The 44,421-nt window shown below is 71.4% G+C and carries 42 protein-coding genes and 1 pseudogene; 21 read left to right on the top strand and 22 right to left on the bottom strand.

Annotation, left to right across the window (positions count from 1 at the left end; translation table 11 throughout):
* The 7 genes from KBX37_RS18730 to KBX37_RS18700 all read left to right on the top strand — a co-directional run.
* Positions 1 to 560: diacylglycerol kinase family protein (locus tag KBX37_RS18730; protein WP_374103792.1), on the top strand; the 560-nt coding region annotated here is incomplete at its 5' end.
* Positions 553 to 1,542, top strand: a complete 990-nt coding sequence (locus tag KBX37_RS18725) for a YihY/virulence factor BrkB family protein (RefSeq protein ID WP_210777235.1) — start codon at positions 553 to 555, stop codon at positions 1,540 to 1,542. The genes KBX37_RS18730 and KBX37_RS18725, both read left to right, overlap by 8 nt.
* A gap of 79 nt (positions 1,543 to 1,621) precedes the next feature.
* The gene (locus KBX37_RS18720; protein ID WP_210777234.1) at positions 1,622 to 3,112 is read left to right on the top strand and encodes a phosphatase PAP2 family protein; all 1,491 of its coding nucleotides are present in this window, start codon (positions 1,622 to 1,624) and stop codon (positions 3,110 to 3,112) included.
* An 11-nt stretch (positions 3,113 to 3,123) separates the two neighbouring features.
* On the top strand, positions 3,124 to 3,933 hold the full coding sequence (locus KBX37_RS18715; RefSeq protein WP_210777233.1) for an endonuclease/exonuclease/phosphatase family protein: 810 nt from the start codon (positions 3,124 to 3,126) through the stop codon (positions 3,931 to 3,933).
* 234 nt (positions 3,934 to 4,167) lie between these two features.
* Complete coding sequence (locus tag KBX37_RS18710) at positions 4,168 to 4,947, top strand: hypothetical protein (protein ID WP_210777232.1); 780 nt, start codon at positions 4,168 to 4,170, stop codon at positions 4,945 to 4,947.
* A 74-nt stretch (positions 4,948 to 5,021) separates the two neighbouring features.
* Complete coding sequence (locus KBX37_RS18705; RefSeq protein WP_154942969.1) at positions 5,022 to 5,543, top strand: SigE family RNA polymerase sigma factor; 522 nt, start codon at positions 5,022 to 5,024, stop codon at positions 5,541 to 5,543.
* Positions 5,540 to 6,778, top strand: coding sequence for a hypothetical protein (locus KBX37_RS18700; protein ID WP_210777231.1), 1,239 nt, complete (start codon positions 5,540 to 5,542; stop codon positions 6,776 to 6,778). The genes KBX37_RS18705 and KBX37_RS18700 overlap by 4 nt, the downstream gene beginning before the upstream one ends.
* An 87-nt stretch (positions 6,779 to 6,865) precedes the next feature.
* On the opposite strand, the gene KBX37_RS36015 is transcribed toward KBX37_RS18700, so the two are convergent.
* From KBX37_RS36015 to KBX37_RS18690, 3 genes and pseudogenes are all read right to left on the bottom strand, one after another.
* On the bottom strand, positions 6,866 to 7,108 hold the full coding sequence (locus tag KBX37_RS36015) for an alpha/beta fold hydrolase (RefSeq protein WP_374103790.1): 243 nt from the start codon (positions 7,106 to 7,108) through the stop codon (positions 6,866 to 6,868).
* A gap of 76 nt (positions 7,109 to 7,184) precedes the next feature.
* Positions 7,185 to 7,583: pseudogene (locus KBX37_RS36010) on the bottom strand (alpha/beta fold hydrolase); the annotation flags it as partial.
* Positions 7,584 to 7,768: 185 nt separating this feature from the next.
* The gene (locus tag KBX37_RS18690; protein ID WP_210777230.1) at positions 7,769 to 8,731 is read right to left on the bottom strand and encodes a TIGR03557 family F420-dependent LLM class oxidoreductase; all 963 of its coding nucleotides are present in this window, start codon (positions 8,729 to 8,731) and stop codon (positions 7,769 to 7,771) included.
* Between the two features lie 447 nt (positions 8,732 to 9,178).
* Here KBX37_RS18690 and KBX37_RS18685 point away from each other — a divergent pair, with 447 nt between their 5' ends.
* Positions 9,179 to 10,516 (top strand): cellulase family glycosylhydrolase, encoded by a 1,338-nt coding sequence (locus KBX37_RS18685; RefSeq protein WP_210777229.1) that lies wholly within the window; start codon positions 9,179 to 9,181, stop codon positions 10,514 to 10,516.
* Positions 10,517 to 10,624: 108 nt separating this feature from the next.
* On the opposite strand, the gene KBX37_RS18680 is transcribed toward KBX37_RS18685, so the two are convergent.
* Positions 10,625 to 11,104: an NUDIX domain-containing protein gene (locus KBX37_RS18680; protein WP_210777228.1), complete on the bottom strand. Its 480-nt coding sequence runs from the start codon at positions 11,102 to 11,104 to the stop codon at positions 10,625 to 10,627.
* A 136-nt stretch (positions 11,105 to 11,240) separates the two neighbouring features.
* Positions 11,241 to 11,762, bottom strand: coding sequence for a signal peptidase I (gene lepB / locus KBX37_RS18675; RefSeq protein WP_210777227.1), 522 nt, complete (start codon positions 11,760 to 11,762; stop codon positions 11,241 to 11,243).
* 714 nt (positions 11,763 to 12,476) lie between these two features.
* Between lepB and KBX37_RS34590 the strand changes: the two genes are divergently transcribed.
* Positions 12,477 to 13,094, top strand: a complete 618-nt coding sequence (locus KBX37_RS34590; RefSeq protein WP_247658400.1) for a hypothetical protein — start codon at positions 12,477 to 12,479, stop codon at positions 13,092 to 13,094.
* A gap of 12 nt (positions 13,095 to 13,106) precedes the next feature.
* Here the strand turns inward: KBX37_RS34590 and KBX37_RS18665 are convergent, their stop codons facing one another.
* Together KBX37_RS18665 and KBX37_RS18660 are read right to left on the bottom strand one after the other, a co-directional pair.
* Complete coding sequence (locus tag KBX37_RS18665; protein WP_210777225.1) at positions 13,107 to 13,880, bottom strand: DinB family protein; 774 nt, start codon at positions 13,878 to 13,880, stop codon at positions 13,107 to 13,109.
* Positions 13,881 to 14,253: 373 nt separating this feature from the next.
* On the bottom strand, positions 14,254 to 15,219 hold the full coding sequence (locus KBX37_RS18660) for a HEAT repeat domain-containing protein (RefSeq protein WP_210777224.1): 966 nt from the start codon (positions 15,217 to 15,219) through the stop codon (positions 14,254 to 14,256).
* Positions 15,220 to 15,463: 244 nt separating this feature from the next.
* On the opposite strand from KBX37_RS18660, the gene KBX37_RS18655 reads away from it, so the two are divergent.
* Positions 15,464 to 15,895 (top strand): nuclear transport factor 2 family protein, encoded by a 432-nt coding sequence (locus KBX37_RS18655; RefSeq protein ID WP_307849118.1) that lies wholly within the window; start codon positions 15,464 to 15,466, stop codon positions 15,893 to 15,895.
* Positions 15,896 to 16,404: 509 nt separating this feature from the next.
* Here the strand turns inward: KBX37_RS18655 and KBX37_RS18650 are convergent.
* Together KBX37_RS18650 and coaD are read right to left on the bottom strand one after the other, a co-directional pair.
* The gene (locus KBX37_RS18650) at positions 16,405 to 16,989 is read right to left on the bottom strand and encodes a hypothetical protein (protein ID WP_210777222.1); all 585 of its coding nucleotides are present in this window, start codon (positions 16,987 to 16,989) and stop codon (positions 16,405 to 16,407) included.
* 173 nt (positions 16,990 to 17,162) lie between these two features.
* Complete coding sequence (coaD, locus tag KBX37_RS18645) at positions 17,163 to 17,618, bottom strand: pantetheine-phosphate adenylyltransferase (RefSeq protein ID WP_307849117.1); 456 nt, start codon at positions 17,616 to 17,618, stop codon at positions 17,163 to 17,165.
* A 361-nt stretch (positions 17,619 to 17,979) separates the two neighbouring features.
* On the opposite strand from coaD, the gene KBX37_RS18640 reads away from it, so the two are divergent.
* From KBX37_RS18640 to KBX37_RS18625, 4 genes are all read left to right on the top strand, one after another.
* A complete protein-coding gene (locus tag KBX37_RS18640) occupies positions 17,980 to 18,528 on the top strand; it encodes a DUF4265 domain-containing protein (RefSeq protein WP_210777220.1) in 549 nt (182 codons plus the stop codon).
* Between the two features lie 765 nt (positions 18,529 to 19,293).
* Positions 19,294 to 19,950, top strand: a complete 657-nt coding sequence (locus tag KBX37_RS18635; RefSeq protein WP_210777219.1) for a DUF1062 domain-containing protein — start codon at positions 19,294 to 19,296, stop codon at positions 19,948 to 19,950.
* Positions 19,951 to 20,184: 234 nt separating this feature from the next.
* The gene (locus tag KBX37_RS18630) at positions 20,185 to 20,907 is read left to right on the top strand and encodes a hypothetical protein (RefSeq protein ID WP_210777218.1); all 723 of its coding nucleotides are present in this window, start codon (positions 20,185 to 20,187) and stop codon (positions 20,905 to 20,907) included.
* 12 nt (positions 20,908 to 20,919) lie between these two features.
* The gene (locus KBX37_RS18625; protein WP_210777217.1) at positions 20,920 to 21,354 is read left to right on the top strand and encodes a hypothetical protein; all 435 of its coding nucleotides are present in this window, start codon (positions 20,920 to 20,922) and stop codon (positions 21,352 to 21,354) included.
* On the opposite strand, the gene KBX37_RS18620 is transcribed toward KBX37_RS18625, so the two are convergent.
* Together KBX37_RS18620 and KBX37_RS18615 are read right to left on the bottom strand one after the other, a co-directional pair.
* The gene (locus KBX37_RS18620) at positions 21,319 to 22,533 is read right to left on the bottom strand and encodes an RNA polymerase sigma factor (protein ID WP_210777216.1); all 1,215 of its coding nucleotides are present in this window, start codon (positions 22,531 to 22,533) and stop codon (positions 21,319 to 21,321) included. The two genes, KBX37_RS18625 and KBX37_RS18620, sit on opposite strands and share 36 nt — an antisense overlap.
* A complete protein-coding gene (locus KBX37_RS18615) occupies positions 22,533 to 22,949 on the bottom strand; it encodes a YciI family protein (RefSeq protein WP_210777215.1) in 417 nt (138 codons plus the stop codon). The genes KBX37_RS18620 and KBX37_RS18615 overlap by 1 nt, the downstream gene beginning before the upstream one ends.
* A 588-nt stretch (positions 22,950 to 23,537) precedes the next feature.
* On the opposite strand from KBX37_RS18615, the gene KBX37_RS18610 reads away from it, so the two are divergent.
* Positions 23,538 to 23,930 (top strand): GNAT family N-acetyltransferase, encoded by a 393-nt coding sequence (locus KBX37_RS18610; RefSeq protein ID WP_210777214.1) that lies wholly within the window; start codon positions 23,538 to 23,540, stop codon positions 23,928 to 23,930.
* Between the two features lie 113 nt (positions 23,931 to 24,043).
* On the opposite strand, the gene KBX37_RS36005 is transcribed toward KBX37_RS18610, so the two are convergent.
* From KBX37_RS36005 to KBX37_RS18575, 7 genes are all read right to left on the bottom strand, one after another.
* Complete coding sequence (locus KBX37_RS36005; RefSeq protein WP_374103788.1) at positions 24,044 to 24,556, bottom strand: DivIVA domain-containing protein; 513 nt, start codon at positions 24,554 to 24,556, stop codon at positions 24,044 to 24,046.
* A gap of 58 nt (positions 24,557 to 24,614) precedes the next feature.
* Complete coding sequence (locus tag KBX37_RS18600) at positions 24,615 to 25,901, bottom strand: RNA polymerase sigma factor (RefSeq protein WP_210777237.1); 1,287 nt, start codon at positions 25,899 to 25,901, stop codon at positions 24,615 to 24,617.
* 3 nt (positions 25,902 to 25,904) lie between these two features.
* Positions 25,905 to 26,297 carry a YciI family protein gene (locus tag KBX37_RS18595; RefSeq protein WP_247658405.1) on the bottom strand — a complete coding sequence of 131 codons (393 nt, stop codon included), beginning with the start codon at positions 26,295 to 26,297 and terminating at the stop codon, positions 25,905 to 25,907.
* Positions 26,298 to 26,410: 113 nt separating this feature from the next.
* Positions 26,411 to 28,627: an alpha-galactosidase gene (locus KBX37_RS18590; RefSeq protein ID WP_210777212.1), complete on the bottom strand. Its 2,217-nt coding sequence runs from the start codon at positions 28,625 to 28,627 to the stop codon at positions 26,411 to 26,413.
* Positions 28,628 to 28,800: 173 nt separating this feature from the next.
* The gene (locus KBX37_RS18585) at positions 28,801 to 29,712 is read right to left on the bottom strand and encodes a carbohydrate ABC transporter permease (RefSeq protein ID WP_210777211.1); all 912 of its coding nucleotides are present in this window, start codon (positions 29,710 to 29,712) and stop codon (positions 28,801 to 28,803) included.
* Positions 29,709 to 30,551: a sugar ABC transporter permease gene (locus tag KBX37_RS18580; RefSeq protein WP_307849116.1), complete on the bottom strand. Its 843-nt coding sequence runs from the start codon at positions 30,549 to 30,551 to the stop codon at positions 29,709 to 29,711. Before KBX37_RS18580 ends, KBX37_RS18585 begins: the two co-directional genes overlap by 4 nt.
* Before the next feature lie 154 nt (positions 30,552 to 30,705).
* Positions 30,706 to 32,031 carry an ABC transporter substrate-binding protein gene (locus KBX37_RS18575; RefSeq protein WP_210777210.1) on the bottom strand — a complete coding sequence of 442 codons (1,326 nt, stop codon included), beginning with the start codon at positions 32,029 to 32,031 and terminating at the stop codon, positions 30,706 to 30,708.
* 278 nt (positions 32,032 to 32,309) lie between these two features.
* On the opposite strand from KBX37_RS18575, the gene KBX37_RS18570 reads away from it, so the two are divergent.
* Both KBX37_RS18570 and KBX37_RS18565 read left to right on the top strand, forming a co-directional pair.
* Positions 32,310 to 34,346, top strand: coding sequence for a beta-galactosidase (locus KBX37_RS18570; protein ID WP_210777209.1), 2,037 nt, complete (start codon positions 32,310 to 32,312; stop codon positions 34,344 to 34,346).
* 40 nt (positions 34,347 to 34,386) lie between these two features.
* Positions 34,387 to 35,163, top strand: coding sequence for a DeoR/GlpR family DNA-binding transcription regulator (locus tag KBX37_RS18565; protein WP_210777208.1), 777 nt, complete (start codon positions 34,387 to 34,389; stop codon positions 35,161 to 35,163).
* A 49-nt stretch (positions 35,164 to 35,212) separates the two neighbouring features.
* Here KBX37_RS18565 and KBX37_RS18560 read toward each other — a convergent pair whose 3' ends face one another.
* Positions 35,213 to 36,109, bottom strand: coding sequence for a LysR substrate-binding domain-containing protein (locus KBX37_RS18560; protein WP_307849115.1), 897 nt, complete (start codon positions 36,107 to 36,109; stop codon positions 35,213 to 35,215).
* A gap of 80 nt (positions 36,110 to 36,189) precedes the next feature.
* Here KBX37_RS18560 and KBX37_RS18555 point away from each other — a divergent pair, with 80 nt between their 5' ends.
* From KBX37_RS18555 to KBX37_RS18545, 3 genes are all read left to right on the top strand, one after another.
* The gene (locus tag KBX37_RS18555) at positions 36,190 to 37,041 is read left to right on the top strand and encodes an NAD(P)-dependent oxidoreductase (protein ID WP_210777206.1); all 852 of its coding nucleotides are present in this window, start codon (positions 36,190 to 36,192) and stop codon (positions 37,039 to 37,041) included.
* Entirely contained in the window at positions 37,038 to 37,445 is a 408-nt protein-coding gene (locus KBX37_RS18550) for a RidA family protein (protein WP_210777205.1), read from the top strand. The genes KBX37_RS18555 and KBX37_RS18550 overlap by 4 nt, the downstream gene beginning before the upstream one ends.
* Before the next feature lie 182 nt (positions 37,446 to 37,627).
* Positions 37,628 to 38,584 (top strand): sporulation protein, encoded by a 957-nt coding sequence (locus tag KBX37_RS18545; protein WP_210777236.1) that lies wholly within the window; start codon positions 37,628 to 37,630, stop codon positions 38,582 to 38,584.
* A 68-nt stretch (positions 38,585 to 38,652) separates the two neighbouring features.
* On the opposite strand, the gene KBX37_RS18540 is transcribed toward KBX37_RS18545, so the two are convergent.
* Both KBX37_RS18540 and KBX37_RS18535 read right to left on the bottom strand, forming a co-directional pair.
* A complete protein-coding gene (locus KBX37_RS18540) occupies positions 38,653 to 39,030 on the bottom strand; it encodes a hypothetical protein (RefSeq protein WP_210777204.1) in 378 nt (125 codons plus the stop codon).
* A 192-nt stretch (positions 39,031 to 39,222) separates the two neighbouring features.
* On the bottom strand, positions 39,223 to 41,262 hold the full coding sequence (locus KBX37_RS18535; protein WP_307849114.1) for a glycerophosphodiester phosphodiesterase family protein: 2,040 nt from the start codon (positions 41,260 to 41,262) through the stop codon (positions 39,223 to 39,225).
* 174 nt (positions 41,263 to 41,436) lie between these two features.
* Between KBX37_RS18535 and KBX37_RS18530 the strand changes: the two genes are divergently transcribed.
* The gene (locus KBX37_RS18530; protein WP_210777202.1) at positions 41,437 to 41,859 is read left to right on the top strand and encodes a hypothetical protein; all 423 of its coding nucleotides are present in this window, start codon (positions 41,437 to 41,439) and stop codon (positions 41,857 to 41,859) included.
* A 107-nt stretch (positions 41,860 to 41,966) separates the two neighbouring features.
* Here KBX37_RS18530 and KBX37_RS18525 read toward each other — a convergent pair whose 3' ends face one another.
* Positions 41,967 to 44,261, bottom strand: a complete 2,295-nt coding sequence (locus KBX37_RS18525; RefSeq protein WP_210777201.1) for an AAA family ATPase — start codon at positions 44,259 to 44,261, stop codon at positions 41,967 to 41,969.
* Positions 44,262 to 44,421: the final 160 nt, after the last annotated feature.

Here is a 44,421-nt window from a genome sequence, read left to right as displayed (position 1 = left end):
GGATGGGCTTCGACGCCCAGATGCTCCGGGACACCTCCGAGACGACCAAGGCGCGCATCGGCTGGCCCGCGTACGTGATGGGTGCCGCGAAGCACCTGCGGGACCGGCCGATGCGCGTCTCGATCCGCATCGACGACCGGCCGCCGCTGCGCCGCCGGGCCCGCTCCGTGCTGGTCGCCAACGTCGGCCGGCTCCAGGGCGGGGTGCGCCTGCTCACCGACGCCGAGCCCGACGACGGCTGGCTCGACGTGGCCGTGCTCACCCCCCGTACGCTCGGCCACTGGCTGGCCATGGGCTGGGCCCTGGTGCGCCGGCGCGGCAGCGTGCCCCGGATGGAGGTCTTCCGGGCCCGCCGGGTGCAGATCACCAGCAACCGGGCCCAGCCCCGGGAGCTCGACGGCGACCTGATCGAGCCCGGCCGCTCGCTGGCCGCCGAGATCAAGCCGCAGTCGCTCTGGCTCTGCGTGCCGCGCCCCGAGCGCCACCCCGACCTGACGATGGACGCCGAGGCGGCGGCGGAGCGGGGCGAGCGGCTGATCGAGGAGGCGCGCCGTGAGTAGCACCAAGCTCGTCCCCGAAACCCGGCTGATGGCGGAGGACGACCTCTCCGCCGACGACGCCTGGCGCACCCTGCGCCGGCAGGGCGGCTGGTGCCTGCTGCGCGACGCCTTCATCCGGTTCCGCTACGGCGACGGCTTCAGCCACTCCCGGGCGTTCGCCCTCCAGCTCTGCCTCGCCGTGGTGCCGTTCATGATCGCGTTGACCGGTCTGATCAGCGAACTCGGCGTGGAGGAGGGCGGCCAGGTGGTCGCCGACACCGTGCTGGCCCTCACCCCCGGGCAGAGCGAGTCGGTGGTCCGCGAGCTGCTCGGCGACGGCGAGCGCACCGAGCGGGCCGGCGAGCTGGCCCTGACCCTCGGTCTGTTCACCGGGCTGGTGGCGCTGACCACCACGATGGCCCAGATCGAACGCGGCGCCAACCGGATCTACGGCGTGGAGCGGGACCGCCCGGCCCTGGCCAAGTACGTCCGGGCCGCCGTCCTCGCGGTGACCGCCGGCGGGCCGGCGCTGGCCGGCTTCCTGATCCTGGTCGGCGGCGGGGCGATCGGCGACTCCGTGCAGCGGCACTACGAGTGGGGCGCGTTCGCCCACGGCTTCTGGGACGTGATCCGCTGGCCGCTGAGCCTCGGGCTGACCGTGCTCGCCGTGGCGGTGCTCTTCCGGCACTCGCCCCGCCGCAACCAGCCCGGCCTGTCCTGGCTCTTCTTCGGCGCCGGCATCGCCACCGCGCTCTGGTGGCTGGCCAGCCTGCTGCTCGCCGGGTACGTCACGTTCAGCGACGGGTTCGGTCAGACCTACGGCGCGCTGACCGGCATGATGGCCCTGCTGCTCTGGGCCAACCTCACCGGCATGGCGCTCTTCGGCGGGCTGGCCTTCGCCGCCCAGCTGGAGGCGATGCGGATCGGGGTGCAGGAGCCGGCCCAGCCGGACCTCTGGGAGCCCGAGGCCGAGCGTGAGGAGCTGCACGACACCTCGCTGTAGACCCCCGTTCCGACACCCCCGGTGTACGCGGAGCCCCGATCGGGTACAGCGCTCCGCCAGGAGCGAGAGGGAGGCTGCCGTGAGCGCGGTCATCGACGTGTTACGACGACCCCTGGGTCATTTCACCGAGCGGACGCTCGCCGGCCTGGCACTCGTGCTCGGGACCGGCGTCGGGTTCGGGCTGCTGCTGGTGCTGGTTCGGGTCCGCTGGACCCCGCTCTACGACGTCGACCACGGCGTGGCGGCCTGGCTCAACGATCTGGTCGCGCCGCACGGGCCGCTGGTGACCGTGCTCAACGCCCTCACCGACCTCGGCGGCCGGGCGGTGATCATCTGGCTGGTCTCGGTCGCCGTGCTCGGGCTGCTGATCCGCCGACAGGGCCGGCTCGCGGTGTTCCTGATCGTGACCGGGCTCGGCGCGCTGATCCTCGACCCGGCGCTCAAGACCCTGGTCGACCGGTTGCGCCCCGAGGTGGAGGTGCCGATCGGCAGCTACGCCGGGGACAGCTTCCCCAGCGGCCACGCGTTGGGCTCCTTCGTCGCGTACGGGGCGCTGCTGCTGGTGTTCCTGCCGGCCCTGTCGCCCCGCTGGCGCAAGCCGGCGATCGCCCTGGTCGCCCTGCTCGTCTTCCTCATCGGGCTGACCCGGATCGCGCTCGGCGTGCACTTCGTCTCCGACGTGCTCGGGGCCTGGCTGCTCGGTGCCGCCTGGCTCGGCGTCACCGCCTACGCCTTCCGGCTGTGGCGGCTGGAGCGCGGCCGCCGGGTGCCGGCGCTGACCGAGGGGCTGGAGCCGGAGGCCGCGCACGAGGTCGCCCCCGCACCCGACGAGGCGCATCTGCTGCCGCACCCCCGGGCCGCCGCCTTCGAGCTGCTGGTCGGCTGGGTGCTGGTGCTCGGCGCGCTCTACGGCTTCGGGATGTTCGTCAGCTACCACGCCGGCGGGACCTTCTTCGCCACCCTGGACACGGAGGTGCCGAGGTGGTTCGCCGAGCACCGCACCCCAGGCCGGGACGCGGTCAGCCACTGGTGGAGCAAGGCCGGCGACACCCACGCCATCCTGCTCATCTCGCTGGTCTTCTGCCCGCTCGTGCTGGCGGTGTGGCGGCGCTGGCGGCCGGTGCTCTTCGTGGCGCTGACCATGTTCGGCGAGTTGAGCCTCTTCCTCGCCTCCGCCGCGGCGGTGGACCGGCCGCGCCCGCCGGTGGAGAACCTCGACGGCCCCATGCCGACCTCCTCCTTCCCCTCCGGCCACATCGCGGCGACGATCTGCGTCTGGGTGGCGATCACGCTGATCGTCCTGCCGCGTACCGACCGCTGGTGGCGCTGGCTGTTCGTGGCCCTGGCCGTGATCATGCCGGTCGGGGTGGCCGTCTCCCGGATGTACCGGGGCATGCACCACCCGACGGACTTCATGGGCGCGATCCTGCTCAGCGCGCTCTGGATCGGGCTGCTCTACTGGGTGGTCCGCCCCAACGCCGACGTCTACGAGGGCAACCGGCCGGCGATCGAGTCGGAGCAGGTCGGCGAGCTCGACGACGAGCTGGCCAAGGCCGCCCGGCCGCAGTGACGACGCCGGCCATGCTGCGCGTGATGACCTGGAACATCAGGACCGGCGGTCGGGACCGCACCGGGCCCGACCGGCGGGACCTCGTGGTCGGGGTGGTCACCGCGCAGCGGCCGGACGTGCTGGCCCTGCAGGAGCTGCGGGGCTTCGACCGGGGTGGGCTGCTCGACGACGTGGCGGGCCGGCTGGGGATGCGTCCGCACCTGGCCCCCTCCTGCTTCGGGCAGCCGGTGGCCGTGCTGGTCCGCCCGCCGCTGCGGGTGCTGGCCGCCGGCCGGGTACGCCGGCCGTTCCACCACGCCGCCGCCTGGGTACGGGTGGACACCGGGCAGGGGCCGTTGACGATGTTCAGCACCCACCTCAACCCGTACTCGGGGGGCCGGCGACGGATGGAGGCGGACTGGCTGGCGGCCGCCGTGCGACGTACCGGCGGTCGGCTGGCGCTGCTCGCCGGCGACCTGAACACGCTGGAGCCCACGGCGGAGCACGCCGACCGGCTGGCGGGCCTGCCGCTGCACTACCGCCGCCGGCACCTGCGCCGCGACGGCCGCACCGTGGACACCCGGGCCGTTACCCGGCTGCTCGACGCCGGCCTGGTCGACCTCTGGCCGGCCCGCGCCGCCGGCGCGCCCGAGGCGGACGGCCACACCGTGCCGACCCGGCACGGCGGGGCGGAGTTCGCCGGCATGCGACTGGACTACCTGCTCGGCACCGCGCCGGTCGCCGCGCTGACCCGCGAGGTGCGGGTGGTCCGTGGCGGGGAGGCCGACCGGGCCTCCGACCACTACCCGGTCGTCGCCGAGCTGGACCTGCGCCCGGCCTGACCCGCTGGCCGCCGGGCGTGCGCGGCGGTTGATCGGCATCGGTTGCGGCGGGTCGCGGCATCCTCGCCGCTGGTCACCGCGACACGCCGCAGGTCGTGTCGATCGACGTCGTCCGGGCCGCCACCCGGCAGGCGCCGGCCGCCGGGGCTGCGCCGCTGAACCCCCGGATGCAACCCTTCACACCGTCACGGCCATCACCTGGGTGACAGCGCTGACGACGCGGGGGAGCGACCGATGCACGGCAGGACCGACCTCGACCTGGTACGGCCGCTCTTCCGGACGGACTGGCTGCCCGACGGGATGACCCACCGGACGTGCGCCAGCCACCGGGGGGAGCGGTCCCTGATCGCCTGGGAGGGCCCGGCGACCGGCCCGATGGCCGGCAGTCGGGTGCTGTCGGTGCGGGTGGGGTCCGCCGTGGACGCGTCCGCCAGCCACCGCGGTTGGCGGCGCGGCCCGGACGTGTCCGTGCAGGGCCGCGCGGCCCAGCTGTACGCCGACCCGGATCAGGGGCACACCTCGCTGACCTGGCAGCACCGGCCCGGCGCGGCGGTGACCGTCCTGGGCACCAATCTGCCCGTCCCGGCGGCGACGCTGCGGCGGATCGCCGACGGGCGGGTGTGGACGGAGGAGCCCGTCCGGGTGCCCTTCCTCGCTGTGGCCCCGGCCGACGGCGCGCGCTGGGAGGCGACGGTGGTCGACTGGCGCGACGGCCGGTGGCACCGGGCGCGGTGCGGGTACCGGGTCATCGGCGCGGCGGGGCCGCACGAGGACCTGACCGTCGGCGTGGTGCGGGCCGGCACGACGGCCGCCGGACGAGCGGTGGACGCGGCGCCGGGCGGCCTCGGGGCGTACCGGGTGGGTGGGCTGGGCGAGGAGTGCGCCGGCGAGGTCGTGGCACTCACCATCCGGGGGCTCGCCGCGCTCGGTGGGCCGGAGGGCGCCCTCGCCCTCGCCGCCGCCGTGCGGCTGGTCGACCGCCCCGGCGACGAGTCCGCCTGGCGGCTTCCGTGAGCCGTGCAACCGTTGCGGGCCCCGTGCCCATCCGTACGGTGAGGACGCCGGTGTCCGGGAACGGGGAGTGGTCGATGCACGCCACGCAACGGCAGGAGTACGTCGAGTTCGTCGAGGCGGCGACACCGAGGCTGCGCCGGACGGCGTACCTGCTGACCGGTGACACGCACCGGGCCGACGACGTGGTGCAGCAGACCCTGACCCGCCTCTACGTGAAGTGGGGCCGGGCGCGGGGCGCCGACGACGTCGGCGCGTACGTGCACCGGATGCTGGTCAACGCGTTCCGGCAGGAGCGCCGCTCCCGGTGGTTCGGCGTGCAGCTCTTCGAGCGGGCACCCGAGCCCGAGTCCCGTGGTGGCTCGTCCGGCCCGGACGAGTCCGTCGTGGACGCGGTGGCGGTGCGGGCAGCGCTGGCGGCGGTGCCGCCCGGCCAGCGGGTGGTGCTGGTGCTGCGCTTCTACGCCGACCTGAGCGTGGAGCAGACCGCCGAGGTGCTCGGCTGTTCGACCGGGAACGTGAAGAGCCAGACGGCGCGGGGGCTGGCCGCGCTGCGCAGGCGGCTGCCGCTGGGCGACGGGACGGAGGTGAACCGGTGAACCGGGACGACGAGGCGGTGGTCCGGTCGCTGCTGACCCGGGCGGCGGACGACCTGCCGGCCGGTGGGGTGCCGACGCATTCGCTGCTGGTCGCGGGGGAGCGGGTGGTGCGACGCCGACGGCGGCTCGCCGTGGCCGCCGTCGCGGCGGTGGCCGCCGTCGTGCTGCTCGGGTCGGGCGCCGTGCTGGGCGGGCCGGGCGCGCCCGGCGCTCCCGGCGACGGAGGCGCCCCGACGCCCGATCGGCGCGTTGCGACCGCCACCCCGAGCCGTCCCACCGCGACCCCGGACCGCTCCACCGCCGCCCCGGTCGGCGCCGTCACCACCCAGGGCGAGGCGCCGACGGTGGCGCCCGCGCAGTTCGACCCGACCCGGCGGTCGTTCCGGCTCGGCTGGGTGCCGCCGGGCGCCATCCACCAGGTGAGCCGCACCGGCGCCGCGATCCAGTCCGCGGAGGCGAACGTGCCCGACCCGCTGGTGCAGGGCGGCCCGGTGGAGCCGGGACCGATGATGGGCATCGCCGGATCGGTCACGGTCCGGACGGGTGCGCGGGGAGTCGACATCTTCTCGCCGCAGCGCGGCTCCGGGCGCACCGGTCAGGTGCCCTCGCCGGAGGCTCCCGGTACGCCGGTCGCGCCGGTGGACGGCCATCCGGCCTACCTGCACATGGACCCGGAGCAGGCGCTGCTGTCGTGGCAGTACGCCCCGGACGGCTGGGTCTCCGTCACGGTCCGGAGCCTAAAGCGGCCGGAGGAGGTCGCGCGTCAGGTCGTGGCCGGGCTGACCTGGCAGGACGAGCGCGTCACCGTGCCGTTCCGGCCGGTCGACGTCCCGCCCCGTGCGACGCTCATCGGCGTCGAGCTGCGCACCTGGGAGGGCAGGTGGCTGAACGCCACCGCGAACTACCTCGTGTCCGGCCCGACCGGGGACGAGGGGAACCGTGGGGACCTCACGATCGGCGCGAGCAACGGCATGTACGACGGGGACGGCAGCGACCTGGGCGGCTCCGAGACCCGGGTGGACGGCCGGGTCGCCGCCGCGGTGGACGGGCCGAAGGGCCTGGGCGCCTACCGGGTCGCGCAGGTGCCCGGCTGCCGCGACTGCGTCGTCGAGGTCGGCTCCGAGTCCCCGGCCGCCCTCACGGCGTTGGGTGGCCGCTCCGGGGCCCTGCGCCTGGCCGCCGCCGTCCGCCTGGTCGCCGACTCCACCGATCCGAGGACCTGGCGCCCGCTCTGACCTGAAGGGCGGCGGCGGGCCGGGCTCAGAGGATCACGTTGAGCAGCACCGTCAGCACGACCGAGGCGAGGATCGAGAACAGGATCATCAGCAGGCAGCCGAGGCCGCCGCCGAGGGGTCGGATCTCCGTGTTTCCGATGCGCATGGGTCCACCTTGTCAGCGTCGGGGGCGAGCAGGGCACGGATCGCGTCGGCCACCTGCCGGGGTGCGGTGGTGACCACGTTGTGCGCGGCGCCGGGCACGGTCGCCGCCCGGGCGTGGGGGACCAGCCGGGTCACCTGGGCGCGCCAGGCCGGCGGCACCACGGTGTCCCGGGCGCCGGTCAGCACCAGGGTCGGCGCGGCGACCCGGACCAGGTCCTCCTCCACCCGGTTGTGGACGGAGTGCGACACGGTGGCGGCGACCCGCCAGGGGCGGGCGTCCCACACGTCGCGGAGCAGGACGGGTGCCTGCAGCGGCGCTTCCGCCACGGTGTCCAGCAGCCAGCAGCCAGCGGCCGACCTGGCCCCGGCGGGACCGGGCGGCCGGGTCGCTGGTCGGGCCGGCCAGCACCAGCGCGCGGACCGCCCGGGGGCGGTGGGCCGCCAGCGCGGCGACGACCTCCGCGCCGAACGAGTGCCCCAGCAGGCAGACCGGCGGCAGCCGGTACGCGGCCAGCCAGCCCGCCAGGAACGCGGCGTGCCGGCCGACGTCGTACGCCCGCCCGGGGCGCTCGGTCAGCCCGAAGCCGGGCAGGTCCGGCACGTACACCGGATGGGTGGCCGAGAGCGCGACGGCCAGGGGGGTGAGGTAGCGGTGGGACACCGCGAGCCCGTGCACCAGCACCACCGGCGGCGCGTCGCTGCCCGGGTTCCGGGAGCGACGGGTGTGCGTCCGCAGCCCGTCCACCAGCCGCCACTCGCTGGTGAGGCCGGCGGCCGGGCGGGGTGCGGCCAGGGCGAGCCGCAGCTCGGACGTCCCGAAGCGTCCGGGTGCGGTCGGCCCGAGCCTCACAGTTCGCGCAGCCGGGGGAGCAGTTCCTCCTGCGCCCAGTCCAGGAACATCGGCTGGGCCTCGCCGCCCACCTGCACGATCGCCACGTGGGTGAAGCCCGCGTCGACGAACTGCTTGAACGCCTCTACGTGCCGGTCGACGTCGGGGCCGCAGGGGATGCCCTCGGCGACGTCCTCCTCGCGGACGTACTGGGTGGCGGCGGCGAACGACTCCGGTCCGGGCAGGTCGGCGTTGACCTTCCAGCCCATGCCGAACCAGCGGAACTGGTCGTGCACGAGCTTGCGGCACTCGGCCTCGTCCGGGCCGTAGCAGATGGCCACCTGGCCGTAGCGGGGCTGGCCGGCGCCGCCCGCGTCGTCGTAGAGCTGGATGATCCGGCGGTCGGGTTCGGTGGCGACGATGCCGTCGGCGTACTCGGCGGCGAGCGCGGCGGACGACGGCCCGGAGGCCGCGACGGCCATTCCGACGGGCTGGTCCGGCCGGTCCCACAGGTACGCCTCGGGGACGTCGAAGTGGTTGCCGGAGAAGGTCAGCGTCTCGCCGTTGAGCAGCGGCCGGATGATCTGCAACGCCTCCTCGAACATCTCGTGCCGCTGCTGCACGTGCGGCCAGCCGCCGACCACGTGTTCGTTGAGGTTCTCGCCGGCGCCGAGGCCGAGGGTGAAGCGGCCGTCGGAGAGCGCGCCGACGGTGCTGGCCTTCTGCGCCACGACGGCCGGGTGGTAGCGCAGGATCGGGCAGGTCACGAAGGACATCAGCTCGGCGCGGCTGGTGGCGTGCGCGACCGCGCCGAGCACCGACCAGGCGTACGGGGAGTGGCCCTGGGAGTCCAGCCACGGGTAGTAGTGGTCGGAGATCACCAGCTGGTCGAAGCCGGCCGCCTCCGCCCGTACCGCGTAGTCGACCAGTTGCTTCGGGCCGGCCTGTTCGCACATCAGGGTGTAGCCGACGGTGACCATCCTGGTTTCTCCTTCCGCCCCACGATCGTCACGGGGATACCCCGCCCGGTGCCGGTCAACCCCACCCGTCCCGTTCCGGCGCGGCCGTCACCCGTGGCGGTGATCCCCCGACGTCGGTGCGGCGGCTCCCCGGCGGCCACCCTTGACGGGAGCGCGAGGCGGGGCCTAGGGTCCGGGCTTAACCGGTTCAGAGCCGGTGGCGTCCCATCCTTGTGGTGGGGATGACCGCCCCTGTGGCGGCTCGCGGTCGGCGTGGGCCGCCACAGGCCGTCCCGCCGGACCGGGCCGCTCACTTAACCGGTTGCCTTCCCGATCGCATCGTCCTACGCTGATCCCTGCGCACGACCAGGGAGTCGAGCGGCGGCTGCCGGGCTACAGCCGCCACGACCGTCACCAACCACCGCAACCCCGCCAGGGCAACGGGGTCGACACTTCCTGAGGAAAGCCATGAGAAAGCGACTCTCCGTCGCCGGCGCCGCCCTGCTCACCGTCCTCGCCGCCGTCTTCGCGTTCGTCCAGCCGGCCCACGCCGCCGCCGGGTTCTCGGTCGCCAACGGCCGGCTCTACGACGCCAACGGCACCCAGTTCGTCATGCGCGGCGTCAACCACGCCCACACCTGGTACCCGCAGCAGACCAGCTCCTTCGCCAACGTGAAGGCGCTCGGCGCGAACACCGTCCGGGTGGTGCTGGCCACCGGCGACCGCTGGGCCAAGAACAGCGCCGCGGACGTCAGCAACGTCATCTCGCTCTGCAAGGCCAACCGGCTGATCTGCGTGCTGGAGGTGCACGACACCACCGGCTACGGCGAGCAGAGCGGCGCGATCACCCTCGACCGGGCGGTCGACTACTGGCTGAGCATCGCGAGCGCGCTCAACGGCCAGGCGAAGTACGTCATCGTCAACATCGGCAACGAGCCGTACGGCAACCAGGGCTACGCGACCTGGGCCACCGACAGCGCCAACGCGATCAAGCGGCTGCGCGCCGGGGGCCTCACGCACACCGTCATGGTGGACGCCCCGAACTGGGGCCAGGACTGGTCCTTCACCATGCGCGACAACGCCGCCACGGTGTTCAACGCCGACCCGGCGAAGAACACGGTCTTCTCGATCCACATGTACGGCGTCTTCGACACCGCCGCCGAGATCACCGACTACCTCGGTCGGTTCCGCAGCGCCGGGCTGCCCATCGTGGTCGGGGAGTTCGGCTTCAACCACTCCGACGGCAACCCGGACGAGGACACCATCCTCTCCTACAGCCAGGCCAACCGGATCGGCTGGCTCGGCTGGTCGTGGAGCGGCAACGGCGGCGGCGTCGAGTACCTCGACATGGCGACCAACTTCGACCCGGCCCAGCTGACCAGCTGGGGCCAGCGGATCTTCAACGGCGCCAACGGCATCAAGGCCACCGCCAGGGAGGCCTCGGTCTACTCCGGCACCGCGCCGACGCCGACCACCCCCACCCCGCCCACGCCGCCGCCCCCGCCCGGCGGCTGCACGGCCAGCTACACCATCGTCAACGAGTGGCAGGGCGGCTTCCAGGGTGAGGTCAGGGTGACCGCCGGTTCGGCCGCCATCACCGGCTGGACGACGAGGTGGACCTTCACCGGGGGCCAGACGGTCAGCCAGTCCTGGAACGCCGCGCTGAGCAGCTCCGGTGCGGCGTACACCGCCGGCAACGTCGACTACAACGGCCGGCTCGGCGCCGGCGCCAGCACCAGCTTCGGCTTCATCGCCAGCTGGAACGGCAGCAACTCCGCGCCCGCGGTGACCTGCACCGCGAGCTGAGCCCCGGCGTACCAGAGGTGGCCGGGTCCGCACGGACCCGGCCACCTTCCCTGTCGGGTACGCGATGAGCTTCGTCGTTTGCCTCAGTGGAGCTGCGAGGGTGCCCTGTCATGCCGATGAGCAGCGATGGGTCTCCGGACCGCTCGGCGATGCGGCTGTCCGTGCTTCGTCGCGACGAGGCAGCCGGTCAGGCTCAGGCAGAGAACCAAGCAATGCCGCCAAGTCGCCGAACAACAGGGGAAGGCCGCCCAGCTCGCTGATCCCGACCCATGCGATGTCGTCATGCTCGTCGGGTGCACGGTTGGTGGGAGAGCCAACCCAGTCTCCAATTTGCCAGACGCCCACGTGAACGGCGTCCTCACCACTGCCGGCATGCCAGTCGCCCAACCGTGAAGCGGACTCCGCCACAATGTGAACACCGAGCTCCTCGCGCATCTCACGCGCGAGGGCTTGTAGTTCCGACTCACCCGCTTCGACATGCCCCCCGGGCAGATCCCAGAGATCTGGGTATGCCCGGCGGGTCGGGCTGCGGTGTACTAGCAGGACCGCGCCGTTTTCAACGAGTGCGCCTGTGACGACGACATGCATGACGGGATTAGAGCACAGGGATAGGACAAGCTCGCTTCAGCCAAAGGGGCCGCGCAGACGTCCGGATCTGCCGCCGTCCGCGCGCTTAGCGTCGGCCACCTCGGTACGTCCGTGGCAAGTGTCAGGTGCGCCCTGGTCAGTCGACCATTACGGCGAAGACCGACGACACCGGCACCGGCCCGGCACACCGGGAGTCGTTCGACCGGGCGCGGCTATCGCCCATGACGAAGACGGAGTCGGCCGGCACGGTAACCGCGGCGAACCGGCGCGGCCCGCAGTAGTTCGGGTTCGGCGGCTCGTCGAGCGACGCGTTCTCAGCCACATACGGCTCGGCCAGCGGCTTACCGTCGACCGTCACCTTGCCCGAGGTATCGCAGCAGGCGATGGTTTCGCCGCCGACCGCGACGACGCGTTTGAGCAACGGCGCCTTACGGTCACCCCAGAGACCGCCGGGGGAACGGATCAGGACGACATCGCCGCGCCGTGCCTCATACATGCCGGTTACTGTCCGTGCGGTGACAACCTGGCCGGCCCTGACCGTCGGCTCCATACTGACGCCGCCCTGGGTGAACTGTTCGGTGGCTCCCGTCTCGGTCGCGTCACCGTCGCCGCAGCCGGCAACAGCCATCACGAGAAGGAGCACCATCAGTCTGCGCATCCGACGGATCCTGCCAGAAGCGGCGGTGCCGTGCGGTCCGCCGGGCGCGGCGCTACCCGGCACTGCTGCCCCAAGGTCACATGCACTGTCATGCCGCTCCGGGTGGGCTGGCGTTCATCGCCGTTGGTGACGCACGGTGATGTATGGCTGCCTTTCCTGCTTCCGCTTCCAGTGTCGTACCGACCGATCAGCTCGTTTTGCGTGCCGCGGTGTCCGCCTTCCTGGGCCGCTACCGTGGGCAGACTCGCGTCCATACCGACTCCGACCTGCGGGTCTTCCTACGCTGGTGTAACGACCAGGTTCTCGACCCGCTGGCTGCCGCGCGGGTGGACATCGAGCGGTACGTGCGCTGGCTGCAGGACGTGCGTCGGTACCAGGCCTCGACGGTCTCGCGGCGCCTGTCGTTGGTGGTCGGGTTCTGTCGGGTCTGCGTCATCGACGCCATCCTGGAACACTCGCCGGCCGACTACGTCCGCCGGCCCACGGTGCCGGCCGAGTCGCCGACCCTCGGGCTGGGGCACCTGCAGTTCGAGGCGCTGATTACTACCGCCCGGCTGTCGAGCAACCCGAACGACTTCGCCCTGGTCGCGCTCTTGGGCCTGCTCGGGCTGCGGATCTTCGAAGCCTGCGGGTCGCTCGCGCCTCTGCCGAGAACAGTGCATCGCGAGCAGGCTGGCGACAGGGATTCAGATCCAAAGCGGCTACGCTGCGCTCGTGGAGGCAGCCGACATCGAGCCGGGGGCCGTGTTCCGATTCCCGCACGACGACAGACCGAACCGGGTGCTTTTTCGCGACAGCGATGTCGTCATGTACGACGCCTGGTGGCCACACCTCAAGGCATGGGGACTGGCAGACCTCGCAGCGATCAAGCGCCAGCGCATCAGCTACTACGTCACCGCTGTGTCCACGGTGATAGAGAAGGCGACACATCTGCGAACGGCGCCCTTGACAGCCGACGAGCTGACGGTGCACCGGCCTGACCTGCCGTTCGCCGCGGTCCAGGACGTGGCAATGACGTGGTCCTCGGGCGATGCCGGTCGGGTCACCGACGCTACGGCAGAGCTGAGTGCGTCCGGGGTTTACTTGTTGCCGTTCGGACCCGGCGGAGGTACCAAGGCGGGGGTTCGAGTTGCCGCAGACAACGGCAGTGCCTTCGCCGTCGGGGAGCTGTTCCGCAAGGCCCAGGCCGTCCAGGCTCGGCACCTCGGTGATGTGCTGCCAGGCGCGGGAGTCGGGATCTATCGGTCCGGGCTACAGCGAGGACTCCCCGCCTACTACCTGTGGGGAGCGGTGAGTCGACTTCATGACCACCTCGCAGCACATGGGCGATAACGACGCACGCTTCTAATGGTCGGGCGAGGCAGCGCTGCCGTGTCGCGCGACGAGGGCAGTGGGCCTTGAGTCCTGCGCGTCGAGGTCACGCAGTGCGAAGCGGAGGTGCTCCCACTCTTCGTCGAAGATCACGTGAAGGCAGTGCAGGACCGACTCGTTGTGTTCGGGTGACCATGCGCTCGGCCGAGGCTCGGCAAGCAAGTCCGGCGTGACGGTCGCGAGGAAGTCCCGGACCATGGCCTGCCGCTCGGCACGCACCTGAAGTACCACAGCGAAAGTCGGCTTCTCCGTGGCAAAGATCGACATGTCGAAGCCATCCGTCTCGTACTCAGCGTGCGGCTGGCCGACCGGGTGGAAGGGCTGTGGCAGGCGCAGGATCGCCTTGCCGAGCCATGCGTCGGTGGCGAACGCAAGGTGGCGCAGCGTCCGCGCGAACGACCACTCGCCGTCGATCGAGACGTCGACGGCGCCCTCGGGCATGGATAGGACCCGGTCGACTACGGCTGCCCAGGCCCGTTCGAGCGCCGCCCACGCAGTGCGCAGGCCGCCCGGGTCCTTGGCCTGCTTCAGTTCGCGCCCAGGGAACCGCCGGTTGAGCTCAGCCTCGACGAGCGGCACGACGTCGACACCATTGACCAGGAGTGCGCCGTCGGCCAGCCACGGCGCGTCGATATCCAGCCCGCGCACGTCGACGCCGCGCATCACCGCGCCAGCCAGCGTCGACCTGTTGAACCGCGCACCCCGCAGGTCCTTGTCGACAAAGGTTGTGACGTTGTCTTGGGCCATGGCGCCCTCCCACCCCTTCGGTGATCGCGGCGATGCTAGCGCTCGGGTCCGACAACCTAACCACGACCCGGCCAGTCCGAAGGCAGCGCGCATCAACCGGCGCACGGCGAGTGAACGGGGATCAGCCGATGGCGTCGGAGGCGACGGAATCGAGCTTGATGCCGCCGTCAGCGGCAGCGACGGCAGCGTCACCAGCCTGAACATGGTTCCTTCCGGCGAAGGCCAAAGATCGGAGGCAACATCGCCAAGACCAAGCATCCACTTTCTATGCCGCGAGTCGCGCGTCCGGTTACGTCCAGGCAACATCCGACTCTGCCGAGATGAGGACGCCGTGAACTGTCGTGCAGGGTGGCCCGGACCGCTGCCGTTGGCTTCAGACCCCTGACCCGGCCAGCCGCGTGGTCAGCCACGCCTGCGCTGTCGGCGCCTCACCTAGGAAAGCGACCAGCCACGCGACCAACCCACGCTCGGCGATGCGGTCGGGCCACGGTACATCCTTCATCCATTCCGCCAGCTCAGGCCCCACGACCTCGACGAACAGGTCAAGCATCCGGTCCGGCACTGGCTCTGCCGTTGCACACAGCCAGCTCAGCGCCGCGGCGAACCGCACATCGGGCGCGTGGCCCTCGCCGGCCCACAACTCACGGGTCAACCTCACCACGTCGGGATCACCGTGTAGCGCCGCCAGCTGCGCGATCGCCAACACCAGACTGATCCGTACGGTTGGGTACGTCTCCGTGGCGAGCCGAGCCTGCAGCGCCGCCTGCACCTTGGGCGGCGGCGAAAGCGCCCCAGCGAGCGCGTACGCCGTGTTCGCCCGCACCAGCACATCCGGGTCGTCTAGCAACCAGATCAGCAGCGACGCATCGGTCGTCACCGCCTCCCGTGCTGCCTGCTGTGTCCACACAACCGGACGCCCGTCCCCGTCGATCATCAGCTCGTCCGGGTCGTCGGACACCTGGAACAGATCCGTACGCAGGTCAGTCCCGAAGTGGTTGCGATGCCCGGCTTCGGCCGCCAACCTCAGCAGCCGATGGCGATTATGCACAGCAGGTTCGGCGGCGATACGGAGCAGGAACGGTACAGCCAACGCTAACGTGGTGTCGCTGTTGCCCTGATGACGGGCCCTACTCCATAGCTTCTTCAGGCCCGACTCGGCCCGACCGGCATCCGGATCGGACAGCGCCTGCAGCATCGCAGGCACGTCGTCAGCCGGCCCGTAGGCGTGGCTGAATCGACCCCAGGGCATGTCATCCAACGTCAGCTCGCCGGCGGCACGTAGCCGGGCCACGACCCAACGGACGTCTTGCTCGCCACCAGGTTCGCAGATTTCGAGCATCCCACAACGATGCCACACCCGTACCAGACCAAGGTCAAGTGCGCTCTTCTGCCGCTGACCGCGCGCCCGCTCGTGCCGCTGGCAGCGCGTCCGAGACGACCGGATCTGCCGATGTCAGTGCACTTGACCATGCGGGCGAGACTGCTTTCAGGGCAGCTACATCGAGGCGGAGATCGGTAAGGTGCGTTCTATGGACTCCCGACCTGGTCGAGACGGTGATGACGGCCCCCGTAGCCCACGTGAAGTGTTTCTCCGGCTGGTAAACGGCGTCTGCGAAGGTCCGTACGAGGACTTAGCCGGCCTGTATGCCGAACAGACCCACGTCACGCATCCGTTCCACCCGCTCAACCCGCCGCCGCTGCGCAGCCGTAGCGAACTGCATGAGCACTTCACCGCCCCGCCCCCGGTCGCCCGAACGCTGAACCGGAAGCCGATCGACATCACCATCCACGAAACCGCGGATCCGGAGGTAATTGTCGCCGAGTTCGCCTACCAAGGGCAGGTCGGCGAGACAGGAGAGGAATTCACCGTCCCCTGCGTCTTCGTCATGCGTATCCGCGATGGGCTCATCGTCGAGTCCCGCGATTACATCGATCCGATCGCCAGCGCGCGGGCTTGGGGTCAGCTCGACAGCCTCCTGACCACACTGCGCCCGCCGGCGGACGCCGACCGTTAAGCGCTTCACCAATTCAGACTCGAACTCATTGCTGGTAGTCGCCGGGAATGTCTGCTGGGTCGCGGCGGGATCAGACGACGGCGGAGACCTTGAGCGAGATCAATGCTGTGATTGAACTGCGGCCGTCGCCGACGCGACGTCCTCTCATCATGCCGCCGGCAGCGCGCGGAGAGCGTGCTACGGAGCGTTACGCCGCGGACGCTGTTGATCGCCCGGTTCTAGCCGATGTCAGCGCATTCGATCATTGCTGGGCGGAGGGCTTCCCAACGTGCCGATGAGCGTGCATGTGATCATGCCAGCTCGGAGTTGCTGCCAACACCGCCCCCATGTACACCGGCATTCGTCGCCGCCCGAGACGCGTCTGGCGTGGAGGGTGAGCGCCGCTCCCGGCCGGGGCCGGTTGCCCAGCTCGCTCGGTGCCCCGCCGCTGGCGCCGACGCTCGCCGCGTCGGTTGACGCCGCTACGGTGGTCGCCCGGGCCAGCGTACGAGCTGCGCCCCGTCGCGCAATCAACGGACGGCGAAGAGCCTGGCCTGGACGCGGCCCTCATCTGACTCGACGGGCCCTCCAGACGCCAGGAGATCAAGGGTGATCTTTTCGTCCACATGGAGATAGTCGTCGTAGTGGACCGAGTACCTGTTCCCGGGACTGCTCCCGCCAGCCGGATCGGCGTAGACGAGGATGATGTACTTGGACAGTCCGTGCATCGGTTTTCGGCCGTGAAGGTGATCAACACACCTTCGAAACTCCTCCAGGTTCCTGAGGCCCGGACCGCCTTTGAATCCCGACCAGTCGCCTGTATAGGGATCAAACCTCCGCGGGTGCAAGTAGAACTTGAATTCGACGAAAGCCTTCTCCTCTGCGCTGTGCAACACCAGGTCGATTCGGTCGCACTCCACGAACTGATTGACGTCCGGGTAGGCGTCTGAGAGCTGCCGACAGAAGAAGTAGCGAAAGACCGACTCGTTCCAGCGGCTGAGGGGCATCCGTCTGAGCTCTTCGGGCATGAAGGCCATGGTGCTGGAGAACGTCGACCGAACTATGTCATCCATGGTGCACCCGTCTTCGCAAGCGCTCGGCGGCGGCTGTTGCATGCGGTCACGGTAGCGGGACCACCAAATCACCGCCGATTGACCTCGGTAGGCTGCGACTAGGGCGTGCCCGCCGAGGTCGGCGCAGCGCGCTCATCTGCCGCTGACCGCGCGGTCGTGCCGAGAAGAGTGCATCACACCGAGAGGCGTTGCCACCGTTCCGGTACCGCTGGGGGTCACTCTTCAGCGTTCAGCGACGGGCGGGCCGACTGTGCCGAGCGGTATGCGCGTGCGACCGTGGACGAAGTGGCGGCCAGCTGCGGACGCGACGGCAACCAGACGGTCTGAATGCCGAGTTGCTCGTTCATCGCAGCGAGCTGGTACTCGTGGCGAAGGTCCGCGGCCGTACGTAGGCCGCGGACGATGACGGTGGCGCCGCGGTTCAGGCAGTAGGCGGTGGTCAGGCCGGTCCAGGTGTCCACCTCGACATTGCCCCAGGCTGCCGGCATGGCGTCGCGCACGCGTACGGCCCTGGCCGTGGCCTCGGCGGTTGGTCGCTTGTCGGCGTTCACTGCCAGCAACACGATGATCCGGTCGAACATCACCCGGGCACGGGCCACCAGGTCGCGGTGCCCCAGGGTGAACGGATCGAACGTACCGGGATAGACCGCCAACGAACCGTGTACCGGCACCACTCCACGATCCGACGCAGCCGTCACCGCGACTCCAACCACATGTCCACGATCATCCCAGCCGTACATGTGCCGACCCGACATTGGGCCTTGTCGTCACCGCCGACCACCGCCGACGTCCTGATCTGCCGCATACAACGAGCGGACGCGCGCTCTCGAGGAGCGTAGTGGGCCGCCTGCGCGCTGCAGATTCACCGGGCCGAGGCTGGCTACGGATAGCCCTTTCGAGCAGCGTCGGCTGCCTGACCTAGGTGATCGGCTCATCGTCTTCGACGCAATGCGGTCGATCCTACCCGGCACCCTGTAGCGCCCGCTCATAGCCGCGAACCGCGCGTTCGTTCTCGCCGCTCGGTGCGCAGTCATGCCGATGACCGTGCCTTCGACCTTCGTCGGTGGCGCGGGCGTCGGCTCATGGACAATGCCGCTTGTGCAGGAGGATGTTGTCGATCAGTGTCATCCGCATGTCCGGCTGCTCGCCGGCACGGCCTCATCCGGCCAGCCTTGCTACGAGCTGATCCCGGCAGCGATGGTGGAGCAAGGGGTCTACGAGGTCCTTGCCAGCCCTGGGCTGACCCACGGATGCGCAGCTGGCGACCGCATCCGCGTCAGGCACGATGGCAGTTTCGAAGTGCTGCGGCGTGGCGGCAACCTGTGCCTCGTGCTGTATCCACCCACGCCGCCGTCTGGCGACAGCATCGCTGCGCTCACCACCGCGTTCACGCATCTCGACGGGCTAGTCGAGATGCCTGCGGACGGACGGTTCATCGTGGTCACCGTGCCGGTCGCTGCAGGTTTCGCCGCAGTCGAGGACGCCGTGAACAGCTGGACCGCCGAACAGGACTGTCCCTGGGAGTACGGAAACGTCTACGACGAGGACGGCCACCCACTCGGCTGGTGGACCACCGCCTGACCCGACGTGTCGTCGGCGGATGCCCTCATCTGCCGCCTGGAGGGTGCTGGCACCGATTAGTGGCCGTGACGCCCCGTGAGGTATGACTACTACCTCTTCTGCTTCCGGTCCCGGTGTCGTCTCTCCCGATCGTGTCGTTCTGCCTACGGCAAGGTCCGCCTACCTCGGTCGCTACCGGGGTTCCTCGCGGCTGGACACCGAGTCCGATCTTCGGATTTTCCTGAGCTGGTGTACCAATCAGGACCTGGATGCGCTGTTGGCCGGACGTGCGGACATCGAGCGGTACGTGCGCTGGCTGCAGGAGGTGCGCCGCTACCAACCCTCGACTGTCTCCCGCCGCCTGTCGGTGGTCGGCTTCTACCGTGTCTGATCATCGACGGCCTCCTGCCGCACTCGCCAGCCGACTACGTCCGGCGACCGGTGGTGCCACCCGAATCACCTACCCTCGGGCTGGGTCATCTGCAGTTCGAGGCCCTGATCACCGCCGCACGGCTGTCGGACAACCCGAAGGACTTCGCGCCGACTTCGCCCCTCAGTGTTCGGCACCAGGACAAAAATGCGTGGCCTTGCCAGCCCGTCCCGCCATACCTTCTAACTGGATCTTCTTCTCCGACCCACTCACAAGAGGACTTCACCCCGCGTGACGCCGCCTGCTCTTTAGACCTGACACCTTCCCCGTGCATCGGTCGCCGACGTCGCCGTCGGCTCTTTTCCCATGCCTTCCGTCAGGTCTTAAGAGAGATCATGTCTACGCGTCCTCATATCGTGCTGTCCCAGACCGTTCGGCGCACGCTCCTTCCCCTGCTCACGTTCCGCTGCGTCCACCGCCATTACGGCCTCGCCCGCACCGGCGACGGGAAGTTCCGCGCCAATGCCAACGGCAAACTCCTCGACATCTGGCTCCTGGTCCCCTGCGTCTCCTGCGACCGCACCAGCAAAATCACCGTTCACGATCGCGTCCCGGCCCGGTACCTGGATCCGATCCTGCTGGAGGGCTACTCCGGCAACTCCTCTTCCCTGCTCGCCCGCGTCCTTCTCGACCCGTTGATCGCCCGGCGCAACCGGTTCGACTCAATCTGGGAACTGCTGGCCCCGTCCCATCCCGAAAGCCCTTGGCCCGTCCAGGTTTCGGTCCTCTTCGACGACCCCGTGCCCCTTCGCCCCGACCGGCTCATCACCCAGGGGGCTGGGCATCAGCCGCGGGGAGATCGCTCGCCGCGTCAAGATCGGCATTGCGCTGAACCGCAGAACTCACAGGGACTTCTCGTTTGTCCTGCAATCAGCCGCCGCCGTGGGCCTGAGCCGGAGCGAGAGGCAAGGTGGCCTTGCCCCGGACTGCATCACGCGGCGGTCCGCGCGCGGTCGCTCATGACCGGGCGCGAACGAAGGTCAGGGCCGGCCCGATACCGGCCACGAAGGTGAACGCCCGGGTGCATACATCCGGACGTGCCGATGAGCGGATGTTCGCGGCCGGGGTAGCAGCGATGTCCCATGGTGGCGCTTGGAATCGCCCCCGCGGGCCAACTCGCCCGGCGTGCTCGTGCTGCACCTCAGGCCGATTGCCGTCCGGTGCAGTCACCTGGAAGCATCCGGCGCATGACGGGGGTAACGGCTGGGCATCATCCCGCAACTTGGCGGAGGTGGGGATCGTGGTGGGTGGTCCTGCGCGTCGCCGTGATCACGTCATGGACGGTGTGGGCCGTGATGGCGTGGTGGTCGGCGCCGCGACCAGCCGAGGCCGAGCAGGCCCGCGCAGACATCGCCGCAGGTGACGTAGCGGCATACCAATGGGCGGACTCGTGGGAGCGGCCCGCCGCATCCTCCTGGGGTTCGGTGCCGACGTTGCGCTCCTCAGGGCAGGACGGCCCGCTGTTCGTCTGGCGGAAGCCGGATGGGCGGACGTATTACGTCGTCCTGGCTGACGCCGCCTCGACCGAGGATCTCTACTTCGGCGGCACGCCGGAGCCACCCGGCCCGCAGACCGAGTCGCTCGCCGGGGCGGTGCGCGCGTCCGTGCTCGACTCCGGACGGCCGCTTGCTGGCGAGGTGCAGCCGGATTCTCGATTTCTGGCGCCGGTCCTGGGCCTGCTCTGTCTGGCCATCCTCATCGGCGGGCCGGCGCCGGCCATCGGGACCCGGTGGTACTGGTTCTGGATCAGTGCCGGGGTTCCGTTCGGACTGGGAGTGCTGGCCTGGTTGCTGGTGGAACGCCCCTGGTCACGGCGAGTCATATCTCCGTCAGAGCCGGGTGTGGACAGGCGGTACCGCGGCCTGACCGGGTTTCTCATCAGTGTTGCGGCCGCTATCGCCGTCAGCCTTCTCAGTGTTCTTCTCGATGCGGCCTTCGACACCTGGGTAATCCCTGAATCGCTTGGCTGAAGCCATGCCGCGGTGCTGACAACCCGGTCAGCCCACGCTGCTGGGATCGAGGTCGCCGCGGACTTCGGCCTAGTGGTGGATGTACAAGCTTCTGCCGGTAATCGGACCCGTTCAGCTCGTGGTCAGCGCCACGATGTGAAGATCAGTCTCGTTCGGTGTAGCACGAGAAGGGCGTGGGTCGTCGACGACGACCTATGGGATCTGATCGAGGTCTACGCGCCGACCGTGGGCGAGTTTCTCACCGGGTTCGCCGCGCTCCCGCCGTCCGCGTTCGGGGATTCGGCCGACGTGGCCGACGCGATCGTCGCGGTCGCCGGCATGGCGGAGCCGCCGCTGCGCCTGGCCGTCGGGGCCGACGCGATCGACGGCATCCGGGCCGCGCTCGAATCCCGGCAGGCCGAGCTGGAGAAGTCAGCCCAGCGCGGCCGCCTTGCGCAGCAGCACTGAGCGTTCGCGCTGGTTGGCGGAGAGCCGGGCCGCCAGCTCCAGCTCGGCGCGCGCCTCCGGTCGCCGGCCGAGGCGGGCCAGCAGCTCCCCGCGTACGGTCGGAACCAGATGCGAACCGGGGAGCCGGTCCAAGGCGATCAGCTCGTCCACGATGGCCAGGGCTCGCGCCGGACCCGAGGCCATGGCCACGGCGACGGCCCGGTTGAGCTCGACCACCGGCGAGGGCGCGACCCGGCCGAGCGCCTCGTAGAGCACCACGATCCGGTCCCAGTCGGTCGCCTCGACCGAGGGCGCCGACGCGTGGGCGGCGGCGATCGCGGCCTGCAGGCCGTACGGGCCGAGGCCGCGAGTCGAGGCCTTGGCCAGCGCGGCCAGCCCACGGCGGATCGCCGAGACGTCCCACCGCCGCCGGTCCTGGTCCGCCAGCAGGATCGGTGCCCCGTCCGGGCCGGTCCGGGCCGGGAAGCGCGCGGCCGTCAGCTCGCACAACGCGAGCAGGCCGTGCACCTCGGGCTCGTCCGGCAGCAGCGCGGCCAGCGTGCGGGCCAGCCGGATCGCCTCGTACGCGAGGTCCGGACGCAGCAGCCGGTCGCCCGACGTGGCCGTCGACCCCTCGGTGAAGATCACGTAAAGGACGCTGAGCACGCCGCCCAGCCGTGCCCGGCGCTCGCCGGCCGCCGGCAGTTCGAACGGCACCTCGGCCGCCGCGATCGTCTTCTTGCCCCGGGTGATGCGGGCCTGCACGGTCGGCACGGGTACGAGGAACGCGCGGGCGATCTCCTCGCTGGACAGGCCGCCGACCACGCGCAGGGTCAGCGCCACCCGGGCCTCGCGGGAGAGCACCGGGTGGCAGCTGACGAACATCAGCGCCAGGACGTCGTCGTCGATCCTGTCGGGGTCGATTTCGTCGTCGACCGCCGGGCCGGCCGCCAGCAGGGCGTATCGGTCGTGCAGGGCCGTCCGGCGGCGGATCGCGTCGATCGCCCGCCGCCGGGCCGTGGCCATCAGCCAGCCGGCCGGATTGGCCGGAGCGGCACGCGGCCACGACACCAGCGCCTCAGCCACCGCCTTCTGGGCCGCGTCCTCGGCCAGCCCGAAATCGCCGGTGAACCGGGTCAGCGCGGCGACGATCCGCGCCGACTCGATCCGCCAGACGGCCTCGACGTCGGCCGTACCCATCAGATCTGGCCGCTGCTCTCGCGCAGGGCCCCTTCCTTGACGAACTTCCCGTTGTCCTGCGGGACCTCGTCCTCCCCGGGCACCCGCCGGATCTCGATCTTGGACCCGGGGACCGACGGGACCCGCTTGGCCCACTCGACCGCCTCCTGCTTCGAGGCGACATCGAGCAGGAAGAAGCCCCCGAACAATTCCTTGGTCTCTCCGTACGGCCCGTCCGTGACCACCGGGGCCTCGTCGCTGAAGTGCACCACGACGCCCTGGCCCGGATCGTCCAGCCCTTCGGCCGCGACGTAAACGCCGGCCTTGGCCGTCTCCTCGATGAACAGGCGGGTCGCGGCCATCATCTCGTCGACGTTGGCCATCATGGCCGCGTTCGTCTCATCGGTGCCTCGCATGATCAGCATGTACTGCGGCATCGCGTTCTCCTCATCCGGCGGGGCCGCCTCTCGGCCCTCGCACCCCCACGTCGAACGAGCGGCCCGCGGATCGACACGGCCTCGGAGAAATCTCTCGCCGCGACGCAGCCGATCCGTCCGACCCGCGTTTCGCCCGTCAGACCGGCCCCTGAGCGATGGCTGACGCGGACGCCAGGCTGATCAGAAAGCTTATCGTCGCAGCTTTGGAGGGCGGCGACGCTCACCCGGATCTGGGGAAAGCATTCGGAGCGCGCTCAATGATTTCTTTCCGCTACCTGGCTGAAGAGAGGGCGACGGGAATCTTCAGAGGCGTTTCGCCCGCGGCGCACTCTCTTGCCGCACCGCGCGCGCTCATGCCGATGGGCGGGCACGTCTTTCTGTCGCCCACTGAGAGAGGCAACATGGCACTCATGTCCCTGCCCACCCCCACGCTGCACACCGCTCGCCTGCGACTGCGTCCCTTCAACGACGCGGACGCGAACGCCCTCTTCGCGCTGCACAGCAGCGCCTATGTGCTGCGCTACTGGGACGCGCCACCCTGGACCGAACGTGTGCGCGCCGAGCGGGTTCATAGCGGCTTGCCGGCAGATGGCAGAGGAAGGCACCGGGACGCGGCTGGCCGTGGACCGTGTTTCCGACGGGGCGTTCATCGGCTGGTGCAGTCTGACCCGGTGGAACCCGGACTACCGCAGCGCGTCGCTGGGCTACTGCCTCGACGATGCAGCATGGGGCCACGGCTACGCGACGGAGGCCGCGCGCGCCTTGCTGCAGTGGGCACTCGACACGCTGGACCTGAATCGAGTCCAGGCCGAGACCGATACGCGCAACGCGGCATCTGCCCGCGTCCTCGAGAAGCTCGGATTCGTGCGTGAAGGGACGTTGCGGGAAGACTGCGTCGTGAACGGTGAGGTCTCGGACTCGTGGGTGTACGGGCTGATCAGGCGGGAGTGGCGGCGGGCTGCGCCGCTGATCCGGTCTTGACGACTTCAGAAACCCTCGGAGTGCATTCTCTACGGCATTCACCATCCGGCTGCGCCGGTCGGTCTTCGGCGGCCAGCCTGACAAGCGAAAGCCGCCCGGCGGTGCCGCTTCCGTCAGGCATGCGGGCTCGGATCTTCGTCTGGCGACGGCGCCCGGGTGGGCGGTACCGGAGACAGATCCGGGCGGGTGCCGGTGATTCCTGCCGCCTGTCCGTGCGCCCGGCTCAGGATCGCCTCCGCCTCCCGTCGGGCGGCGGTCACGATCCCCTCGGCTTCGAGCCGCGCCTCGGCGCGGTGGTCGTTGGCCTGCTCCTCGGCGAGTTCGAGGATCTGTTCGACCCGGGTGCCCAGGCCGCTGAGGGTTGGCCGCTGCCGATTCCGCCGTCGTCGTTCGGCCACCGCGGATCCGGTGGCCGTCCCGTCGCCTGCCACCTCGCGGTCCTCGTCGCGGTCGGCCGGGCCGTCCCCGACGAGATCGGATTCCGTCGTACCGACCAGGGAGAGTGCGACGCCGAGCGCGGCGACCGCGACGCCGGACCAGACGGCGGCCGGCCCGAGGGATGGACCGACCGTGGCGCCGACGCCGAGCCCGAAGAGGACGGCGGCTGTCTTGGCCGGCTTGCGCACAGGTCCTCCTCGGTTGGTGCGGGTGTGGGGGCTTCCGGTGCGAGCATGACGAACGAAGTCAACCCCGGGTCGATTCCCGACGGAAGGGCTCGTACCCGCCCACTGACAGCCGAGCGGCCCGCATCCTCAGGTAGTGCTGCTCGGGCAGGCTGGTCGTGCCGCCGGCCGCCGCCCGGTAGTGCGCGACGGCCCGGTCCCGGTCCCCGGCCATCTCGTACAGGTGGGCCCGGGCCGCGTCGAGCCGGTGGTGTCCGGCCAGCCGGGGGTCGGTGGCGAGGGTGGCGAGCGCGGCGAGGCCGGCCTCCGGACCCGCCACCATGGCCGTGGCCACCGCCCGGTTGAGCGCCACCACCGGATTGCCGGAGAGCCGTTCGAGCACCTGGTAGAGGGCCAGGATCTGCGGCCAGTCGGTGGCCTCGGCGGTCGGCGCCTCGTCGTGCAGCGCGGCGATGGCGGCCTGGAGCTGGTACGGCCCGACCGGCCCCCGGGTCATCGCCCGGGTGACCAGCGCGGTGCCCTCGTCGATCGCGGTCGCGTCCCAGCGGGACCGGTCCTGGTCGGCCAGCGAGATCAGCTCGCCGGACGGGCCGGTGCGGGCGGCGGCCCGGGCGTCGGTGAGCAGCATCAGCGCGAGCAGCCCGGCGACCTCGCTGTCGTCGGGCAGCAGCGCGTGCATGGCCCGGGTCAGCCGGACCGCCTCCTCCGACAGGTCCACCCGGCGCAGGTCGGGGCCGAGGGTGGCGGTGTGCCCCTCGGTGAAGATCAGGTAGAGCACGTGCAGCACGGCCGCCAGCCGCTCCTGCCGTTCCCGCCGGTCGGGCAGCCGGAACGGCACCCCGGAGTCTCGGATGCGCTGCTTGGCGCGGCTGATCCGCTGCGCCATGGTGGCCTCGGGCACCAGGAACGCCCGGGCGATCTCGGCGGTGCTGAGCCCGCCGACGGCACGCAGGGTCAGCGCGATCGCCGACGCGGTGGACAGCGTGGGGTGGCAGCAGAGAAAAAGCAGCACCAGGGTGTCGTCCCGGTCGGTGGCCAGCGACTCGTCCGCTGCGGGGGCGGCCCCGCGGCGGTCGGGCTCCCGCCGGGCGGCCCGGTCCTCCCGCTCGCGCCGGGCCGTCTCGGCCCGGACCAGCTCGATCATCCGGCGGTACGCGACCTGCACCAGCCAGCCGCGCGGGTTGTCCGGCAGGCCCTCGGCCGGCCACTGGGTGGCCGCGTCGAGCAGCGCCTCCTGGACGGCGTCCTCGGCGGTGGCGAAGTCACCGAAGCGGCGGGCGAGCACGCCGAGGACCTGCGGCGCCAGTTCGCGCAGCAGGTCCTCGACGGTGCGGTCCGGGGTGTCCAGTCGTCACATCTCCTGCGGCGGTGCCGACATCACCGGGTGGACCTCGATCGGCATGTTGAGCGGCCGACCGCCGGGGCCGGGCGCGGTGGAGATGTGCGCGGCGATCTCGACCGCCCGCTGCGGGGTCTCGCAGTCGACGATCCACCAGCCGGCGAGGAACTCCTTGGTCTCGGCGAACGGCCCCTCGGTGACCACCGGCGCGCCGCCCGCGCCGGCCCGGACGATCCGCGCCTGCTGCGGTCCGCCCAGTCCCTCGCCCTGGACCCACTCGCCGTCGGCGGCGAGCTTGCCGTTCACCTCCTGCATGAACGCGATGTGCGCGGCGATCTCGTCCGGCGTCCAGGTGTCGATCGAGGGGAAGTCGGTCCCGGCGGCGCTGAACTGCATCAGCAGCATGTACTTCACGGCTGGCTCCTCACGTCCGAGCACCGATTCTCGGTGCTTGCACCCGTAGGTAGAAGCCGCCGCCCCGGTTCTCGACATCCGTCCCGAAGATTTTCCGAACTTTCTCAGTCGACCGCGGTGGCCTCCAGCAGCAGCGCCTGTTCCGGGTGCAGCGCCGGCAGTTGCACCCCGACCGTGCCCAGCACCGCCCCGCTCAGGGTGACCCCCTTCGGCAGCCAGCCCGGCTCGGCCAGCTGCAGCACCGCTGGCTCCGGCAGGCCCGCCGGCGGGCGTACCGCGTAGCGGCGGGCCGGGTCCAGGCCCGGCAGGCGTACCGCCCCGGGCACCTGCGTGGCGGAGGTGGTCAGCCGGGACACCGCGTACACCGCCTGGGAGCCGTCGTGGGCGATGACGCCGTGGGCCTGCACGGCCGGGTCGGGGTGGTCGACCCGGACCACCCGGCCGGAGTGCAGCAGCGGGCGGAGCCGCTTGTGCAGCGCGACCCAGGCGGCCAGCTCGGCGCGCTGCGCGGCGTCGACCGATCCGATGTCCCACTCGATGCCGTGGTGGCCGAAGAGCGCGGTGACGGCCCGGAAGCCCAGGTCGTGCAGCCGGTGGGTGGTGTGCGAGCGCTCCGGCCCGATGTGGGTGCCGACCAGCTCGGGCGGGAGCAGCAGCCCGGTCCAGCGTTGGATGGCGAGCCGTTCCAGGGCATCGTTGCAGTCGCTGGCCCAGACCCGGTCGGTGCGGCGCAGGATCTCCAGGTCGACCCGCGCCCCGCCGGAGGAGCAGCTCTCGATCTCCACGCCCGGATGCCGGCGGCGCAGCTCGTCGAGCAGCCGGTAGACCGCCACGGTCTGCGCGTGCACCCCCGGCCGGCCCCGGTGCCCGGCCTCGGTGAGGTCGCGGTTGTGGTCCCACTTGAGGTACGCGATGCCCGGGTGCCCGGTGAGCAGCGCGTCGAGCCGGCCGAGCAGGTGGTCGTACGCCGCCGGGTGGGCCAGGTCGAGCACCTGCTGGTGGCGCCACTCGGGCGGTAGCCGGCCGGGCACGGCGAGCACCCAGTCCGGGTGGGCGCGGAACAGGTCGGAGTCGGGATTGACCATCTCCGGCTCGACCCAGAGCCCGAACTGCATCCGGTGCCCGCGCACGTGGTCGATCAGCGGTTGCAGCCCGTCCGGCCAGACCCCGTCGTCGACGTACCAGTCACCCAGGCCGGCCCGGTCGTGCCGGCGGCCCCGGAACCAGCCGTCGTCGAGCACGAACCGCTCCACGCCCACCTCGGCGGCCCGGTCGGCCAGCGCGGTGAGCCGGGCCAGGTCGTGGTCGAAGTAGACGGCCTCCCAGACGTTCAGGGTGACCGGTCGGGGCGAGCCCGGGTGCCCGGGCCGGGCCCGCAGGTGGCGGTGCAGCACGTCGCTGAGCCCGTCCAGGCCGGCGGCGGAGTGCACGGCGTACAGCAGGGGAGTGGCGTAGTCCTCGCCGGGGGCGAGCACGATCTCACCGGGGGCGAGGAGTTCCCCGCCGCCCAGGGTGGACTCGCCGGTGGGCCGGCGTTCGGCGACGGTGAGGTGGTCGCCGCTCCAGGCGGTGTGCACCGCCCACACCTCGCCGTGGCCGAAGCCGAAGCCGGGCGTGCCGGCCACCAGCAGCAGCGTGGCGTCGTGCCCGGTCCGCCCGTGCCGGCCCTCCCGCACCCAGGCGCCCATCGGCCACGGGTGCCGCTGCGGCGCGCGTTCCCGACACCAGCGTCCGGTGAGGTCGAGCAGTTCGGTGGCGACCGCCGGGACCGGCAGCACCGGGGTCAGCTCGCGCAGCTCATAGGGGGCGTCGCCGTCGTTGCGCAGCCGGTGCCGCAGCGTCAGCAGGCCATGCGCGTCCAGCGTGATCTCGATGGTCAGCGACAGTGCCGCGCCGGGGTCCGACGCCCGCACGGTCACCCGCGCCGCGCCGGACTCGTCGGGCTTGCTGTCTTCCTCGGATACGACCACCGAATCGCCACCCAGCGCCACGCGGCCCGGGTCAGGGCCACCGTCCGACACGTCGAGCCCGTCGAGGCGGAAGGCGGTCGACCAGTGCCGTCCGTTGCGGTGTCCGGCCAGCCCCGGACGGCCGCTCCAGCCGGCACTGGCTTCGGGCAGCAGGGACAGCACGGTGGGCGCGTCGAAGCTGCTCGGCACGACCGGCGGGATGGTGGCGTCGACCAGCGCGGGCAGGTCGTCGGCGGGCAGCGGGCCCAGGTCGGCGCCCCAGTGCACGACCCGGGGCAGGCCCGGGCCGCGCCCGTCGAGCACCAAACTGGTCCGCGCTCGACGCACGTGGATGACGGTCGGATTCGTCATGGCCGTTCATCTCTCCGTAAGGGGCACGCCGGTGTCCGTCGCTGTCCGTGACGGGACCGGGCGGCCGAATCGCAATGAGCGATATGCCTGTCAGTCATGTTTATGCCTGACAGGCATATCGCTCCTCCGAATGTCCATTGGGCGTGAGCCGGATGCCCGGGCGGCCGGCGAGGTCAGCCCTTCGAGGCGCCGAGGGTCAGCCCCCGGACGAACTGCTTCTGGAGCAGGAAGAAGATCACCAACGTGGGGATGGCGACCAGCACCGAGCCGGCCGAGACCAGGTTGTTGTCGGTGAAGAACTCGCCGCGCAGGTTGTTCAGCGAGCTGGTCACCGGGAACTTGTCGCCGCTGCGCATCAGCACGGTGGCCCAGAAGAACTCGTTGTAGATCCAGGTGACCTCCAGGGTGGCCAGCGCCGCCAGGGCCGGCCGGCACAGTGGCATGGTCACCTGCCAGTACTGCCGCCAGACGCTCGCGCCGTCGACCATCGCCGCCTCGTACAGGTCGCGGGGGAGGGCCTTCATGTAGTTGCTCAGCACGAAGACGCAGAAGCCGCACTGGAAGGCGACGTTGACCAGGATCAGTCCCCAGTAGCTGTCGTAAAGCAGCTCCGAGTCGCTCATGAACTCCGGCAGCGGCACCTCGGTGAAGAGCCGGAACAGCGGGATCAGCAGCGCCTGCTGGGGCAGCAGGTTGGCCGCGGTGAAGAGCCCGAGCAGGACGATGTTGAGTTTCCAGCTGAACCGGGCGATCACGAACGCCACGCAGGAGGCCAGGAAGAGCGTCAGCAGCACCGCCGGGACGGTGATCCAGACCGAGTTGAGGAAGTGCTTGCCGAACTCGGCGGTCTGCCAGGCGGTGACGTAGTTGTCGAAGGTCCAGCCGCCGAGCGAGGCGTACCCGTTCGCGGCGGTGTAGTCGTACGACCGGAGCGAGCTCAGCACCGCCCAGATGATCGGGAAGAGCCACCCGATCGCCACCGCACCCAGGAACAGGTGCAGGGCCACCCGGGCCGGCCGCAGCGGCGCGCGGCGCTTCGTCGGGGCGTCGGCCGCCGGCTCGCGGGTCATGGTCGACGCGCTCATCGCCGGTCCTCCCTCATCACGGTGGCCAGGTAGATGGTGATGAAGACCAGGGAGACCACCAGCATGATCGTCGCCAGTGCGGAGCCGAAGCCGATCCGGCTGGCCTCACCCACCACGTTCTGCGTGACCAGCGCGGAGAGCAGTTCCAGGCCGTTGCGGCCCTTGTTGATGACCCAGACCAGGTCGAACGCACGCAGCGACTCGATCACCGTCACCACCAGCACGATGATGTTGATGGGCCGCATCACCGGGAAGACCACCCGGAAGAAGGTGCTGGTCTCCGAGGCGCCGTCGACGGCGGCGGCCTCGCGCAGCGACGGGTCGACGCCCTTCAGGCCGGCCAGGTAGAGCAGCATGATGTAGCCGACGTGCCGCCACCCGGCGGCGAACAGCACCGCCCAGATGTTGACGTTCGGGTCGCCGTACCAGTCGGTGTCGCCGCCGAGCACGGCGTTGAGCAGGCCCTGGTCGCGGGAGTAGATGAGCTGCCAGACGAAGCCGATCAGCGCCAGCGAGAGCACCACCGGCAGGTAGAGCGCGGTCTGGTAGAAGCGGCTGCCGCGGATCTCCTTGTCCAGCAGCACGGCGAGGAACATCCCGAACGGGGTGGCGACCACGAAGAGCGCCGCCAGCCAGAGCAGGTTGTTCTGCACCGCCGGCACGAACGGCGGGTAGATGTTGACCACGTCGGAGTAGTTGCGACCGCCCACCCACTCGATCTCGCTGAGCGGGCCGATGCCGTCCCAGTCGGTGCCGGAGAGGGCCACGGTGGCCAGCGCCGGCAGCCACACCAGCGCGACGACGAGCAGCAGCGGTACGAGCACCATCAGCGTGATCACCACGCGGTCGGTGCGGGACAGGAGCCGTAGCCGGCGGCCGCGCCCACCCCGGGTGGGGGGCCGCGCCCGGGGCGGGGGTGGCGGCCGGCGACGGCACGGCGCGATCCGCTTGGATCAGGGGCAGGTCGGACACGAGGTCCTCCCCCTCTCGCCGTCAGCTGGTGAAGATCGACTTCTTCTGGTTCTCGATGCTGTTCAGCAGCCCGTCGATGTCCTTCGGGTTCTTGATGAACTGCTGGAGCGCCGGAATGATCACAGTGGAGGCGAAGTCCGGCCGGGTGTCACGGTCGAGGAACTGGGCGATCTCGGTGGCCGAGCCGACCAGCTCGGCGGCCTTCTTCTGCAGGGCGGTGTAGCCGCCGGTGTCGGCGCCGCCGTTGGCCACCAGGGTGCTGGGGTCGTTCTTCACGGTGATGTCCGCGGCGGCCTTCGAGCCGACGTACTCCAGCAGCTTCTTGGCGTTCGCCTCGGACTTCGGCTTGCGGGCCATCATGTAGCCGTCGATCGGCGCGTCCAGGGCCTTCGCCCCGATCGTCGAGTCGACCTCCGGGAAGGTGAAGAAGTCCAGGTCGTCCTGCTCGTCGTTGCTGAACTGCTGGGCGACGAAGAGGCCGAGCAGGTACATGCCGCTCTTCTTCTGCTGCAACGACTGGGCGGCCTCCTGCCAGGTGCGGCCCAGGCTGTCGGCCTGGTGCAGCGGCAGCAGCCCGTTCCAGGCGTCGAAGACCTTCTTCACCTTGTCGGAGGTCCAGGCCTCCTTGCCGGCCATCAGGTCGACGTGGAACTGGTAGCCGTTGATCCGCAGGTTGAGGATGTCGAAGGTGCCCATCGCCGGCCAGCCGTCCTTGTCGGCGAAGGCGATCGGGGTGAGGCCGTCCTTCTTCATCTGCGCGCCGACGGCGTTGAGGTCGTCGAGCGTCTTGGGCACCTGGTACCCGCGCTGCTGCCAGACGGACTTGCGGTAGAAGACGGCCCACGGGTAGTACGACGACGGCACGAAGTACTGCTTGCCGTCGTCGCCGGTGGAGGCCTTCTTGAACGCGTCGGAGTAGCCGGAGAGCTTGCCCCAGACGTCGCTGAGGTCGCCGGCCAGCCCCTTGGCGGCGAAGAACCGCATCCGGTAGCCGGCGAACCACATGAACACGTCGTCCGGCTTGCCCTGCAGGTAGTTGTTGATGTTCTCCTGGAACGTGTTGTGGTCGACCGTGTTGACCTTCGGCTCGATGCCGGACGCCGTCTGGAAGCCGGTCATCACCTTGGCGATGACCTCCTTCGGCTTCGGGTCCGACTGGTTCGAGCCGATCGACACGGTCTTGCTGGCCGAGCCGGAGTCCGAGTCGGAGCCGCAGCCGGCCAGCAGGCCGGTGCCGAGCAGCGCGCCCGCGCCCGCGCCGGCGAGCAGCGAGCGCCGCCCGATGCCGGCGACGGAGGGCGGTACGAGCCGGGCGAGGTACTCGCCTTCGGTACGGGGACGGGACATGGTGCCTCCTGCGGATGAAGAGGTGCGGCGCCCAAGGGTGGTCAGTGCTGGCGGTGCCGGCGTGTCCGTGAATGCCAACACAGATTCACCGAGATCCAACATTGGCGAACAAGAACAGCCGGTGGCGCTTGAAGCTACCCCTCCGTGCAGCCGTGTCAAGAGGGCTGCTGGGGATCGATACCGCAGTGTTGACAAGGGATCCCGTTGGTAAACGTTGGAAACGAGTCGATGTTGGAAAGTGTTGACTTGCGCAGTCATCGGGGGCACTCTCTGCACTCATGCGGCAGCACGGCACCTGGCAGGGCGACGGCATCTTCTACGGCGCGGACTACAACCCGGAGCAGTGGCCGGAGGAGGTCTGGGCCGAGGACGTGGCGCTGATGCGCCGCGCCGGCGTCGACCTGGTCTCGGTCGGCATCTTCTCCTGGGCCCTGCTCGAACCGACCCCCGGCCGGTACGAGTTCGGCTGGCTGGACCGGGCCCTCGACGTCCTGCACGACGGCGGCGTCAACGTGGACCTGGCCACCGCCACCGCCAGCCCGCCGCCGTGGCTGGCCCACCGGCACCCGGAGACGCTGCCCCGCACCGCCGACGGCACGGTGCTGTGGCCTGGCGGGCGGCAGGCGTACTGCCCCAGCTCGCCCATCTTCCGGGAGCGTTCGCTCGCCCTGGTCGAGGCGGTCGCCGGCCGGTACGCCGAGCACCCCGCCGTGGTGATGTGGCACATCTCCAACGAGCTGGGCTGCCACAACGTGCACTGCTACTGCGACGTCAGCGCCGAGGCGTTCCGCCACTGGCTGCGCGAGCGCTACGGCGACCTGGACACCCTCAACGCCGCCTGGGGCACCACCTTCTGGAGCCAGCGGTACGGCGACTGGGCCGAGATCAACCCGCCGCGCAGCGCGCCGACCTTCGCCAACCCCACCCAGCAGCTGGACTTCCTACGCTTCTCCTCCGACGAGCAGCGGGCCCAGCTGCGCGCCGAGCGGGAGGTGCTCGCCCGGCTGGTCCGGCAGCCGGTCACCACGAACTTCATGATCGGCACCGGGATCAAGTACCTGGACTACCACTCCTGGGCGTCCGACGTGGACGTGGTCTCCAACGACCACTACCTCACCGCCGCCGACCCGCTGTCGCACCTCGGGCTGGCGCTCGCCGCCGACCACACCCGCGGCGTCGCCGGCGGCGACCCGTGGCTGCTGATGGAGCACTCCACCAGCGCGGTCAACTGGCAGCCGCGCAACGTCGCCAAGACCCCCGGCCAGCTGCGCCGCAACAGCCTCGCGCACGTGGCGCGCGGCGCAGACGGGGTGCTGTTCTTCCAGTGGCGGGCCTCCCGCGCCGGGGCGGAGAAGTTCCACTCCGCGCTGGTGCCGCACGCCGGCCCGGACACCAAGGTGTTCCGCGAGGTGTGCCAGCTCGGCGCCGACCTGAAGGCCCTCGCCGAGGTGCGCGGCAGCCGGGTCGACGCCGAGGTGGCGATCCTGTTCGACTGGGAGGCCTGGTGGGGGGTCGAGCTCGACTCACACCCCAGCGTCGACGTCACCTACGTCGACCGGCTCCAGGCGCTGTACGGCGCGCTCTGGCGGGCCGGCGTCACCACCGACGTGGTGCACCCCTCGGCCGACCTCAGCGGCTATCAGCTGGTCCTCGTGCCGACCCTCTACCTGGTCCGCGACGCCGACGCCGAGGCCCTGCACCGCTACGTCGACGGTGGCGGCACCGCCCTGGTCACCTACTTCAGTGGCATCGTCGACGAGCACGACCACATCCGCCTCGGCGGGTACCCGGGGGCGTTCCGCGACCTGCTCGGCGTCCGCACCGAGGAGTTCTTCCCGCTGCGCGAGGGCGAGCGGGTACGCCTCGACGACGGTGCCACCGCCGGCGTGTGGACCGAGTGGCTGCACCCGGAGGGCGCCGAGGTGCTCGCCTCGTACGCCGACGGGCCGCTGCCCGGCGTCGCCGCCCTCACCCGGCACCGGGTGGGCCGGGGCACCGCCTGGTACGTCGGCACCCGGCTGGACGAGGCGGCCACCGACCGGCTGGTGGCCCGGCTGCTCGCCGAGGCCGGGGCGCGCCCCCCGGTGGCCGCGCCGACCGGCGTCGAGGTGGTCCGCCGCCGCGACGGCGACCGCTCCTGGCTCTTCGTCATCAACCACACCGACGCCGAGGTCCGGCTCGACGTCACCGGCACCGAGCTGCTCGGCGGCGCACGCTGCACCGGTGAACTGCGCGTGCCGGCCGGCGAGGTGGCGGTGGTCCGGGAGGGACACGCCGGTCCGGTCCCGCTCGGCGAGCCGACGGCGACGGCCTGACCTGCGTACCGTTTCCCCGTCCGCCCGGTTAGGAGGCTCGATGCTCGCCCAGCAACGGCAGACCGCCATCCTGGAACTGATCCGGCAGCGCGGCGGCGTGCGGGTCAGCCACCTGGTGAGCCGGTTCGGGGTCTCCGACATGACCATCCGGCGGGACCTGGAGGTGCTCGCCGAGCGGGGGCTGATCGACAAGGTGCACGGCGGGGCGACCCTGGCCGGGCCCGGCTCGGCCGAGGAGCCCGGCTTCGCCGCCAAGTCGATCCGCCAGCAGGGGGAGAAGCGGGCCATCGCCGAGCACGCCGCCGGCATGGTGGAGCCCGGCATGGCGATCGCCCTCTCCGCCGGTACGACCACCGCCGCGCTGGCCACCATGCTCGCCGACGTACGCGGGCTGACCGTGGTGACCAACTCGATCCCGGTCGCCGACGCGCTCTACCAGAACCCGCGCGCCGACCAGACCGTGGTGCTCACCGGCGGGATCCGCACCCCGTCGGACGCGCTGACCGGGCCGGTCGCCGAGGCGGCGATCAGTTCCCTCAACGTCGACCTGCTCTTCCTCGGCGTGCACGGGATGAGCCCGCGGACCGGCTTCACCACGCCCAACCTGCTGGAGGCGGCGGTCAACCGGCGGCTGATCAGCGCCGCCCGGCGGCTGGTCGTGTTGGCCGACCACACCAAGTGGGAGACCATCGGCATCGCCACCATCGCCCCGCTGGAGGAGGCCGACGTGCTGATCACCGACGCCAAGCTGCCGCCGGAGGGGCGCCGGCAGGTCGGCGAGCAGGTCGGCGAGCTGGTCGTCGTCGAGGCCGACTGACCCGCGTCCTCCCGGCCACCGGGCCACGTCGGACGGCCCGGCGCGGACGTCACCTGAGACCGGCCGCTGCCGTGTCGAGGTGGGTGAGGAACCGCCGTACCGCCGGAGGTCGGCTGCGGCCGGCGACGGTGGCGGCGAAGATCCGCCGGACGGACGCGTCGTCGGGGTGTACGCGCAGCAGCGCCAGATCGGGCGGGGCGGCCCGGACGGCCAGGGCCGGGACCAGTGCGACGCCCAGGCCGGCCGCCACACAGCCGAGCTTGCCGGTCCACTCCGCTGCCACGATGTCGATCCTGGGTCGGAAGCCGGTGGGCAGGGTGGCGCGCAGCAGGGTCTCCTCCGCGGTGGCCGAACCGGCGATGAACGCCTCGTCGGCCAGCTCGCGCAGCCGGACGGTGCGCCGTCGGGCGAGCCGGTGCGTCCGGGGCACCGCCACCAGCAGGGCCTCATCGAGGAGGTGGTGCAGGTCGACCCGCTCGCTGTCCAGCGGCTGATCCGGTGCGGCGCTGAGCACCGCCACGTCGGCGTCGCCGTCGACGAGGCGTTCCAGCAGACCGGACGTCAGCCCCTCGACCAGGGAGAGGGCCACGTCGGGATGGTCGGAGCGGAACGTGGCCAGAGCGCGCGGCACGAGCGCGGCGACGGCCGTGGGAAAGGCGCCGACCCGGAGCCGGCCGGCGGTCAGGTCGCGCAGTGCGGCCATGTCCCGACGCGCGGTGTCGAGCCGGTCGAGCACCGCCGTGGCATGGCCGAGCAGGCACCGGCCGTGCTCGGTGAGGGCGACGCCACGGGGCAACCGGTCGAACAGCGGGCAGCCCATGTCGGCTTCCAGCGCGGCGATCTGCCGGGACACCGCCGACTGGGTGTAGCGCAGGGTCCGGGCCGCGGCCGTGATGGAGCCGTGCTCGGCGACGGTGCGGAAGACCCGAAGGGTGTGTGGCTGCACCGAGCCATGCTTGCACCGCATGGCGGAGATGCCAAACAGTCGCTGGTCGCATGAGTGACATCCGCCTAACGTTGCCGGTCATGGACGCCATCGCACTGCTGGGCACGGGCACGATGGGTACGGCGCTCGGCCGCCGGCTGCTGGCCACCGGGCACTGGCTCACCGTCTGGAACCGCACCGCCGAACGCACCGGGCCGCTCGTCGACGCCGGTGCCCGGGCCGCCGCCAACCCGGCGGAGGCCGTCCGGGACGCCGATGTGGTGATCACCATGCTCACCGATGCGACCGCCGTGCGGGAGGTGCTGTTCGGCGTCGACGGGGCGGCGGCCGCCCTGCGCACGGGCGCCCACCTTGTCGAGATGTCCACGATCGGCCCGCCGGCCGTCCGCGAGCTGGCCGAGCGGCTGCCGCGGGGCGTACGGCTCGTGGGCGCGCCGGTCGCCGGCAGCGCGGGCGCGGCGCAGGCGGGTCGGCTCGTGGTGCTGGCCGGTGGCGAGGAGGCAGCCGTGGACCGGGTCGCTCCGGTGCTGGCGAGCCTGGGCACGCTGCGCCGCTGCGGTGGCGTCGGCGCCGGCGCCGCGATGAAGCTGGTGCTCAACACCGCCCTGCTCACGGCGGTCGCGGCGGTCGCCGACGCGCTGGCCGTTGCCGACGCGGTGGGCGTGGATCGCCGCACGGCGTGGGAGGCGCTCGCCACCGGACCGCTCGGCGGCGCGGTCGCCCGCGCGAGCGCCACCGACGCCGCATTCGCCGTCGCGCTGGCCGCCAAGGACGCCCGGCTCGCTCTCGACGCGCTCGGAGACGTGCCGGCACCCGTGCTGAGCGCCAGCGCGTCCGTGCTGGCGGCCGCGTTGCGGCCCGACGCCGACATCGCCACCCTCACCGACGTACGTCCCGCGGACGTCGCCACCCCTGACAAGGAGAAGTTGTGACCGTCACCTTGGACAACCCCGCGACCGTGTCGGCGCCGTTCGGCGACCGGTTCGCCCACGTGGCCCGCCTCGACCTGGCGGGCGGTGCGCTGCTCGTGCTCTCCGGCCAGGTCGCGGTGGACGACGACGGCGCCGTGGTGGCACCCGGCGATGTCCGGGCGCAGGCCGAACGGATCTTCGAGCTGATCGGTGCCCTGCTGGCCGCGCACGGCGCCACGTTCGCCGACGTCATGCACGTCCGCACGTTCATGACCGACTTCGGTGACCTGGCCGGCTACGCCGCCGTCCGCCGCCGGTACTTTCCGGACGCCAAGCCGGCCAGCACCACCGTGGAGGTGCGCCGGCTCTTTCTGGACGGCGCGGTGTTGGAGGTCGAGGTGACCGCCGCGGTGACCGGCGGCTGAATCGCCCACCGGCGGCGCCACGGCGCCGTCCATGACGGTGTTCCTCGCAGCCGGCGTCGGTCGCGCTGGGGTGATCCTCCGCGGCGGCGTTTCCCAGGCAGCTCACAGTCGTCCGAGCTAGGGTGCCCTCGGTAACCGTGCGCTCCGTGGTGGAGCGCGTGTGGCGGGAAGCGGGAGTTCCGATGGTCTTCAAGAAGATGCTGAGCGCGTTCGGTGTGGGTGGGCCCAGCGTCGACACGGTCCTGGCCAACCCGAACACCCGGCCGGGCCTGACCCTCGACGGGCAGGTCAACCTCGTCGGCGGCGACGCCCCGGCGAACATCGAGCAGATCACCGTCGGCCTGGTCACCCGGGTGGAGATCGAGAGCGGCGACACCGAGTACGCCGGCATCATGGAGTTCCAGCGGATGGCGGTCAGCGGGCCGTTGCAGCTGGCCCCGAAGCAGCAGCTGTCGATCCCGTTCCAGCTGCCGGTGCCGTGGGAGGCCCCGATCACCGACGTCTACGGCCAGCGCCTGCGTGGGATGACGATGGGTCTGCGGACCGAGCTGGCGATCGCCCGGGCGGTCGACAAGAGCGACCTGGACCAGGTCAACATCCACCCGCTGCCGGTGCACGAGCGGATCCTGGAGGCCTTCCAGCGGCTGGGATTCCGGTTCAAGCACGCCGACCTGGAGCGCGGTCACCTCCGCGGCACCCAGCAGACGCTGCCGTTCTACCAGGAGATCGAGTTCTTCGCCGCGCCGCAGTACGCCCAGGCGGTCACCGAGGTCGAGCTGACCTTCGTGACCAGCCCGCACGGCGTCGAGGTGATCCTCGAGTGCGACAAGCGCGGTGGCTTCCTCAGCGCCGGCCACGACGCGTTCGGCCGGTACACCGTCTCGCACGCCGACGCCGACCGGGTCGACTGGGCGCAGGTCGTCGACGGCTGGCTGCGCGAGACCACCTCCCGCTACGGCAGCCTGCGTGCCGCCGGCTTCGGCGCCCCGCACGGGTACGGCCGCCGGGGTCACGGCATGGGCGGCATGGTCGCCGGGGCGGCCCTCGGCGTCGCCGGTGGCCTGGTCGCCGGGGAGATGATCGAGGACGCCTTCGAGGGTGACTTCGGCGGCGGCGACTTCGGCGGCGACTTCGAGTGAGCCGACGCGACGATGGCCCCCGGGACTCATCCCGGGGGCCATCGTTCTCACGGCGTTGATCTCGTGGGTCAGTGACGGGCCTTGCGCTCTTCACTGCTGCGGAAGTTGCTCCCGGCCTTGGCCAGGCCCCGGCTGCCCAGGTAACCGATGGTCAGCAGGGTGATGAAGAACCAGGCCTGCGGGGCGCGGAAGATGTCCACCCCGACCGAGTTCTTACCGACCAGGAACGACGCGGCCAGTATGCCGATCACGCCGGCGATGTAGACCCAGAACTCCGTCGTACGCAGCGAGGGCTTGGTTTCCGTCCCCGGTGCGGGGATCGCCTGCTCGCGGCGCCCGTCGCCCATCATCGGCATCGGACGGGTCGGAGCCTCGGTCATCGCCCGGTTGGGCGCTTCCTGCATCGGCCGGTTGGTAGGCCTGGTGGATGCAGCCTGCGTGCTCATCTGGTCCTCCTCAGGATTTGATGAGTACCTGCACTCCCTCGCCCCGCTACCGCGTTTCGGCCACGGCACGGTTCGCGTTCATGGCGCGGGCAACCTCCGTCTACCCGACGCCCCCGAGAGGTAACACCGGCTCACCAGCGGATTGCGGCCGCCGGTGGCGCCCTGCGGGGAGAGCGCCACCGGCGTGGTACGTCAACGCAGGCCGTTGCGCACGGCCACCCGGACGAGCAGCTCCGGGTCGTCGGTGATGATGCCGTCCACCCCCAGGTCGATCACCCGCTGCATGACCGCCGGGTCGTTGACCGTGTACGGCACGACCGTGAGCCCGTACCGTCGCTGCAGCTCCGGCACCCGAGGGCCGTGGAAGTAGGCCGGGTCCTCCCGCAGGTACCAGTCGGCCGAGGCGACAGTGCCCTGGCCCGGGTCGTGCACCTGCCAGTTGGCGGAGACCGTCGTCGCCCCGGAGTCGCGGACCAGCTTGCCGAGGTCCTGGTGCTGCCACCAGTCCAGGCCGCCGGTCCACGGGCTCCTGACCGAGGAGTCGCCGTCGGCACGCAGCGAGCACTCGTCGGCGAGGGAGGCGCACTCGGCCGGGCCGTACTGCCAGACCAGGGCAACCGTCTCGATGCGCGGGTCCAGCCGGTGGGCGTAGCGGATGGTGCGCCAGTCGAACGACTGGATCGTGGTCCGGCGGGTGAAGCCGGCCCGCTGGATCGCGCCGACCAGCCTGCGGGTGAAGCTCGGGTACGGCTCGGTGTCGTCGACCAGCGGGCTGATCTTCGTCTCCACGTTCAGCCGCACGTCGTCGCGGCCGCTGGCGCGCACCAGGGCGAACACCTCGTCGAGGGTGGGAATCCGGGCGCCGGGCGCGGCGACCTGCGCCGGGAACTCCGGCAACGTCCGCGAGCCGCAGTCGACGGTCTTCAGCTGGGCCAGGGTCAGCTCGTGCACCGGCTCGCCGACATAGGGGAACTGCGGGTCACCCGGGCGGGCCGGCGCGGTGTCGACGCAGTGCGAGCCGTTGACGGTCCGGTCGTGCAGCACCACCAGGTGCCCGTCGGCGGTGACGCCGGTGTCCAGTTCCAGGGTGGAGATCGCCGGGTGCTCCAGCGCGTGGGTGAAGGCGGGCAGGGTGTTCTCCGGGCGGGTGGTCCGGCCGCCGCGGTGCGCCTGGATGTCGAACGGCGAGGCGTACGCCGTGGGCAGTTGCCGGCCGCGGGTGGCCAGCAGGTCTCGGAGCCGGTCCGGGTAGTCGGTGATGAGGCCGTCGACCCCGTCGTCGAGCAGCTTCGCCATGGTCGGCACGTCGTCGACGGTCCACGGGATCACCTTGATCCCGTTACGGTGCGCGTGCTCCACCATGTCCCTGGTGACGTACGGCCGGTAGCCGGAGTCGGTGACGGTGCCGTTCTGCGGGAAGCCGTGCACCGGGGAGAACGCGCTCACGCCGAAGCTGCGCACGGCCCGGATCGGGTCGCCGGCGAAGTCGTCGATGTCCAGGCCGCCGAGCCAGGGCGACGCACCGGGGCGGCCGACCTGGAGGAAGTCGTAGTTGGTCAGGGCGACCAGGGGCAGCCGCGGCTCGACCTGGCGCATCCGCATCAGCGCGCCCCAGTCGAAGCTCTGGACGGTGACCTGCCTGAGCAGCCCGGCGGCACGGACCTCCCGGGCGGTCACCTGGACGAACTGCTCGCGGGGCGCGGTCTCGGTGGGCGCGCCGGCCTCCACCTTGGTCTCCACGTTGAGCGTCACGTCGCCGGCCCGGTAGCGCTTCACCAGGTCGAAGACCTCGCGCAGCAGGGGCATCCGGGCGCCGGGCACGGCCAGCTGGCCGGGCTTGTCCGGCAGGGTCCGGGAGCCGCAGTCGAGGGTGCGCACCTGGGCCAGGGTGAGCGTGTTGACGTATCTGCCGACGTACGGGAACTCCGGGTCCCCGGGGCGCACCGGGGCGGTGTCCACGCACTTGGCGCCGCTGACCCTGCGGTCGTGGGTCACCACGGCCTGGCCGTCCTCGGTGATCTGCACGTCCAGTTCCAGCGTGTCCACGCCGAGCTGCAGGGCGTTGCCGAACGAGGCGAGGCTGTTCTCCACCCGCAGCCCGAGGCCCCCGCGGTGGGCCTGGAGGTCGAAGGTCCGGTCCGGCCCCGGCCGCGCCTCGGCGGGCGCGGCCAGACCGGACGTCACGGTCGCCACCACCAGGGCGGCGATGGCGGTACGGCGCGTTCTGCGCACGCTGTCTCTCCTACGGGGGCGGGCGGTTCCCGCCAACCCGCCGGTCAGCATGGGCAGCGGGAACGGCCGGCAGGCGAGCGGCGGGCGGCCGGCCGGTGAACCGGCGCGGACCGGTTTGGTCGCGGCCTGGCCGGGCAGGCAGTGGATTACCGCCAGATCTGCGAGGTGATGGACGTGCGTGACAACGACACGATGCGGGAGTCCACCCGGCTGGCCGAGGAGCGCCTCACCGCCGGCGTCTACGGCGAGGGTGCCCTGGACGAGGTGACCGTGCCGCAGACGGACGTGCTGCGGGTGATCCAGGAGCAGGATCCGGACGATCCGGCCGACGCCCCGGTCGACCCGAACGTGCTGCGCGACGGCGGCCCGACCCGGGGGCAGGGTGCGATCACCACCACCGGCGGCACCGCCGGCCCGGCCAGCGTGCGCCGGTTGGCCCGCCAGCCGGAGCGACACCGCGGCACGGTCGCCCCGACCACCACCGGCGACGCCACCACGGGCGGCCTGAGCACGCCCGCCGGTGGCTCGACGAGCGACAAGTCCTCGACCGGCTCTCAGGTGGGCAACTTCACCAACGATCGCGCGAACCCCGGCTGACCCGGTCCCGCGACGATCGCGTTGAACAGCGAAGCAGTGGCCTCACCCGCACGGGTGAGGCCACTGCTGTCCACATCGCTCCTCGCCGGCGTAGCCGGCAGCAGGGGTCAGGACGTGGGGCGGAGCACGCCGAGGCGCTGGGTGGCCCGGGTCAGCGCCACGTAGAGGTCGCTGCGCCCGCGCGGGGACTCGGCGACGATGGCGTCCGGGTCGACCACCAGGACGGAGTCGAACTCCAGGCCCTTGGCCTGACCCACGGTCAGCACCACCACCCGGCTCTCCAGCTCCGGCTGCTCGCCGACCGCCGCCTCCGGCAGCGCCTCCACCACCGCGGCGGCCAGCTCGTCGGCCCGGCCCGCCGGCACGATCACCCCGAGCCGCCCGTCGTCCAGCCGGGCGGCCTCCCGGGTGGTCGCCGCCACCAGCTCGCCGGCCAGGCCGGCCGCGTCCACCGCGCGGTCCCACGGTGGTACGCCGCCGGCGCGTACCGAGCGGGGTGGGCGCAGCGCGGGGTCGATCTCGGCGAGCACCTCGGCGGCCACCGCCATGATCTCGGCGGGGGTGCGGTAGCTGACGGTCAGCTCCTCCAGCCGCCAGCGCCGGGCCACGTACGGCTCCAGCGCGTCGGCCCAGGACGGGGTGCCGGCCAGCGCGCCGGTCTGCGCCACGTCACCGACGATGGTCATCGACCGGCTCGGGCAGCGGCGCATCAGCAGCCGCCAGGCCATCGGCGACAGCTCCTGCGCCTCGTCGACGATCACGTGCCCGAACGCCCAGCTCCGGTCGGCGGCGGCCCGCTGCGCGGTGGTCAGCCGGTCGGCCTCCTCCTGCCGCTCCAGCAGCCGGTCGGCGTCGATCAGGTCGGTGACGCCGAGGATCTCGCCACCGTCGGCCTCGTCCTCGACGTCGATCGAGCGGGAGCCCTTCCAGATCTCCAGCACGCCCTCGGCGTACTCGCGCTGGAAGGAGCGGATCCGCTCGCGGCGGGCCGCGGCGGCCCGCTCGTCCTCCCCGAGCAGCTCGGCGGCCTCGTCCAGCAGCGGCACGTCGGCCGGCGTCCAGCCGCCCGGCTCCCGGTGCAGCAGCGCGCGCTCGGCGTCGGTGAGCATCGGCGCGGCCGCGGCGATCCGGTCGGTCGAGGCGTACAGGTCGGCGAGCAGGCGCTGCGGGGTGAGCACCGGCCACAGCTCGTCGAGCGCGGCCCGGATGCCGGGCTCCTCGCGCAGCTCCCGGCGGATCTCGGCGCGGTCGGCCTCCTCCAGCAGGTTCTCCCCGCCCAGCGGGTCGGCGCCGATCCGCTCGGCGATCTGCGCGGCGAGCGCGTGGACGACCTCGACGTCGAACACAGCGCGGGCCAGGTTGTGCGGGCGGCCGGAGCGGCGGGCCCGGTCGCGGGCGTGGCGGACCATCTCCGGGTCGAGTCGCACCGTGTCCCGCTCGATCTCGATCTCCAGCGGCTCGTCGGGCACCCACTGCCGGTCGTGGACCGCGGCGGCCAGCACCTCGGTCATTACCGTCCGCCCCTTGAGCGCCGCCGTCTCGGCCGGTTCGGCGCGCCGCGCGCTGACGCCGGGGAAGAGGTCGCCGGGGGTACGCAGCAGCACGCCCGTTTCGGCCAGCGTGGGCAGCACCTGCGAGATGTAGCGCAGGAAGGTCGCGTTCGGGCCGACCAGCAGCACGCCCCGGCTGGAGAGCTCCCGCCGGTGGGTGTAGAGCAGGTACGCCGCGCGGTGCAGCGCGACGGCGGTCTTGCCGGTGCCGGGGCCGCCCTGCACCACCAGCACGCCCGGCAGGTCGGCCCGGATCACCCGGTCCTGCTCGGCCTGGATGGTCTCCACGATGTCGCGCATCCGCCCGGTCCGGCCGGCGTTGAGCGCGGCGAGCAGGGACGCCTCGCCGGTCAGCTCCTCGTGGGCGGTGGGGGAGGCGGTGGCGAGGTCGAGCACCTCGTCGTTGAGTCCGGTCACCTTCCGCTGCCGGGTACGCAGGTGCCGGCGCCGCTTGACGCCCTGCGGGTTGGCGGCGGTGGCGAGGTAGAACGGCCGGGCGGCGGGGGCCCGCCAGTCCATCAGCAGCGGGTCGTAGTCGCCGGTGGTGTCGAAGATGCCGATCCGGCCGATGTAGTGCCGGGCCCCGTCGATGTCGTCGAGCCGGCCGAAGCAGAGCCCGTTCTCCACGGCGGAGAACTGCTCGACCTGGTCGGCGTACATCTGGACCGCGCTGTCGCGCTGGGACCGGGCCTGCAACGTGCCCCCGGTGGTCCGCAGTTCCTCGGTGAGCCGCTGGGCGGCCTGCTCACGCATGTCGTCCAGCCGGCCGTAGAGCAGCGAGACGTACTCCTGCTCGCGGCCGATCTCGTCGTCGTGCTGCTGCGCGACGGAACCGTCGGATTGCGTTGACAAGCCGTCTCCTCGTCAATTAAGATGGGTCCAGGAATGGCCGTTGTCGCCATTCCTTTTTTGTGTCCGAACTGAGAAAGATACCGCGCCGCGCCCCGCCGCACCAAGCATCCCGGCCGCGGCCACCCACGTCACACCCCCTACCACCCGCCCGTCCCTCGGC

This window comes from Micromonospora sp. U56 (assembly GCF_018070095.1).
Classification (GTDB): Bacteria; Actinomycetota; Actinomycetes; order Mycobacteriales; family Micromonosporaceae; genus Micromonospora; species Micromonospora purpureochromogenes.
This window is presented reverse-complemented; position numbering and strand designations above follow the sequence as displayed.

Coding starts and splice junctions, on each gene's coding strand:
- KBX37_RS18715 (WP_210777233.1), top strand. CDS start 3,124: ATGCTGCGCGTGATGACCTGGAACATCAGGACCGGCGGTCGGGACCGC.
- KBX37_RS18710 (WP_210777232.1), top strand. CDS start 4,168: ATGCACGGCAGGACCGACCTCGACCTGGTACGGCCGCTCTTCCGGACG.
- KBX37_RS18705 (WP_154942969.1), top strand. CDS start 5,022: ATGCACGCCACGCAACGGCAGGAGTACGTCGAGTTCGTCGAGGCGGCG.
- KBX37_RS18690 (WP_210777230.1), bottom strand. CDS start 8,731: ATGGTCACCGTCGGCTACACCCTGATGTGCGAACAGGCCGGCCCGAAG.
- KBX37_RS18685 (WP_210777229.1), top strand. CDS start 9,179: ATGAGAAAGCGACTCTCCGTCGCCGGCGCCGCCCTGCTCACCGTCCTC.
- KBX37_RS18680 (WP_210777228.1), bottom strand. CDS start 11,104: ATGCATGTCGTCGTCACAGGCGCACTCGTTGAAAACGGCGCGGTCCTG.
- lepB (WP_210777227.1), bottom strand. CDS start 11,762: ATGCGCAGACTGATGGTGCTCCTTCTCGTGATGGCTGTTGCCGGCTGC.
- KBX37_RS18665 (WP_210777225.1), bottom strand. CDS start 13,880: ATGGCCCAAGACAACGTCACAACCTTTGTCGACAAGGACCTGCGGGGT.
- KBX37_RS18660 (WP_210777224.1), bottom strand. CDS start 15,219: ATGCTCGAAATCTGCGAACCTGGTGGCGAGCAAGACGTCCGTTGGGTC.
- KBX37_RS18650 (WP_210777222.1), bottom strand. CDS start 16,989: ATGCAACAGCCGCCGCCGAGCGCTTGCGAAGACGGGTGCACCATGGAT.
- KBX37_RS18640 (WP_210777220.1), top strand. CDS start 17,980: ATGCCGATGACCGTGCCTTCGACCTTCGTCGGTGGCGCGGGCGTCGGC.
- KBX37_RS18620 (WP_210777216.1), bottom strand. CDS start 22,533: ATGGGTACGGCCGACGTCGAGGCCGTCTGGCGGATCGAGTCGGCGCGG.
- KBX37_RS18615 (WP_210777215.1), bottom strand. CDS start 22,949: ATGCCGCAGTACATGCTGATCATGCGAGGCACCGATGAGACGAACGCG.
- KBX37_RS18610 (WP_210777214.1), top strand. CDS start 23,538: ATGGCAGAGGAAGGCACCGGGACGCGGCTGGCCGTGGACCGTGTTTCC.
- KBX37_RS18595 (WP_247658405.1), bottom strand. CDS start 26,297: ATGCTGCTGATGCAGTTCAGCGCCGCCGGGACCGACTTCCCCTCGATC.
- KBX37_RS18590 (WP_210777212.1), bottom strand. CDS start 28,627: ATGACGAATCCGACCGTCATCCACGTGCGTCGAGCGCGGACCAGTTTG.
- KBX37_RS18585 (WP_210777211.1), bottom strand. CDS start 29,712: ATGAGCGCGTCGACCATGACCCGCGAGCCGGCGGCCGACGCCCCGACG.
- KBX37_RS18575 (WP_210777210.1), bottom strand. CDS start 32,031: ATGTCCCGTCCCCGTACCGAAGGCGAGTACCTCGCCCGGCTCGTACCG.
- KBX37_RS18570 (WP_210777209.1), top strand. CDS start 32,310: ATGCGGCAGCACGGCACCTGGCAGGGCGACGGCATCTTCTACGGCGCG.
- KBX37_RS18565 (WP_210777208.1), top strand. CDS start 34,387: ATGCTCGCCCAGCAACGGCAGACCGCCATCCTGGAACTGATCCGGCAG.
- KBX37_RS18555 (WP_210777206.1), top strand. CDS start 36,190: ATGGACGCCATCGCACTGCTGGGCACGGGCACGATGGGTACGGCGCTC.
- KBX37_RS18545 (WP_210777236.1), top strand. CDS start 37,628: ATGGTCTTCAAGAAGATGCTGAGCGCGTTCGGTGTGGGTGGGCCCAGC.
- KBX37_RS18540 (WP_210777204.1), bottom strand. CDS start 39,030: ATGAGCACGCAGGCTGCATCCACCAGGCCTACCAACCGGCCGATGCAG.